Annotated in this window: 58 protein-coding genes (2 of these 58 running past the window's edge); 8 read left to right on the forward strand and 50 right to left on the reverse strand. The window is 42.8% G+C overall.

Annotated features, from left to right (window positions below):
- The 19 genes from G6047_RS09930 to G6047_RS10020 form a co-directional block, all read right to left on the reverse strand.
- Nucleotides 1–338, reverse strand: the beginning of a protein-coding gene (locus G6047_RS09930; protein WP_235946528.1) for a murein hydrolase activator EnvC family protein. 940 nt of this gene lie to the left of the window's left edge; only the first 338 of its 1,278 coding nucleotides appear in the window; the start codon lies at nucleotides 336–338; its stop codon lies beyond the left edge, outside the window.
- 23 nt (nucleotides 339–361) lie between these two features.
- Nucleotides 362–1,132, reverse strand: coding sequence for a DUF4292 domain-containing protein (locus G6047_RS09935; protein WP_169527455.1), 771 nt, complete (start codon nucleotides 1,130–1,132; stop codon nucleotides 362–364).
- Entirely contained in the window at nucleotides 1,129–2,472 is a 1,344-nt protein-coding gene (locus G6047_RS09940; RefSeq protein ID WP_169527456.1) for a tetratricopeptide repeat protein, read from the reverse strand. The genes G6047_RS09935 and G6047_RS09940 overlap by 4 nt, the downstream gene beginning before the upstream one ends.
- Before the next feature lie 6 nt (nucleotides 2,473–2,478).
- Nucleotides 2,479–3,486, reverse strand: a complete 1,008-nt coding sequence (locus tag G6047_RS09945) for a sugar phosphate nucleotidyltransferase (RefSeq protein ID WP_169527457.1) — start codon at nucleotides 3,484–3,486, stop codon at nucleotides 2,479–2,481.
- A 62-nt stretch (nucleotides 3,487–3,548) separates the two neighbouring features.
- On the reverse strand, nucleotides 3,549–3,980 hold the full coding sequence (dut, locus tag G6047_RS09950; protein WP_169527458.1) for a dUTP diphosphatase: 432 nt from the start codon (nucleotides 3,978–3,980) through the stop codon (nucleotides 3,549–3,551).
- A gap of 182 nt (nucleotides 3,981–4,162) precedes the next feature.
- Complete coding sequence (locus G6047_RS09955) at nucleotides 4,163–5,650, reverse strand: lipopolysaccharide biosynthesis protein (protein WP_317168282.1); 1,488 nt, start codon at nucleotides 5,648–5,650, stop codon at nucleotides 4,163–4,165.
- A gap of 100 nt (nucleotides 5,651–5,750) precedes the next feature.
- Nucleotides 5,751–6,611 carry an ATP synthase F1 subunit gamma gene (gene atpG / locus G6047_RS09960; protein WP_169527459.1) on the reverse strand — a complete coding sequence of 287 codons (861 nt, stop codon included), beginning with the start codon at nucleotides 6,609–6,611 and terminating at the stop codon, nucleotides 5,751–5,753.
- A gap of 75 nt (nucleotides 6,612–6,686) precedes the next feature.
- Nucleotides 6,687–8,264, reverse strand: coding sequence for a F0F1 ATP synthase subunit alpha (gene atpA / locus G6047_RS09965; RefSeq protein ID WP_169527460.1), 1,578 nt, complete (start codon nucleotides 8,262–8,264; stop codon nucleotides 6,687–6,689).
- Nucleotides 8,265–8,274: 10 nt separating this feature from the next.
- On the reverse strand, nucleotides 8,275–8,763 hold the full coding sequence (locus tag G6047_RS09970) for a hypothetical protein (RefSeq protein ID WP_169527461.1): 489 nt from the start codon (nucleotides 8,761–8,763) through the stop codon (nucleotides 8,275–8,277).
- Entirely contained in the window at nucleotides 8,763–9,290 is a 528-nt protein-coding gene (gene atpH, locus G6047_RS09975; RefSeq protein WP_169527462.1) for an ATP synthase F1 subunit delta, read from the reverse strand. Before atpH ends, G6047_RS09970 begins: the two co-directional genes overlap by 1 nt.
- A gap of 1 nt (nucleotide 9,291) precedes the next feature.
- On the reverse strand, nucleotides 9,292–9,792 hold the full coding sequence (locus tag G6047_RS09980) for a F0F1 ATP synthase subunit B (protein WP_169527463.1): 501 nt from the start codon (nucleotides 9,790–9,792) through the stop codon (nucleotides 9,292–9,294).
- 80 nt (nucleotides 9,793–9,872) lie between these two features.
- Nucleotides 9,873–10,064, reverse strand: a complete 192-nt coding sequence (locus G6047_RS09985) for an ATP synthase F0 subunit C (protein WP_169527464.1) — start codon at nucleotides 10,062–10,064, stop codon at nucleotides 9,873–9,875.
- A 34-nt stretch (nucleotides 10,065–10,098) separates the two neighbouring features.
- Complete coding sequence (gene atpB, locus G6047_RS09990; protein ID WP_235946529.1) at nucleotides 10,099–11,319, reverse strand: F0F1 ATP synthase subunit A; 1,221 nt, start codon at nucleotides 11,317–11,319, stop codon at nucleotides 10,099–10,101.
- Nucleotides 11,320–11,456: 137 nt separating this feature from the next.
- On the reverse strand, nucleotides 11,457–11,813 hold the full coding sequence (locus tag G6047_RS09995) for a hypothetical protein (protein ID WP_169527465.1): 357 nt from the start codon (nucleotides 11,811–11,813) through the stop codon (nucleotides 11,457–11,459).
- A gap of 32 nt (nucleotides 11,814–11,845) precedes the next feature.
- Nucleotides 11,846–12,061: an AtpZ/AtpI family protein gene (locus tag G6047_RS10000; RefSeq protein ID WP_169527466.1), complete on the reverse strand. Its 216-nt coding sequence runs from the start codon at nucleotides 12,059–12,061 to the stop codon at nucleotides 11,846–11,848.
- Nucleotides 12,033–12,431, reverse strand: a complete 399-nt coding sequence (locus G6047_RS10005; protein WP_169527467.1) for a bactofilin family protein — start codon at nucleotides 12,429–12,431, stop codon at nucleotides 12,033–12,035. The genes G6047_RS10000 and G6047_RS10005 overlap by 29 nt, the downstream gene beginning before the upstream one ends.
- Nucleotides 12,432–12,433: 2 nt before the next feature.
- Complete coding sequence (gene porW / locus G6047_RS10010) at nucleotides 12,434–15,442, reverse strand: type IX secretion system periplasmic lipoprotein PorW/SprE (RefSeq protein ID WP_169527468.1); 3,009 nt, start codon at nucleotides 15,440–15,442, stop codon at nucleotides 12,434–12,436.
- 103 nt (nucleotides 15,443–15,545) lie between these two features.
- Nucleotides 15,546–16,241 carry an ABC transporter ATP-binding protein gene (locus tag G6047_RS10015; RefSeq protein WP_169527469.1) on the reverse strand — a complete coding sequence of 232 codons (696 nt, stop codon included), beginning with the start codon at nucleotides 16,239–16,241 and terminating at the stop codon, nucleotides 15,546–15,548.
- Nucleotides 16,242–16,252: 11 nt separating this feature from the next.
- The gene (locus tag G6047_RS10020; RefSeq protein ID WP_169527470.1) at nucleotides 16,253–17,725 is read right to left on the reverse strand and encodes a DUF5687 family protein; all 1,473 of its coding nucleotides are present in this window, start codon (nucleotides 17,723–17,725) and stop codon (nucleotides 16,253–16,255) included.
- A gap of 134 nt (nucleotides 17,726–17,859) precedes the next feature.
- Here G6047_RS10020 and G6047_RS10025 point away from each other — a divergent pair, with 134 nt between their 5' ends.
- Entirely contained in the window at nucleotides 17,860–18,912 is a 1,053-nt protein-coding gene (locus tag G6047_RS10025) for a ferredoxin--NADP reductase (protein ID WP_169527471.1), read from the forward strand.
- A 59-nt stretch (nucleotides 18,913–18,971) separates the two neighbouring features.
- On the opposite strand, the gene G6047_RS10030 is transcribed toward G6047_RS10025, so the two are convergent.
- Nucleotides 18,972–20,009, reverse strand: coding sequence for a glycosyltransferase family 9 protein (locus tag G6047_RS10030; RefSeq protein WP_317168283.1), 1,038 nt, complete (start codon nucleotides 20,007–20,009; stop codon nucleotides 18,972–18,974).
- Between the two features lie 3 nt (nucleotides 20,010–20,012).
- On the reverse strand, nucleotides 20,013–20,618 hold the full coding sequence (locus tag G6047_RS10035) for a DUF4254 domain-containing protein (protein WP_169527472.1): 606 nt from the start codon (nucleotides 20,616–20,618) through the stop codon (nucleotides 20,013–20,015).
- A 53-nt stretch (nucleotides 20,619–20,671) separates the two neighbouring features.
- On the opposite strand from G6047_RS10035, the gene upp reads away from it, so the two are divergent.
- Complete coding sequence (gene upp / locus G6047_RS10040; protein WP_169527473.1) at nucleotides 20,672–21,325, forward strand: uracil phosphoribosyltransferase; 654 nt, start codon at nucleotides 20,672–20,674, stop codon at nucleotides 21,323–21,325.
- Here upp and G6047_RS10045 read toward each other — a convergent pair.
- Nucleotides 21,320–22,246, reverse strand: coding sequence for a hypothetical protein (locus G6047_RS10045; RefSeq protein WP_169527474.1), 927 nt, complete (start codon nucleotides 22,244–22,246; stop codon nucleotides 21,320–21,322). The two genes, upp and G6047_RS10045, sit on opposite strands and share 6 nt — an antisense overlap.
- Before the next feature lie 49 nt (nucleotides 22,247–22,295).
- Here G6047_RS10045 and G6047_RS10050 point away from each other — a divergent pair, with 49 nt between their 5' ends.
- Nucleotides 22,296–22,520 carry a DUF6341 family protein gene (locus G6047_RS10050; RefSeq protein WP_169527475.1) on the forward strand — a complete coding sequence of 75 codons (225 nt, stop codon included), beginning with the start codon at nucleotides 22,296–22,298 and terminating at the stop codon, nucleotides 22,518–22,520.
- Nucleotides 22,521–22,530: 10 nt separating this feature from the next.
- Here the strand turns inward: G6047_RS10050 and purD are convergent, their stop codons facing one another.
- Nucleotides 22,531–23,802 (reverse strand): phosphoribosylamine--glycine ligase, encoded by a 1,272-nt coding sequence (purD, locus tag G6047_RS10055; protein WP_169527476.1) that lies wholly within the window; start codon nucleotides 23,800–23,802, stop codon nucleotides 22,531–22,533.
- 123 nt (nucleotides 23,803–23,925) lie between these two features.
- On the opposite strand from purD, the gene G6047_RS10060 reads away from it, so the two are divergent.
- Nucleotides 23,926–24,207 (forward strand): hypothetical protein, encoded by a 282-nt coding sequence (locus G6047_RS10060; RefSeq protein ID WP_169527477.1) that lies wholly within the window; start codon nucleotides 23,926–23,928, stop codon nucleotides 24,205–24,207.
- Between the two features lie 6 nt (nucleotides 24,208–24,213).
- A complete protein-coding gene (locus G6047_RS10065; protein WP_169527478.1) occupies nucleotides 24,214–25,527 on the forward strand; it encodes a phenylacetate--CoA ligase family protein in 1,314 nt (437 codons plus the stop codon).
- A gap of 2 nt (nucleotides 25,528–25,529) precedes the next feature.
- On the opposite strand, the gene G6047_RS10070 is transcribed toward G6047_RS10065, so the two are convergent.
- The 10 genes from G6047_RS10070 to G6047_RS10115 form a co-directional block, all read right to left on the reverse strand.
- Nucleotides 25,530–26,297 (reverse strand): glycosyltransferase family 2 protein, encoded by a 768-nt coding sequence (locus tag G6047_RS10070; RefSeq protein WP_169527479.1) that lies wholly within the window; start codon nucleotides 26,295–26,297, stop codon nucleotides 25,530–25,532.
- Complete coding sequence (locus G6047_RS10075) at nucleotides 26,297–27,664, reverse strand: undecaprenyl-phosphate glucose phosphotransferase (RefSeq protein ID WP_169527480.1); 1,368 nt, start codon at nucleotides 27,662–27,664, stop codon at nucleotides 26,297–26,299. The genes G6047_RS10070 and G6047_RS10075 overlap by 1 nt, the downstream gene beginning before the upstream one ends.
- A 1-nt stretch (nucleotide 27,665) precedes the next feature.
- On the reverse strand, nucleotides 27,666–28,649 hold the full coding sequence (locus G6047_RS10080; RefSeq protein ID WP_169527481.1) for a UDP-glucuronic acid decarboxylase family protein: 984 nt from the start codon (nucleotides 28,647–28,649) through the stop codon (nucleotides 27,666–27,668).
- On the reverse strand, nucleotides 28,646–29,683 hold the full coding sequence (locus G6047_RS10085) for an O-antigen ligase family protein (protein WP_169527482.1): 1,038 nt from the start codon (nucleotides 29,681–29,683) through the stop codon (nucleotides 28,646–28,648). The genes G6047_RS10080 and G6047_RS10085 overlap by 4 nt, the downstream gene beginning before the upstream one ends.
- 226 nt (nucleotides 29,684–29,909) lie before the next feature.
- Nucleotides 29,910–31,016 carry a DUF1972 domain-containing protein gene (locus tag G6047_RS10090; RefSeq protein ID WP_169527483.1) on the reverse strand — a complete coding sequence of 369 codons (1,107 nt, stop codon included), beginning with the start codon at nucleotides 31,014–31,016 and terminating at the stop codon, nucleotides 29,910–29,912.
- A 51-nt stretch (nucleotides 31,017–31,067) separates the two neighbouring features.
- Nucleotides 31,068–32,189, reverse strand: coding sequence for a glycosyltransferase family 4 protein (locus tag G6047_RS10095; RefSeq protein WP_169527484.1), 1,122 nt, complete (start codon nucleotides 32,187–32,189; stop codon nucleotides 31,068–31,070).
- A complete protein-coding gene (locus G6047_RS10100) occupies nucleotides 32,176–33,261 on the reverse strand; it encodes an O-antigen ligase family protein (RefSeq protein WP_169527485.1) in 1,086 nt (361 codons plus the stop codon). The genes G6047_RS10095 and G6047_RS10100 overlap by 14 nt, the downstream gene beginning before the upstream one ends.
- Nucleotides 33,262–33,455: 194 nt before the next feature.
- A complete protein-coding gene (locus G6047_RS10105) occupies nucleotides 33,456–34,289 on the reverse strand; it encodes a glycosyltransferase family 2 protein (RefSeq protein ID WP_169527486.1) in 834 nt (277 codons plus the stop codon).
- A gap of 24 nt (nucleotides 34,290–34,313) precedes the next feature.
- A complete protein-coding gene (locus G6047_RS10110; RefSeq protein ID WP_169527487.1) occupies nucleotides 34,314–35,597 on the reverse strand; it encodes a flippase in 1,284 nt (427 codons plus the stop codon).
- A complete protein-coding gene (locus tag G6047_RS10115; protein WP_169527488.1) occupies nucleotides 35,597–36,421 on the reverse strand; it encodes a hypothetical protein in 825 nt (274 codons plus the stop codon). Before G6047_RS10115 ends, G6047_RS10110 begins: the two co-directional genes overlap by 1 nt.
- A gap of 158 nt (nucleotides 36,422–36,579) precedes the next feature.
- Between G6047_RS10115 and G6047_RS10120 the strand changes: the two genes are divergently transcribed.
- The gene (locus tag G6047_RS10120) at nucleotides 36,580–37,503 is read left to right on the forward strand and encodes a glycosyltransferase (RefSeq protein ID WP_211165422.1); all 924 of its coding nucleotides are present in this window, start codon (nucleotides 36,580–36,582) and stop codon (nucleotides 37,501–37,503) included.
- A gap of 57 nt (nucleotides 37,504–37,560) precedes the next feature.
- On the opposite strand, the gene G6047_RS10125 is transcribed toward G6047_RS10120, so the two are convergent.
- From G6047_RS10125 to G6047_RS10175, 11 genes are read right to left on the reverse strand one after another with little or no spacing between them, the layout of a single operon-like run.
- Nucleotides 37,561–38,088 (reverse strand): hypothetical protein, encoded by a 528-nt coding sequence (locus G6047_RS10125; RefSeq protein ID WP_169527489.1) that lies wholly within the window; start codon nucleotides 38,086–38,088, stop codon nucleotides 37,561–37,563.
- Between the two features lie 36 nt (nucleotides 38,089–38,124).
- Complete coding sequence (locus G6047_RS10130) at nucleotides 38,125–40,617, reverse strand: DUF6311 domain-containing protein (protein ID WP_169527490.1); 2,493 nt, start codon at nucleotides 40,615–40,617, stop codon at nucleotides 38,125–38,127.
- Nucleotides 40,581–41,426 (reverse strand): dTDP-4-dehydrorhamnose reductase, encoded by an 846-nt coding sequence (rfbD, locus tag G6047_RS10135; protein ID WP_169527491.1) that lies wholly within the window; start codon nucleotides 41,424–41,426, stop codon nucleotides 40,581–40,583. Before rfbD ends, G6047_RS10130 begins: the two co-directional genes overlap by 37 nt.
- A complete protein-coding gene (gene rfbC, locus G6047_RS10140; protein WP_169527492.1) occupies nucleotides 41,420–41,971 on the reverse strand; it encodes a dTDP-4-dehydrorhamnose 3,5-epimerase in 552 nt (183 codons plus the stop codon). The genes rfbD and rfbC overlap by 7 nt, the downstream gene beginning before the upstream one ends.
- Before the next feature lies 1 nt (nucleotide 41,972).
- On the reverse strand, nucleotides 41,973–42,830 hold the full coding sequence (gene rfbA, locus G6047_RS10145) for a glucose-1-phosphate thymidylyltransferase RfbA (RefSeq protein WP_169527493.1): 858 nt from the start codon (nucleotides 42,828–42,830) through the stop codon (nucleotides 41,973–41,975).
- Nucleotides 42,827–43,801, reverse strand: coding sequence for a hypothetical protein (locus tag G6047_RS10150; RefSeq protein ID WP_169527494.1), 975 nt, complete (start codon nucleotides 43,799–43,801; stop codon nucleotides 42,827–42,829). The genes rfbA and G6047_RS10150 overlap by 4 nt, the downstream gene beginning before the upstream one ends.
- A gap of 10 nt (nucleotides 43,802–43,811) precedes the next feature.
- Nucleotides 43,812–45,494, reverse strand: coding sequence for a DUF6909 family protein (locus tag G6047_RS10155; RefSeq protein WP_169527495.1), 1,683 nt, complete (start codon nucleotides 45,492–45,494; stop codon nucleotides 43,812–43,814).
- Between the two features lie 39 nt (nucleotides 45,495–45,533).
- The gene (locus tag G6047_RS10160) at nucleotides 45,534–46,490 is read right to left on the reverse strand and encodes a carboxypeptidase-like regulatory domain-containing protein (protein ID WP_169527496.1); all 957 of its coding nucleotides are present in this window, start codon (nucleotides 46,488–46,490) and stop codon (nucleotides 45,534–45,536) included.
- A complete protein-coding gene (locus G6047_RS10165) occupies nucleotides 46,490–47,386 on the reverse strand; it encodes a carboxypeptidase-like regulatory domain-containing protein (RefSeq protein WP_169527497.1) in 897 nt (298 codons plus the stop codon). The genes G6047_RS10160 and G6047_RS10165 overlap by 1 nt, the downstream gene beginning before the upstream one ends.
- 1 nt (nucleotide 47,387) lies before the next feature.
- A complete protein-coding gene (locus G6047_RS10170) occupies nucleotides 47,388–48,866 on the reverse strand; it encodes a GH3 auxin-responsive promoter family protein (RefSeq protein WP_169527498.1) in 1,479 nt (492 codons plus the stop codon).
- 14 nt (nucleotides 48,867–48,880) lie between these two features.
- Complete coding sequence (locus tag G6047_RS10175) at nucleotides 48,881–49,351, reverse strand: peptidase (protein ID WP_169527499.1); 471 nt, start codon at nucleotides 49,349–49,351, stop codon at nucleotides 48,881–48,883.
- A gap of 162 nt (nucleotides 49,352–49,513) precedes the next feature.
- On the opposite strand from G6047_RS10175, the gene tatA reads away from it, so the two are divergent.
- Complete coding sequence (gene tatA / locus G6047_RS10180) at nucleotides 49,514–49,699, forward strand: twin-arginine translocase TatA/TatE family subunit (protein ID WP_169527500.1); 186 nt, start codon at nucleotides 49,514–49,516, stop codon at nucleotides 49,697–49,699.
- 22 nt (nucleotides 49,700–49,721) lie between these two features.
- Here tatA and G6047_RS10185 read toward each other — a convergent pair whose 3' ends face one another.
- The 6 genes from G6047_RS10185 to G6047_RS10210 form a co-directional block, all read right to left on the reverse strand.
- The gene (locus G6047_RS10185) at nucleotides 49,722–50,360 is read right to left on the reverse strand and encodes a TMEM175 family protein (protein WP_169527501.1); all 639 of its coding nucleotides are present in this window, start codon (nucleotides 50,358–50,360) and stop codon (nucleotides 49,722–49,724) included.
- An 11-nt stretch (nucleotides 50,361–50,371) separates the two neighbouring features.
- Nucleotides 50,372–52,495, reverse strand: coding sequence for a Tex family protein (locus G6047_RS10190; protein WP_169527502.1), 2,124 nt, complete (start codon nucleotides 52,493–52,495; stop codon nucleotides 50,372–50,374).
- Nucleotides 52,496–52,546: 51 nt separating this feature from the next.
- The gene (locus tag G6047_RS10195) at nucleotides 52,547–53,413 is read right to left on the reverse strand and encodes an archaemetzincin (RefSeq protein WP_169527503.1); all 867 of its coding nucleotides are present in this window, start codon (nucleotides 53,411–53,413) and stop codon (nucleotides 52,547–52,549) included.
- A gap of 88 nt (nucleotides 53,414–53,501) precedes the next feature.
- Nucleotides 53,502–54,419, reverse strand: coding sequence for a cation diffusion facilitator family transporter (locus tag G6047_RS10200; protein WP_235946530.1), 918 nt, complete (start codon nucleotides 54,417–54,419; stop codon nucleotides 53,502–53,504).
- Nucleotides 54,410–54,841, reverse strand: a complete 432-nt coding sequence (gene rpiB / locus G6047_RS10205) for a ribose 5-phosphate isomerase B (RefSeq protein WP_169527504.1) — start codon at nucleotides 54,839–54,841, stop codon at nucleotides 54,410–54,412. The genes G6047_RS10200 and rpiB overlap by 10 nt, the downstream gene beginning before the upstream one ends.
- Nucleotides 54,842–55,415: 574 nt before the next feature.
- Complete coding sequence (locus tag G6047_RS10210; RefSeq protein WP_169527505.1) at nucleotides 55,416–55,655, reverse strand: DUF2007 domain-containing protein; 240 nt, start codon at nucleotides 55,653–55,655, stop codon at nucleotides 55,416–55,418.
- A 140-nt stretch (nucleotides 55,656–55,795) separates the two neighbouring features.
- Between G6047_RS10210 and rnr the strand changes: the two genes are divergently transcribed.
- Nucleotides 55,796–57,671: the 5' portion of a ribonuclease R gene (rnr, locus tag G6047_RS10215; protein ID WP_169527506.1), read on the forward strand. 308 nt of this gene lie beyond the right edge of the window; the window shows 1,876 of its 2,184 coding nt (coding positions 1–1,876); the start codon lies at nucleotides 55,796–55,798; its stop codon lies beyond the right edge, outside the window.

Consider the following 57,671-nt stretch of genomic DNA (forward strand, 5'->3'; position numbering starts at 1 on the left):
TAATCTTCTTTCAAAACCACGAGTTCGCGGTTCAGCTTGTTGATCTTGAGTTGTGTCAGATACAAATCGTCATTGAGCAAACGGGTTTGTTTCTCAGTGGTATTGATGAGTTTTTCCTTGAGGCTTATTTTCTTTTTCTGTTCCGATATCAGATTCACGACAGATTTTTCACGCGACTTCATGTCGTTGAGCAACTCCTCGCTCTTCTTGATTTCGAGCTGGATCTGTGCTTTGCGTTTTTCGAGTTTCTGCTGGTCTGTCTGTCCGTAAGAAACCGAACATATCAGCAACATGAAAAAGAAAATACGGAAAAGATTAGGCATTGTCTGGCTAGGCATTGTCTGGGTTTTGTGCTGCAAATCTACTCAATAAAAACGCGTTCGTAACCGTCCGGGACACTATATGGATACGAAAGTTCTTCGTTGAATGTGGCTGAATTGTAATTGATGCGAATATTCGTTTTTCCTTTTGGATGTAAGGCTTCGATAAGAATCTGGGCCGGAAAGTTACGCCCTTGCTGTGTTGCATATGCCGGATAATTCACTTCGAGGTTACGATTTTCCGCCGGTTGTTTTACCTCGGATTTTTTGAGGTTCGAAGCATCAAAGGTATATGCTTTAGGAATTTGTTTGTCAGAAGTATCGTCAATCCGGATCGATGTTCCGTCAGAAGTCTGCTTCACCTTTTTCCCTTTAAGATTTTCGATAGGTTCACCCAAAAGCAGGTTCTGGACACGTTGGAAATCCAGATCAGTTCCCAGCCATTTGCTCAACGTCGCATAATCACCCTCGAAAAAAGTTTCGTTTATCTTTTCGTAATATCTGACTTCCTGAGGTGTGATGATTGCCTTTGCCATGGTAATACCAAGGAAACGGATGCTTAGAAAGATGATTTCATCCTTCTTGATCCGTACGTCGGCCGTAACACTTTGGTCCTGATGCTCATCTACATATTTCGCCGATGCTTTTATGGCCACAGTCTTGAAATCGTTTCTTCCTTCATAAAATGCGTCCACGAACGAATCGGACGGAATCGATTTTGGCGTTTCAGGCGTTGTTGCTGCAACAGCCGTTTTTGTGGTTTTACAACCAATCAGGCTAATACAGATCAATAAGAGGCAAATCCTTTTCATTTCTTCTTTTGCAATAATTTTTCGGCCTTCTGGAAATAGCTTTCCTTTTTTTGTTGGTCGCCCAATCCGTTGGCGGCTTCACCCAATTGAACGTAGAAACTTCCTTCTAATTGTTGATTGTCTACCACATAGTCCAATCCCATTTCGAGGATGTCCTTGGCTTTTTTGAATTTTTTCTGCTGATTGTAGGCCAATCCGGCGTAGTAGTAGAATTGCGGCTGAAGCGGATACGATTCGATCAAACCTTCAGCTCGTTGCGCAAGTATGTCATATTGCTGGCCTTCACTATAGGCCTCAAGCACCAAATGTATGGCTTCCATATCGCCCGGATCACTTTTGAGTTGCATTTCGTAATAATGGGCGGCTTTTTCGTAATCCTTCTTACTGTGGTAGAACTTCCCAATTTCTTTGGCGACTTTGACTACTTTATCGTTGTTGAAATACGAGATCGCTTTCTCCAAATCAGGAGCATATTCCGGTTTGTCCTTAGCGAACAACAGGAATTCGTTCATCACGCGGTGACGGATTTTGTCATCGATCTTTTTGCTGGCCAATATCGCGTTCATCGCCTTGACGGCTTTGGGTCCGTCGTTGTTCGTCAGATGATATTTGAATAAGCTTATCTGTGCCCAATCCGAACCCGGTATTTCCTTTTCAAGTTGTTGTGCAATCTTTAGCGCTTTTTCATCCTGGTTCGAATCCCAATACAAAAACATCAGCGACACATAATTCTGCTCTTCCTTCGGGTTGTTTGAAATTTGCCGCAACAGGTTATCTATTTCAGAACCCTGGAATTTCGGGTCACGCATGATTGCGGCTTTATAAACCTCTCGGGTTTCAGTAGTCCCCATGGTTTCGTTGAGCTCGTTGATCAGCTGAAGCGCCTTGTCGAATTGCTGCGTATTCATATAAAGCGACGTCAAATCTTCTTTGTATTCCTGCTTGAATTCAACAAGTTTCTTGACGATGACGATTGCCTGGTCGTAATCTTTGGTTTCATAACAGACATCGTACATGCCAACCCACGCCCATTTGTTTTTCGGATCCAGTTGGGTCACCTTTTCAAAACTGTCGTAGGCTTTTTTGTAATCTTTGGCCGCCAGATAATTCTTCCCGAGTTCAAAATAGACGACCGGATTGTTCGGTTCGAGACGTTGGCATTTTTCAAGCGAAACGATAGCCTTGTCGTAATTTTCGATGCCTTTCTGCTTCAGTGATTCATAGAACGAGTCACGGAATTCATTCGTAGCCAAAGCAATATCTTCGGGTTCAGGTTGCTGGGCAAAAGCCGATGCGACACTTCCGATACTGAACACTAATGCAATGACTGTATTTTTCATTTGAATCTATTCAAGTACGGAATAATCGCCGATGCTGATACTTGTAAATTTCCCGTCGAAACTCGCATGATTGCCAATCATGGCGTTGTCGAGGTTGGCGTTTTTGATGTGTGCGTGCGTCTGAACGAGGCTATTTTTAATCGAGCTGTCTATAATATGCGTGCCTCTGCCCAAAGATACGTTCGGGCCGACAGTCGAGTTGATCAGGATCACATCTTTATCTATGAAACACGGCGGAATGATAGTTGAATTTTCAATCTTTGCTTCTGTTGACACCAGATTCTGTCCATCCTCATGCAAAAATCCAAGCAATCTCGAATTGGTTTCCACCGTCACATTCTTGTTTCCGCAATCCATCCATTCATCAACTTTTCCCGGAACGAAACGAAGCCCTTTGAGTTTCATGTTTTCCAAACCGTCGGTAAGCTGATATTCCCCCCCTTTTTCTATGCCATTGTCCAACAGATATTGCAATTCGCCTCTCAGCGTTTCACCGCTTTTGAAATAGTAAATCCCTATGATGGCCAAATCTGATACATATTCCTTTGGCTTTTCAACGAAATCGGTGATTCGGTCTCCATCGAGTTTTACGACTCCGAAGGCGCTTGGATCTTCAACTTGCTTGACCCAGATAACGCTGTCGGCGGTTGTGTCTAACGTAAAATCGGCACGGAAAAGTGTATCGGCATAAGCCACGACGATAGGACCGGTCATGGATTCTTTGGCAGATAAAATCGCGTGAGCGGTTCCAAGAGGTTGCTCCTGATAATAAATCGACCCTTTCGCACCTAGTTTTTCAGCAATGGCAACCAGATCTTTTTCAACCTGCACGCCAAAATCCTTGTGGATGATGAATGCGATTTCTTCGATCGGTTGGTTGATGACCCCGGCGATATCTTCTACCAATCTATGGACGATTGGTTTTCCGGCAATCGGGATCAGCGGTTTTGGAATGGTGAGTGTATGTGGACGAAGGCGTGAACCGCGACCGGCCATGGGAACAATTATTTTCATTCTTTATTTTTATTTTTTATTGGATGAAGCGTGGAATAAATAATATCAATAACAATAACTAATTAAACTCCTGTGCTTCCAAAACCTCCGGCGCCACGAACTGTTTCAGACAATTCAGAAACTTCTTCCCATTCGGCGCGTTCGTGTCTGGCGATGACGAGTTGGGCGATGCGTTCCCCGTTTTCCACCGTAAAAGGGTCTGGGGATAAATTTACCAAAATAACCCCGATTTCCCCGCGATAATCGGCATCTATTGTTCCGGGCGTGTTCAGAACCGTAACTCCCTTTTTGGCAGCCAAACCGGAACGCGGACGAACCTGGGCTTCAAAACCGACGGGGAGTTCAATGAATAAACCTGTTTTGACTATGGCGCGTTCAAGAGATTTCAGGACGATTGGTTCCGATAAAACGGCGCGAAGATCCATTCCGGCCGAAGCGATGGTTTCGTAATTCGGCAGTTGGTGGCCGGAGGTATTTATTATTTTTATTTTCATTATTTATGATGTTCGGTTCTTAAAAGTTTGAGGCTTAGCCTGGATAGAAGCGGCAGCCTTTTGATAAAGCCGGCTTATTTTGCCCGAGCGGCACAGCGACTAACAGAAGCTCGTGCCGTGAGATGGCAAAATTGCCGGGTTTGAGAAAGCTATAGCGGATAGCCGGAAACAGCTTCAAAAAATCACACCACAGTTCTCGGTTTTCTTTTGATGATGCGTTGCAAAGCCTCTTTTTCGTTGTGATAAATGAAATACAGGAACAAGAGCAGCAGCGGAATGCCTACAAAATAATTCTCACGGAAAACGTAAAACGACAATCCGGAAAACAAAATGGAAAGCCCCAGATAACCTCCGATTTTCTTTTTATCATACGGAATGGGATATTGTTTTTGGCCCAGATGATACGACAACGCCATCATGGTTCCATAAGCGGCAATGGTCGCGATGGCCGAACCCATATAACCGTCGCCGGTATTTTTCTGCATATACGGAATCAGGATAAAATTGAGCCCGAGCGTGACCGCAGCGCCGGCAAGGGAAATATAAGCGCCGATTGAAGTTTTGTCTATAAGTTTGTACCAAACGGAAAGATTCGTGTAAATACCAAGAAAAAAGTTCGCAATGATAATCAGCGGAACTACTTTCATGGCTTCCCAATATGCCGGATTGTCAAGCAGGAGCATTTTGAGCAAATCGGCAAAAACCACCACCGAAAGCAAAATGAAAGACCCGAAAATCACGAAATATTTGGTGATCATGGCATAGGTTTGCTTTGCGTTCTCATTTCCTGCATGGCTAAAGAAAAAGGGTTCGATTCCCAATCTGAAAGCCGTAGCATACAAAGTCATGAACAATGCGAGTTTATAACAGGCTGAATAAACCCCAACCTGTGTTTTGGCGACGTTTGGAGGCAAAAGTTTTTCAAGGAGAATCTTATCAAAATGCTCGTTGATGGCAAAAGCAATTCCGGCGAAAAGTATCGGGAGGCCGTATTTCATCATACGTTTCCACAGTTCCTTATCTATGTGCCAGTTGATTTTGAAATAGTCAGGCGACAGGATGATGAAGGTGAGTAAGCTTGCAATGAGGTTGGACAGGAAAATATATCCGACCTCAAAATCGGGAATGTAAAGACTGCCAATGAAACTGTTCGGATCGGATGCCGCGATTTCGGGTAAAGCCAGCAAACAAAACAGGTTCAGCCCTAAATTGATAATGACGTTACCAATCTTTATGGCGGCGTAAACGAGCGGTCTTTGTTGCGCCCTAAGTTTTGAAAAAGGGATGATGACAAGCGCATCAAGCACCAAAATCCAAATGGCATAAGTGATGTAACTGGTTTCTACATTGACGTAATTTGCGATTTGATGCCTGAGCAAAAGTGCAATCCCGAGAAAAAGCACCGATGACCAGAATATGGAAATGGTAGATGTTGAAACGACATTCTTCTTATCAGCTTCCGTATTGTAGAACCTGAAAAAGCCGGTTTCAAATCCGTAGGAAAGTATGACGTTAAGGAAAACCATCCAGGCCATGACGACGGTTACTTCACCATATTCGGCAGATGGCAGCTTGTTGGTATACAACCGCACGAGCAAAAAACTGAGCATACGCGGCAACACCGTGGCAAGTCCGTAAATGGCAGTCTGTTTAAAAAGGCTTTTGTACACTCAGATTGTTGTAAACAGTAGCAAAAATAACCATTTCAGATTTAGTTAAATAAAAAAGACCGGTCAAAAAACCGGCCTCTTTCTTCGTGTTTGGCATTGCTTATCCGTTGAGTGCTTCGGCACCGCCAACAATCTCGAGGATTTCGTTGGTAATGGCTGCCTGACGCGCTTTGTTGTAAGTCAATTTAAGTTGGTTGCGAAGCGCCGTGGCATTGTCGGTCGCTTTGTGCATGGCCGTCATACGTGCGCCGTGTTCCGATGCGAAGGAATCGCGGATAGCTTTGTACAATTGAGTACGCAGCATTTTCGGAATCAGCGTAAGGACGATTTCCTCTTTGCTCGGTTCAAAAATATAATCGACCTGATTGTTCACTGACGCAGTCGATGCAGCCAACGGAAGGAATTGTTCCTCGCGAATAATTTGGGTTGCCGCATTTTTGAACTGGTTGTAGACAATTACGATCTTGTCGTATTTTCCGTCGAGGAATAATTGGACAAGACTGTCGGTGATTACAGATACATTATCGAAAGTAAGATCATCAAAAACACCATTGTTATTGGAAACGACTCGGTTGGTTCTTTTCAAAAGATCGTTTCCTTTTTTACCAATGGTAAGATAATCGACGTGCTTTCCGGCATAGACGCTTTCGGTCAAACGACGCACTTCCTTGATCACGTTCGCATTGAACGCTCCGGCAAGTCCGCGGTTTGAGGTAACGGCCACGATAAGAACATTCCTTACTTCGCGCTGTGTCGTGAACTCGCCTCCCGTATCGCCATCCAAAGTCGCGGAAAGGTTCTGCAACAATTCGGTCAGCTTCTCCGAGTACGGACGCATGGCCGTGATGGCATCCTGGGCCTTTTTCAATTTGGCAGCCGAAACCATTTTCATCGCCGATGTGATTTGCATCGTTGACGAAACTGAGGTGATCCGGTTACGTATTTCCTTGAGGTTAGCCATTATAATTTGGAAATGTGAGAATTTGGAAATTTGAAAATGAGATACATTTCCAAATTTTCAAATTCTCAAATTAATTTAATTGTATTTCGCTGAAACTTCTTTCGCCACTTTCTCGATCACATCTGTAATCTCGTCTGTGAATTTTCCTGCTTTAAGCGCATCAAGCGTATCGCGGTGGGATGCGTTCAGGAACTCGATGAAGTCTTTTTCGAATTCTTTCACTTTGCTTACAGGAACGTTACGCAACAGGTTTTTGGAACCTGCATAGATAATCGCAACCTGATCTTCAACCGTTACCGGAGAGTTCAAGCCTTGCTTAAGGATTTCTACGTTACGTTTTCCTTTTTCGATTACGTTCAACGTTACTGCATCAAGGTCAGAACCGAATTTGGCAAACGCTTCCAATTCACGGAATTGCGCCTGGTCAAGCTTCAACGTACCGGCAACTTTCTTCATCGATTTGATCTGGGCGTTACCCCCGACACGAGATACCGAAATACCTACGTTGATCGCAGGACGTACACCAGAGTTGAACAAATCTGACTCAAGGAAAATCTGACCGTCTGTAATCGAAATTACGTTGGTTGGGATATAGGCAGAAACGTCACCCGCCTGTGTCTCGATGATTGGAAGTGCCGTAAGCGATCCACCACCTTTAACGATTGGCTTGAGCGATTCCGGAAGGTCATTCATGTTTTTGGCGATGCTGTCGTCTGCAATCACTTTGGCAGCTCTTTCAAGCAAACGGCTGTGCAGGTAGAAAACGTCTCCGGGATAAGCCTCACGACCCGGTGGACGACGAAGCAACAGGGAAACTTCGCGGTAAGCTACCGCTTGTTTAGACAAATCATCATATACGATAAGGGCCGGACGACCTGTATCACGGAAATATTCCCCAATTGCAGCACCCGCGAACGGAGCGTAAACCTGCATTGGAGCCGGGTCTGAAGCGTTGGCCGCAACAATCACCGTATAAGCCATGGCGCCTCTTTCTTCCAGGTTCTTTGCAATACCGGCAACGGTAGACGCTTTTTGCCCGATGGCGACATAGATACAGAATACTGGTTTTCCAGCATCATAAAATTCTTTCTGGTTGAGGATGGTATCGATACAAACCGTTGACTTACCTGTCTGGCGGTCACCGATAACAAGTTCACGCTGGCCACGTCCGACCGGAATCATCGCATCAATCGCTTTGATACCTGTCTGAAGCGGTTCCGTAACTGGCTGGCGGAAGATTACACCCGGCGCTTTACGCTCCAACGGCATTTCGTACAAATCACCACCGATTGGTCCTTTACCGTCAATAGGCTGGCCCAAAGTGTTGACGACACGTCCTACCATTTGCTCACCTACTTTCAAAGAAGCGATTCTCTGTGTGCGTTTAGCGGTTGAACCTTCACGGACTTCTGTAGATGCGCCTAACAATACAACACCTACGTTATCTTCTTCAAGGTTCAAAACGATACCTTGCATACCGTTTTCAAACTCCACCAATTCTCCGTATTGTACGTTGGACAAACCGTAAACACGCGCAATACCGTCACCTACGTTCAAAACGGTTCCTACTTCTTCCAAAGTAGCGCCCGATTCAAAAGCGGTAAGTTGCTTTTTCAATATTGCTGAAATCTCAGCCGGTTTAATTTCTGCCATAACTCTATGTTTATCTTCCTATATTAATGTTGACACCCGATTTCGGGCTTTCGTCCTTTATGATAATGGTTTTATCTGATCCGCCATTGTACTGATCTGAATAAGGCGTTCCATATTTTTCGACCATCCGGTCCACTTTTTCAGTATTGAGCGTGCCGTCTTCATTGACAACCTTTCCGGCATACAGCAAACGCAGGACTTCTTTTTTATAATGCTGGATTTCGATCTTTTTATTTTGTCCGAGGAAACTGATTTCCCAGAATCCAACCGATCCATTCATATTTGTCGATGTCACAGCTGTTACACCCATAAACTCTTTGTACTTGACAAAGATTATCTCATCTCCGGCTGCATTCATCAATGACATCGTGCTGCTGGTTTCATCAATCTTGAGCCAGGCCACATCGTCTACTATTACGTCGGTCTTTTTGATTTTGACCTTTTGTGCCGTCGTTGCAATCGAAATAAAAAGAGCGATAATCCCTAAAAACTTCTTCATCAATTTCCGAATTCTCTTTTTAACGACTGAAGACGATTTGCCACAGATGCATTGTACTGTTTGTCGCCGACTCTCAGAATGAATCCTCCGATTATTTCCGGATTGATGATATTCTCGATCACCACTTTCTTATTCGTGAATTCAAGTACTTTAGACATGACACGTGATTCCATTTCGGCATCCAATGCCACAGCCGTAGTCACGGTAACTTTCTCCATTCCATTGAACTCTTCGAACAAACGACTGTATGATGTGGCGATATCTGCCAGGATTCCGAAGCGCTTGTTTTCACCCAATAATCGGAACAAACCTTTTGTAAAATTATTGGCCGCATCGAAAACCTCAAGTAGTGCTTTTTCCTTTACGGAATTGGCAATCGTGTCGTTTTCAAGGAAAGCCGTGAGCTCGGCACTTTCGGCAATCGAAGCACTGATTTGCAGCATATCGTTGTTCACGTCTGCAGCAGCACCTTTTGCACCGGCCATGTCCAGTATCGCTTTCGCGTATCGAATGGAAGCTCTTGACATGTTAGTTCAGTTTTGCATCGGCCAACATTTTGTCGACCAGTTTCATTTGGGAATCTTTGTTCGAAAGTTCTTCTTTCAAAAGCTTTTCGGCAATTTCCAATGACAAAGAAGAAACCTGTGATTTCAGGTCGGCCATGGCGGCGTTCTTCTCGTTCTCGATAGCTGTTTTAGCCTGCTCGATCATTTTTTGTCCTACAGCTTCCGCTTCTGATTTTGCATCTGCAATCATCTTCTCTTTCATCTCACGGGCTTCTTTCAAAAGACCGTCGCGCTCGGCACGGGCTTCCTGAAGGATACGTTGGTTGTCAGCCTGGAGCGATTGCATTTCCTGGCGTGCTTTTTCTGCAGACAACAAGGCGTCGCGGATTCCGTCTTCACGATCGTTGACCGCAGTAAGAATTGGTTTCCATGCAAATTTGCGCAACAAAATGATAAGCCCGATGAAGATCAGTACCTGCCAGAAAAACAATCCGAATTCAAATGATTCTATTAACTTTCTCATATTTCTTTATCTTGTAATCTAAAATCAAATTTTAAAAAAGATCAGTTGCAACCAACCGTTACAACTGATGCTTTAGTTTTTTATTTCGCGAACAAAGCAGCGAAACCAAGTCCTTCAATAAGTGCGGCTGCGATAATCATCGCTCCCTGGATCTTACCTGAAGCTTCTGGCTGACGGGCAATAGCGTCCATTGCTGAACCACCAATCTTACCGATACCAAGACCAGCTCCGATAACGATCAGACCTGCACCTACAATTTCTGGAATTTGCATGATAAATATAATTAAAGATTAAACGGTTATGCTATTAGTGATGTGCCTCCTCATGGTGATGCTCTTCTACCGCAGCACCAAAGTACAAGGCAGAAAGCATCGTGAAAATATATGCCTGAAGGAAAGCAACCAATATCTCGAGGATCGACAACACGAACGCCAATCCAAAGGACAGCGGGCTTCCGATCCAGCTTTTGAAAATGAATATCAAGGCAATGATGCTCATGATGACGATGTGTCCGGCAAAAATGTTCGCGTACAAACGGATCATCAATACAAACGGTTTGATGAAAACGCCAAGCAATTCAATCGGGGCAAGCAAGATTTTCATCGGCCACGGAATTCCCGGCATCCAGAAAATATGTCCCCAGTAATCTTTCTTGGCTGAAAAGTTCGTGATGAAAAAAGTCAGCAACGCCAATGAAAATGTAATCGTAAGGTTACCTGTAACATTAATTCCGAAAGGCAACAATCCGAAAAGATTCAGGAACAGGATAAAGAAAAACACGGTCAACAAATAACCCATGTATTTCCTGTAATATTTTTCACCGATGTTCGGGCGTGCGATCTCATCGCGGATGAACAACACCAAAGGCTCGAAGAAACGTCCGATACCCGTAGCGATACCGTTGTTTTTCCCGTAAGATTTTGCAAGGCCGCGAAACAGGAAGAACATCAGCAAAGCCGCAATCAAAATAGAAACAACACTTTTGGTGATCGAGAAATCTATCGGGCGAACGTTTGTGATAAAACCATCTTTATCTTCATGCATGGTCCCGGCAGCGTCAGTCTTGTAAATTTTTCCGTTATGATGGTTGATAGCGTAGAAGTTTCCGTTTTTTTCAACCACTTTTTCTCCGTGTTCGAACTCAGAAGAAGAAAAAGTCTGTAGTCCGTTATCCCACAAAATGATCGGAAGCGAAAAGCCGTAATGCTTACCTGTTTCCGGATCAGAGAAGAATGTAAAATCGTGTGAATCAAGTACGTGATGGTTGATATAAGCCTTGATGCTTGACTTTTGATCCTGAGGTTCGCCGTGTTCAGATCCGTGGGTTGCTTCTGTTGCGTGTGCAACTTCTTCGTGAGCGGCTTCGGTATGGATTGCAGTCGAATCTATTTCCGCATTGGCAAAACCAGAGAACGAAAGCGCGACAAACAAAATTGAGAGCGTGAGTTTGAGAGATTTAGGCGAAAACACCGTCATATTCCTTGGCTTAAAATGTACTTTCTGAAATTTGGTGCAAAGGTATGTCATTTATTTATATTTGGAAACCCTCTAAATAAAATTTCCGAAGGTATTTTTGGTATCGACACAAGTTTGTTGCATTTATGTAAGATTCCGCTGTATAACAACTGCTATTTACTGCCGAAAATGCAAGAAATGAAAATTGCTTATTTATTGAAATCGAGCATTTTCATGCCTATCGATGTTTCTGCGAGAAGAAAGGCAGCAAACACAAAACCTATATTCAATTTATCCGTCAAGTCTATATCCGGATGATTCAATGCCTGACGAATCATGAAATAAGACAATGCCAACTGAAGTGAAGTCGACAAAAGATAAGTATAACCGACGGCATCACGGTTTTTTTTCTTCGTAATGATCATGGCCAGGATTATCGTCAAGGCACAGGCAAAAAAGAAACCGTAAAGACTTATAAGAGAAACTTCAGGAACACTCCACGGAATCTGGAAGGCATATAATAATCCCATATGGACACAGAAAATCGCTATTGATGTAAACAGCATTCGCCACAAGGGGCGAAAATCTTTGCCCCCAATCATTTGTTAAGTTCCTTAAGCTGGCGATTAACGTTGTAAAGAGAGACGAACACACCTAAAACCACAAATACTTTTACGTACCAATTTTTCTCGTTCGGATACGTTTCATCGAGATATTTCCCAAGCCAGGTAAACAGGAAAATGATCACACCCATCTGAACGGGAATATTGACCAATGCGAGCCATTTATTCCGATTCTTTGGCGATTCCGGCATGGGAATTAGTTTTAGGGTTCGGACGCATTTCACAACTGGCACTGAAATCGGCTCCGGGTTCAACAGATAGTTTGGCGCAGATGACTTCTCCGTGGATACTCGATTTAGCCTTCAGGCTCAATAATTCAAAGACTTCAATTTTACCAAAAACTTTTCCTTCTACATCAGCATTGCGGCATACGATATCACCACGAATCATAGCAGTTGGCCCAATGACGAGTTTACCGCCACATTTCAAATCTCCGGTCAACGTGCCGTCAAGGCGAAAATCGGCGGCCGTGGAAATATTTCCCTGGACCACCGTTCCTTCTACGAGCCGGTTCGTCTTTCCGAGCAGGTCGGTATAGGATTTAGGCGCTTTCTCGAACATTGTTATTTTCCCGGAGGAGCCATGTTTGGTGAGTTGCCTCCAGGCCTTGTACCTGTTTGTTGTGTATTTCCCCTGGCCCCAGTGGCGGGAGTGTCGGGATCGCTAGGTGGAACTGCGGCACCTCCGGGCATATTGGAAGCCGGGACAGATGGAGCCGTGGCACGCTGTTTTTGCGGACGAGGTCTCAAAGGCTGTTTTTTGGTAGCCGCTTCTTCTAATCGCTTAACTGTTGGTGGCGGAAGTTTTGCCGCAGGTTTGTCCGGATCGGCTAAATATTCGTCAAGATTTTTTTTGATCTGGATGATGCCGTAATTTTCCGAAGAAACGATAATCGGAACCTCAGCAATTTTATATTCCTTGAATTCCTTAAGCACCGATGCAATTCCCTGTGCGCCTTCTTTGGTCTTGATTCCATGAACGGCGACAAAGTTCATTTCGGGCGTGTAGAAATCAACAGATTGTGATAATTCATCGGCTGTGCGTTCCGATATGAATTTTTTGAGTTTTTCCTGAAGTACCTTTATTTTCTTGTCCTCGAGATTTGGTGCACGGAATAATAATTTCCAGCTTTTGGGCTCACGGTCATTGAACTGCATATATTCCATCAAAACCACATCGCGACCCAACAGTACTTCTGCTTCTTTACCTTCCGTACTGTTCGGATAGGTCAATGCAACGTAATTGAGTGCCTTTTTGTATTCGTCCAGGCCACGCATTTTTCCAACCGTACGGGCTTTGAGCAATTCCAGTTTCGGGACGATTTCCTCACCTGTATATTGATCTATTGCGGCTGTTATTTTTGGAAGGACGGCTACATATTTTCCGGCCTCATATTCCTTGAATACAGTTTCGTATGCGGCATCCGGCCCAAGTGCAGCCTGGTTGCCGGCCTGATTTTGCGACAGGATCTGGGCATAACGCGAATCCGGATACTGGGTCAGTATGTCGTTTCTGACCTCGGCAGCTTTCGGGTCGTTCATGGCTTCATAGACCTTATACAAATTGTATTGTGCAGGAAGAATCAAACGTTCTTCCGGATTCTGCGAAAGCAATTTCTCAAGTTTGTCGGCAGCCCTTGGATATTCGCGGAACTTTTCTTTGTAAATCACACCCAACTGATAGTAGGCGAAATTGCGTTCTTTGCCCAAACTGTCCAGTACCGTTTGATTCGTCGGCAATTGGGAAATGTAGAAATCCGGTGTGTATTTCACTTCGGCATCCTCGGCCAGTTTCTTGGCGGCCTGTTTTTGCTCGTCGGTGACTTCATCTGTGTTTTCTTCTTCAGAAGCTGACATCTTCGACGGCTTTACCGACCTCCAGTTATCTTCCTGTTTCCGATTGCCCCAATTTCGTTTGAATTCCTGTTTCCCCATGGCAACCATAGCCGTGTTGTAGAAATAGAATGTTCCCGTTTTGGTTTTTTCCGCTGCTGGTTTGTTAATGTTCGCAAGACCTGGTGAACCGGATTTCGGCATGGTAGAACTTCGCGCATTGGAACCCGATGCCATGTCACGGGCCGCATTTTCTGCTTTTACCATTTCCTTCTCGGCAGCTATGCGTCTTTTTTCATCTTCTTTTTTAAGGTTGTCGATATATTCCTGATAGTAAGCGATCTGGGCTGGTTTTCCCATCGCGACCACTTTGAGTATACTGTCATTTTTTTGGGCGATGCTTTCATATTTGATCACATCGGCAAGATTCTCCCTCTTTTTCTCTATCTGACGGAATTCACGCGTACGTGGTTTCAGGTGAATCATCGTACTGTCGTAGTATGTTCCGGCAGTCACATATTTTGCTTTATTGAAATAAATGTCAGCTATATTTCGGTAGTTAGACGCATTCAGGTATGCATCCGTCGGCCCGGCATCCAATGACTTGTTATAATATTTGAGCGCCTTGTCCGGATTCTTGGCCTTGTCGTAATACAGCGCGTATTGAAAATTGATCCAATCTAAATATCCTCTGTTTTCACGATCCTTGAGCAGTTTGTCGAACTTTTCATTGAACGCGATCGTATCCCCTTTTTTAGGATCGAACTGAGCCGATTGATGCAGAATCGATTGAATATAATACATGCGCGGCCCTTTGCGTTTCATGTCGATTACCTTTTGGAAATAGGCAAACGCACTGTCGCTGTTCTTTTGAGATTCGTACAATTGACCGATGATAAATTGGTATCGGGCTTCTTCCTCATTTTTCCTGGTGAATTCAACTGCCGTCTTCAATCGGACAATGGCACTGTCTTTTTCCTGGACATTCAGGAATGCCTGTGCCATTGTGGCATTTGCATCGGCGAAAATCTGATCCTTAAGTTTTATTTCCTTGAGCAGTTTTCTTAGGTTATTGATCGATTGGGATTCGTTTTCCAGACGCATATTCGTCTTTTCACGCCACACTTTGACCTCGTAGATACGGCTGCTCTGCGGATACTTGTACAACACATAATTGAATGCTTCCAACGCCGGCAAATACCGTTGGTCGTAATATCGGGCTTGTCCCAGCATTAAATAGGCTTCGTCCATTTGCGGGTTCTTTTCAGATCCGCCAATGTTCATGGAATGTTTCTGGATGGCTTTGGTCGCCTTGGTTTCGGCTCGCTCGAAATTGCCGTTGCGTTCCTGTGCCGGTGCTGCTGCAGCTACCGGTTCCTGGACTGGAGGTGCCGCTCCTGCGTCTTTTGCGTCCTTTCCGGTTTTTGAAGATTTTGGAGGTGTCGCTACTTTTCCGGCAGTCGGATTGGCTGCTTTGTTCAGTTGTTCTTCATACGCCGCAACGTCCGGGGCAGGCTGCATTTGTTCTATTGGAAGAATCTCGAAATAGTTATCCGAATATTTGGTCTGGAGGTCGAGTCTTCCCGCATCCAAAGCCAATCCTCCGTTATATAGAATATTGTATTTGGTGCTCAGCGCATGGGAATTACGCGAGAGCCACGTGTCCCGACGAACGGAACAAGCCAGGGCTAATAAGGCAATCCCCGTGAAGACAACGGGTTTAAGGATATTGATTTTCAAGCTGAAAACGTTTTTCTCTAAAACTGCTTTAACGCAATTTTAGTATACTTCAGGGGTAAAAATACGAGTCTTTGGATAATATCGGTTATACGAAACCAATTATTTAAACTGCAAAGAAAGCTTCGAGTTCGTGAAGTGTTTCGGCCGATGTCCTGATATCTTTTACCACCTCACCTTTCTGCAATGCCACAATCCTGTCGCAGACTTCTACCGTATGGACCAAATCGTGACTCGAAATAAGTAAGGTTACATTCGGGTCTTCTGAAAGTTCTTTGATGATTTTTTTGAGGCGGTTTACCGTTGTCGGATCGAGATTGGCAAACGGCTCGTCAAGAATGATGACTTCCGGATTACCGATCAAAGCAGCGATGATTCCTACTTTTTTCATGTTCCCTTTGGAAAGATCGCGCAGGTATTTACGTGTTCCGAGGATTTCATTGTTGAAGAATTCCGAATATTTTGCCACCAAAGCATCCACATCGGCTTTGTTCCTGTTGCGGATTTCCCCAATGAAGTAGAAATATTCTTCGGCCGTAAGGTATCCGATAAGGAACGATTCATCAATAAATGCCGCGGTGAACTTTTTCCATTCCTCACTGGTATTTACCTCGACATTTTTATTGATGATGTGGCCGGACGTCGGCTCTATCAAATCAAGCAACAAACTGAAAAAAGTAGTTTTTCCGGCTCCGTTGTTTCCAACCAACCCGAGACTTTCTCCTTTTGAAATGTCAAGATTATGAATGTTGAGTACTTTGACTCCTGAATATGATTTGCTTAAATCGCGAACTTGTATCATGTGATTCTACTTTATGCCTTTTCTTTATAGGCTTCTATGGTTTTGTATTTTTCTGTCCGATAGACCTTTTCGATAACGTTGAACATCTTGTCGCGGAACAAGAATCCGGCGATTCCGGCCAGCGCCAACAATAATAAACCGAGTTCGGAACCGTAAGCAAAATAACCTATGGTATATAAAAGTACCGGTACGAGAAGTTTTGGTAACGATATGAGAAGCGTTTTGAAATTGAATGCCTGTTTGTCACCAAAAGCGCGTTTGCTTGAAGTCAGGTCGATTGGCGTTTTGACATAAGCCCCTGCCCATAATACCAGATAGGAATTGACACCTATATTATATATGGCACCAAATACAATCAGCAAATAAATCTTCCATCCAAAAATAATGTAGAAAGACGCAATGACCGTAGAAATACACGTAGCGATGACCATCAGCCACCATTTTGAAGCCAGGTATTGTTTATAGGAAATATTCTGGCTCATCATCAATTGATAATAGGCACTATCCCAACTCGGGACGAACTGCCCAAACGTAAACAAGAATCCGCCCGATACGAAAATTCCGGCAAAAACCTGGAAACCCGGACTTGAATAGACTTCGATGCTTCCGGTGTAAAATAGCAGTCCGTAGAAAATAAAGGCGACACTCATGAACAACGTAGTGCGTGAACGTTTGTTCCGGCGCAGCAACCTGATATCGTTTTTGAGAAATGTTCCCATGGATCCGAACTGGTTGAGCCAGGTAAGATTCTCGGTAGTGGCAAGATCGGTTTTGGAAGCCAGGCCCGTATCGAGGTGCAATCGTTTCCTGAAATAATTGAACGACGCATAATACAACAGTCCGAAAAACAGGCACGGAACCAGGAACATGAAATAGGTATCAGACAGGCTGTTGAAAAAATGTTGCGTGTACAATGTGGCATCGAACCAACCGTAATAATGTGATACAGCCGTTAGACCAACGATTGCAAGTACCGGATAGAAAACACTGTCTTTACTATTGATAAGGACATTGATGAAATTATTGCTGAAAACCAACGCAAAAACCGCAACATGCCATAAAAGCACATTGACAACCGGCACATCGCTTTTGAGGAGAAGGACAACGGTAAACGGAACAAAAATAAACGCCTGATATAAATTGAAGAACGAAAACACACACTTGCTCAATGCATAATGAACGATGATTTTCTTTGGAATCGGGATCGGAAGCATCGGCTTGATGTTGAGCACTGGCATCTTCTGAAGGAAATACCGAACCGTCAAGTCAAAAAACAGGAAATAGAGCAAATACCGGTTCACCGTTTCAAGCGGCTCTAATTTTGCTTCTTCAAGCCCAAAATATAAGGCGACTCCAAGAAATAAGAAACAAACCGAAAAATAAACGGCTGCCAGTCCCATTAAGATTTTTAAGACGAGATTGGCGGCAAAAGCCTTGGATCTTACGAATGATTTCCATTCAAGACCGGCGAAAAGTCTGAACATTTGATTTGGTTTTGGTTCGATAGGGCTATCAAAAACCCATTTTGTTACACAAAATTACGTAACTTATTTTCCATTTGTGTGGCAAAATTCGACCAAAGCAATTAGGTTTTGTAATTTTGCGAAAATTTTAAAGCATGTCTTCGTTTTATAAACTGACCATATCAGATGTACGCCGTGAAACCCCCGAAGCCATTTCGGTAGCTTTTCGCGTGCCCGACCAACTCCGCGATTATTACCGGTTCACCGCGGGCCAATACATCAACCTCAAACTCACCCTTGACGGTCAGGAACTCAGACGTGCCTATTCCATTTGTTCCGCACCGAATTCAGATGAACTCCGCATCGCGATAAAATCTGTAAAGTCCGGCTTGTTCTCCGTATTCGCCAATTCCCAATTGCGCATTGGCGATACTATTGAAGTAGGTTTGCCCGAAGGAAATTTCACCTTCGAACCAAAACCAGGAAAACGAAAAAACTACGCCGCTTTTGCAGCCGGTAGCGGAATAACGCCGGTCATGGCCATTTTGCAGAGCGTGCTCGAAGGCGAACCGGACAGTAGTTTTGTGTTGATCTACGGAAACAAATCGCCACACGAAACCATTTTCCACGACAAGCTTCACGAACTCGAGCAGAAATTCACCGGCCGATTGTTCATCCATTTTGTATACAGCCAGGCTAAGGTGGAAAACCAATTGTTCGGTCGTATAGAAAGATCAACCGTCAATTTCATCCTCAACAATCGATACAAGGAACTCGAATTCGATTCGTTCTGGTTGTGCGGGCCGGAAGATATGATCAATACGGTAAGCGGCGTTTTGAAAGAGCACAACGTTCGCGAAAAAGACATCCGGTTTGAATTGTTCGTAGCGCCAAAGGCAGAAAAGCCGCTCGATATCGTCCTCAGCGGACATACCAAAATAACCGTTTTAGTAGACGATGAAGAAACGACATTCGAGATGTCACGCAAGCAAACCGTGCTTGATGCCGCGCTTAAACAAGGTATCGACGCGCCGTATTCGTGCCAGGGCGGAATTTGCAGCAGTTGTTTGGGACGTGTGATAAAAGGCTCGGCAGAGATGGCAAAGAATGCAATCCTGACCGATGGTGAAATCAAGCAGGGATTGATTTTAACGTGCCAGGCGCATCCGACGAGCGATGAGATTTATGTAGATTACGACGACGTTTAGTCAATTGATATTATATTCGCCGACAACCTCAACTGCCAAAACTTTTGAGGTTGTTTTTTTTATAAAAGTGACGCTACTTTTTTGACGATACTTTCTACGGAAATACTCCGCATCGCATCTTCATAACCTGCCACAACCTTGTTCCCATAAACGGAAGTCGGTAATAACGGATACGTTTCCCTATCTGCAGTCAATGCATTTTCAATAGGTTGCCTATACGGATTGAAACCCGTGAACGGATGTGTCGCGCCCCAGATTGTCACAACCGGAACACCGAACATCGCAGCCAAATGCGCGTTTCCGGAATCCATGCTCAACATCACCTCTAGCCGTGAAATCAATTCGAGTTCTTTGGCCAGGCCGAGTTTTCCCGAAAGATTGATGACGTTGTTTTTACCTGAAGCAAATGCGTCGAGTTGCTTTGTTTCTGGATCGCCTGCGCCAAAAAGAAAGACTTTGTTGTTTGGGTCAGATGAAAGTTTGTCGATTACTTCTGCCATCGAATCCATCGGATAGACTTTTCCCGAATGTTGGGCAAAAGGAGCAATCCCAATCCAGTTTCCGGTTTTTGTACCTACGATTGAAACCGTTTCGGCAGACAATTCCGGTTTTTGCGAAAAATGAGGTCCCGATAAATCAATGGGGAAACCTAGGCCGCTAAATACATCTGCATATCTCTCGAAAGTACTTTTAAGTTGTTTGAAGATTTTATCCGTTGCACGTGTGAGTGCCTTTTTTTCCTCTCGCCCTTTATCAATAAAAGCGACGGGAAAACCGGAAAGCGAAAACAACGTCCGGACAACTTTGGATCGCAACACATTATGCAAGTCCGCAATGCCATTGACACCGCGTTTTTTGATGTCGCCGTACAATCTGAAAAGGCCAAAAGTTCCTTTGTGCCGTTGCTTCAAATCGACGGCAAAAAAATCCACGTTTGGGATATCTGCAAAAAAAGGTTTGAAAAAACCTCTTGAAACGACCGTGACTTTAAGCATCGGGTGCTGCTTTACCAGAGCCCGTAAAACAGGAACCGTCATCGCGACATCGCCCATTGCGGACAGTCGGATGACGGCTATATGATTGGGAATTTTGCCCAAGTTTTATTTTTTATGCTGATACAACACCGGGTTCAGTTCCTCGTCATTGTACATTTTCATCTGCTTGTATACCTTCATGAATTTGTCGCCTTTTTCAATGTCGGATAACAAATCATCTATTGCGACAGAAAGATCGGTGCGTTGTTCGAGCAGTATATTGAGTTTCGCCTGGCATTTGTCGCGATGGTCCTGAGTCGCTTCCGGACGCGTTGCTTCTTCCTGCATATGATAAATTTTCAGGGCCAGGATAGATAGTCTGTCAAACGCCCATGCCGGACTTTCGCTATTGATCTTGGCCGTTTCCTTTACGTGGACATTGGCATATTTCTGAAGGAAATAACTGTCGATGTATTCCACCATATCGGTGCGTTCCTGATTCGAAGCATCAATGCGGCGCTTTAATGTCAATGCGGCAACCGGGTCGATATTCGGGTCGCGGATGATATCTTCAAAATGCCATTGGACCGTGTCGATCCAGTTCTTATGGTACAACAAATGTTCGAATTGATCTTTTGCGAAAGGATTTTCTATAGGTTGATCTACGTTGTCGAATTTGTGGTAATCCTGAATACTCTGTTCAAATACGGAATAGGCCAGTTTTGCAAACATATGGTATAATTTGAGGCAAAGATACTTACTTTTATCGGGAGAAAATCGCATCTATGAAAGTACATCATCTATCCGGAAATCCCAGTCTGCTGAATCAATTCCTTGCCGAACTGCGCGACGTTTCCATCCAGAAAGACAGCATGCGATTCCGAAGAAACCTGGAACGGATTGGGGAAATCATGGCATATGAAATAAGTAAATCATTGTCATTTGAAGAAAAATCAATGATGACACCGTTAGCCGAAAAGAAGTCGCAATTATTATCGAATCAACCTGTAATCTGTTCGATACTCCGTGCGGGAATGCCGTTGCATCAGGGTTTTCTCAATTATTTTGACGGTGCCGAAAACGGATTTATATCGGCTTACCGGAATCATTACAATAACGATGATGATTTTGAAATCGTTTCAGAATATACCGCCGTTCCATCCATCCAAAACAAAACGTTGCTTCTCGTAGATCCGATGCTTGCCACAGGACAATCGTTGGTCGCCATCTTCAGGGCACTCACTTTGGAACGGATTCCGTCGGAAGTGCATATTGCCTGCGTTATAGCTGCGCCCGAAGGTATCGCCCATCTGGAACAATACCTGCCTGAAAACTGTCACTTGTGGGTTGCCGCCATAGACGAAAAACTCAACGAACACCATTACATCGTTCCGGGACTGGGTGACGCGGGTGATTTAGCTTACGGCAATAAATTATAACTGGATAAAAAAAGCGACGACGGCCAATAAGGCAATTCCCGTTACAAGTGCTTCGCGTTTCCAGATTTCCTCGATGTTTTCGGCCAGCGTCGATGCCATGATGGCCAAAGGCGCGAACGTGTAAATAAGCATATCGTTGCTTTTTGAAGGCGATATGATGTAGATGATAATCGCGATGACAAAGGCGGAAATCACTTTTTTGTAAGACGATTGCAGAATAAGCGGCCGATTTGACAATCCGAGCAACGTACCTCCGAAAATCAAGACCACCACCGGAGCGAACATCGAAATGGCAATATTCTGATTTGGATCTGTGAAATAATCAATGCGAAGGAAAAGTTTCATTCCATTGATGACGTGGTCGATTCGGGCCGGATCGAGCCACAAGGAAAACATCAGGAAAACGGTAATCGCGGCAAAAGCGGCTATGAACGGAATGATCCAAACCCTGTAATCGCGCGATACGTGAAAGAAAATCGAGATAAAGACCAACGCCAAAAACAAGATGCTCCAAAAATGGAATATGGCCGCCACGAATATCCAAAGCGAGGCATCGAAGATTTTTTCGCGTGGTGCTTTTAACGAATGAAGTGATATTAGCCTGCGTAACGACAGCAATACAAAGAAGTTCGACAACAACAGATTCGTATTCGACAATACCGACGGAAAGAACAGCAAAAACAAAAAGTAGAACAGTATCGTAAACGAATTATCGCGGCTGAGTCCATTCTTCTTGACGATGAAATTGAGGATGAACAGTGACGCAAACTGCAAACCGAGCAGCGAAATCTTGTGGATAATCCCGATGATTCCTGGCGTATCCGTATCGGCCAAAACATAGATTCCATAGAAAACCACGACCGACACGATAAGCAAGGTGTAATTAAATGGTGTCGATTTTCTGAAAAGGCTTGCAATCATGCCCGAAATTTATACTTTTGTGGGACGTAAAATTAATACTTGTTCCAAAATGAGAGCCTTTTTCGAAGCAATCCAGTCATTATTCGTTGACTTTTTATTCAAGCCTCTTGACGGCCTGCGCGCGTTGGAGCTTAAAACCTGGTTCGGTGCAAACACCATCAACTGGATTTTTATGTTCATCTGCGCCTATTTCATGATTTACTGGATCAAGCAAATCAAGATTACCAAAGAAAACGACGGGCAGGATACTACAGCCCATTCGTTCCTGAAATAATAACGGTCTTTTACAGATCGAAGCCGATATCGCGGCGATAATACATCGTATCAAAATGTAGCTTGTCTATGTTCTGATACGATTTTTTTACGGCCTCATTGAAATCTTCTCCATACGATGTTACCGCAAGCACACGCCCGCCATTGCTGAGAACCTTGCCGTTGTCGAGTTTGGTTCCGGCATGGAATACAATCGAATTCGAGACATTTTCAAAACCTGTAATCTCTTTGCCTTTTTCATACTCTTCCGGATAACCGCCGGAAACGACCATGACCGTAGTCGCCGATCTCGGGTCGATTTCCAACTGGAATTCATCGAGCTCCTGATTCGCTACAGCTTCGAACAATTCCACCAGATCTGACTTCAGGCGCGGAATGACGACTTCGGTTTCCGGATCGCCCATACGAACATTGTATTCGATCACAAACGGATCGTTGCCTACCTTGATGAGTCCAATGAACACGAATCCTTTGTATTCTATATTGTCTTTCTGCAAACCTGCAACCGTCGGCTTCACAATACGTTCTTCAATCTTGTACAGGAAATCACCGCTCGCAAACGGAACAGGGGAAACAGCGCCCATGCCGCCGGTGTTGAGTCCGGTATCGGCTTCCCCAATGCGTTTGTAATCTTTGGCCATAGGAAGCACTTTGTAATTTTTTCCATCGGTCAACACAAAACAACTGAGTTCGATTCCGTCCAAAAATTCCTCAATCACGACTTTTGAGCTTGCCGCCCCGAATTTGGCATCAACAAGCATATTGCGCAATTCATCTTTGGCTTCCTGTAAGTCTTTCAGGATCAACACGCCTTTTCCGGCGGCAAGGCCATCGGCTTTGAGAACATACGGCGGCTGGAGCGTCTCGAGAAAAGCATATCCGTCTTCTACCGTTTCCGCATTGAAACTCGCATAAGCTGCGGTTGGGATGTTGTGGCGCATCAAAAATTCCTTGGCGAACTCCTTGCTCCCTTCTAACGTCGCACCGAGTTTTGACGGGCCGATTACCGGAATTCCATTGAGTTTATCGTCGTTTTTGAAAAAGTCATAAATGCCGGCAACCAAAGGATCTTCCGGGCCTACGACAACCATATCGACTTTATTGTTGAGGACAAAATCTTTGATGGATCCAAAGTCCGTTACCGAAATGTCAACATTATTTGCAATTTGTGCAGTTCCGGCATTTCCGGGTGCTACGAAAAGCGTTTGACATTTTGGGCTTTGGGTCATTTTCCAGGCCAGCGCATGTTCGCGTCCGCCTGAACCTAATAGAAGTATGGTCATTGTGGCTGTGTTGATGCGGCAAAAATACTTCGTTTGGATGATTTACGGTCAATCGGTCAAATAAAAAGTCGAACAAACTGGTTTACGTACTTCGGTTTTTTAAATTTGGATAAAATTTCAACGATGGATCACAGGCTGAAAACTTTTGCATTCAAATCACTTTCACCGCTTCCGGCTCAGGGCGGCGTGAAACTATGCCATTTGTTGCAGAATTTTTCTGAAAATAAAGAGACTTCGACAGAAAGTGTTGATTATAATCTGGCAGAAAATAGGATTTATCCGGTATTGCCCGATTCACAAATTGTATTTTTGCATTTTATTTCTGAGCCCGTGACAAAACCCGATTACAAGAGTTTCACCGAACAAGAGCCGTCAGTCGGAAGCATCAATCAACGTAATTCTTAAAGCCTGATGCTAAAAATCTTTGACTTAAGTTTGAAACTGAACGGTTTTCCATTGGAAAAAGCCCGAAGGCTGCTGCTGGAAATATTGTTGGTGCCGGAAGCGCAATATGAGTCTTTCATTGAACAAAAAAAGAAAGAAATAGTTGCGTTCCATTTGGAGCACAATTCCTTTTACCGCGACCTGGCCAAAGACTTCGATGGAAACTGGGAAAGCCTGCCAATAATGCGAAAGATCGATTTTCAGCGTCCGCTGGTGGAACGGCTTTCTGATGGCTATACTCCAAAATCGGTATATCAGAATAAAACTTCGGGTTCAAGCGGCGATCCAATGGTTTTTGCACGTGATAAGATGGCGCATGCGCTAACCTGGGCCAATATCTCAAGGCGATTCGGCTGGTATGGGATAGATTTCAATCATTCATGGCAAGCCCGCTTTTACGGAATGACACTGGATTTCATCGACAATAAAAAGCTTCGGTTGAAAGACTATCTGAGCAAACGCTATCGGTTCAGCATTTTTGATTTATCAGATGATGCACTTGAAAAAGTCGTGGATAAATTCCGCTCCAAAAAATTCAGTTACATAAATGGCTACACCAGCCCAATCGTGCTATTGGCGAAATATCTGAAAAAGAAAAACCTCATCTTAAAGGATATTTGCCCTTCCTTAAAAGTGTGCATCGTAACCTCTGAAATGCTTTTTGAAGACGATCATAAATTGCTTGAGGATCAATTCGGGGTTCCGGTAATCAATGAATATGGTGCTTCTGAACTGGAAGTGATTGCATTTGAGAATACTGACAATGAATGGATTGTAAACTCTGAAACGGTTTATGTAGAAATCCTGGATGAAAACAACAAACCGGTTCCATACGGACAAGAAGGCCGGATTGTAGTGACGAGTTTGTTTAACAAGGCGCATCCGTTCATTCGATATGAGGTAGGTGATTTTGGAATTCTTGACGAAAAAAGCACGGCCAAAAAACCGTTGCTCAAAAAATTGACCGGGCGTACCAACGATTTCGCCATTTTGCCAAGTGGGAAAAAACCGGCCGGGATGACGTTTTATTCCATCACGAAAAAGCTTTTTGACGACGATGGAAACGTGAAGGAATTTGTTATCAGACAAACTCAAAAAGATATTTTCGAAATAAATTATACCAGCGAACGCGTGTTGACCGAAACCGAAATGAAACACATCGAAAAGGTCATGGGCGATTATCTCGAACCGGGATTGCAGTATATTTTTAACCGAAAGGATGTTTTGGAACGCAGTTCTTCCGGAAAATTAAAGCAATTCGTGTCGCTTGTAAGAGACTGATTTTAACGTGCTTTTTTGCTGAATCGGGGCTTGACAAGCAATTGGGTGAAAAGGAAGCCGCACATAGCCAATACAGAAACTACCGAATTGAGTTTGTGGAAATCTTTGTAAACCACATAATTGCTTTTGAGTAGTTTCCATTTTGAAGCCGAAATTGAATCTTTTCGCACGCGGTAAAAAGCAAGGCTTTCCGGAACAGGTTTAGCCTTTTTCAATTGTCTCAGGATCGTAAGCCACAGAATCCAGTCCTGGCGTTTCCGGATTGACGAGATACCGATTTTACCAAAATAAGCCACGCTGTACATTCCAGTAAGGTTGCCCACGAAATTGCAAAAGAAAAGCTGTCGGTAACTTAAGTTGCGTGGTGCTTCGATGCATTTGTGTAGTGATTTTCCGTCTTCATCGATACAATCGTAAAACGAAAACGTGAACGGTTGCGAATTTTGGCGCATGAAATCAAGTTGCTTCCGGAGTTTTTCCGGTTTCCATAAATCATCTGAATCCACAAAAGCAATGTAATCGCCTTTGGCTAAGGAAACGGCCCTATTCCTGGCGATTCCGGCTCCGGAATTGACATCGAGTTTATGGAGTTTTATGCGTGAATCTGAAAGGAAAGGCGTGATGGCTTCAATGGTATCATCTGTAGAACAATCATCTACCAAAAGCAATTCCCAGTTGGTATGGGTTTGGTTTTGTACGGATAAAATGGTTTCCGAAACAAATTTGCCGGAGTTGAACGTTGGCGTTATTATAGAAACAAGAGCTTCCATTAATACGCCTTTTCTTCTCCTTTGAAAATATTTATGACCGTTTGAAGGATGATTTTAAGATCTAAAAGAAACGACCAGTTTTCTATGTAAAATACGTCGAACTTGATACGGTTGATCATGTCGTCATCTGTCTCGATTTCACCTCGATATCCGCGAACCTGTGCTAAACCTGTGATGCCTGGCTTTACGTAATGACGCACCATATATTTCTTGACCTTCTGTCCGTAGGATTTATTTTGCGACCACAAGTGCGGACGCGGCCCGACAACAGACATATCCCCAACTAAAACATTGATGAATTGCGGCAGTTCATCCATGCTTGTCTTTCTCATGAAACGACCGATACGGGTCACGCGCGGATCATTTTTGGAAGCTTCCCTTTCTGTGGTCTCGTTCATTTTCATTGATCGGAACTTATAACAGAAAAATTCGGTTTCATTGATTCCGGGACGGCCTTGCTTGAAAAACACCGGGCCTTTGGATTCCAGTTTTATAAGGATTGCAAGAACCGGCACGAGCCATATAAGTACCGTGAAAATAATGAAAAGGGCAAAGAGGATATCAAAGACGCGCTTGAAACCTTTGACGGCCGGTTCGTGCAGTTGGGTGCGTTGGAGCGAAAGTACCGGGAACAGTTCGAGGTAATCTACCTTGAGGCTTTTTGAAAATATTTCCTTGGTATCAGGGATGAACTTTATGGACTTGTGGGTGGAATCGGCAAACTCTACAAGATCCTTTAACTGATCGTTCGATATCTCATTTAGCGAACAGTAGATTTCATCGATTCCGTTATCTATTGAAAATTGCTTTAGCGTATCCAAACGTCCTTTTATGTTTTCGTTCGACTTCTTGTCTGAAAAATAACCCATGAAACGGTATCCGTAATCGATTCGCTTGTCAAAAAGTTCGCGAAGGCGGATGGCTTCCGGGGTATAGCCGATGATTACCGCATTCCTTAAGTTACTTCCGGTAATAATCCGGTATTTCTTGAGGTAGTAGAACAAAAGAAACTTGAAAATGGTAATGACCGTCATTACCGAAACAATATAAATGGCTAAAGCCCTACCACTGAACATGGCCGTTTTTGCAAAAGGGAAAAAAGCGATGAGCAACAACAGATACAACAAGCCTTGGCGAACGAGTTTCGAGAAAATCTCAACCGGCGTGGTAAATCGATAAACGGCATAAAATTTAACGATAAACGAAAGACCTATCCAGACTATATTGATGTATAACAAGAAATAGTATCTGTCCAGGTTTAGCCAATCGGGGATAAAGAAAGCACCAAAATTTATGGCACACAGATCAAGAAAGATGCTGATTGGCCTGATGAATTTGGAATATCTTCCCCGTTGTCCTGCGGTCATTCTACTTAATGTAATCGGTGAAGTCTTTGTGCTCTTCTTTACTCAGTTCTTCAGGTGAAAGTGACCGGAAATAATCATAGGTGACTTTCATTCCTTCTTCACGCGAAACCTTTGGCTCCCAACCTAAAATGGTACGGGCTTTTGTAATGTCGGGCTGACGCTGCATAGGGTCATTTACAGGTAGCGGATGATACACTACTTTTTGCGCAGTTCCTGTAAGTTTTATGATTTCTTCGGCAAAATCCCGAATGGTTATTTCATTCGGGTTGCCTATGTTGACCGGATACACATAATCTGAATGAAGTAGTCTGAAAATTCCCTCTACCTGATCATCCACATAACAAAAGGAGCGTGTTTGCGAACCGTCACCAAAAATGGTAAGGTCTTCACCACGTAATGCCTGACCTATGAAAGCCGGAATTACACGGCCGTCATTTAGTCGCATTCTTGGGCCATAAGTATTGAAAATTCGTACGATACGGGTTTCTACACCATGAAACGTATGATACGCCATAGTAATCGATTCCTGGAAACGCTTCGCTTCATCATATACGCCGCGTGGCCCTATTGTATTGACATTTCCGTAATATTCTTCGGTTTGCGGATGCACGAGTGGATCGCCATAGACTTCAGAAGTGGAAGCAATCAGGATGCGTGCTTTTTTAACTCTGGCCAAACCTAACAGATTATGGGTTCCCAAAGATCCTACCTTGAGGGTTTGGATCGGGATTTTGAGATAATCTATCGGACTCGCGGGTGAAGCGAAATGCAGTATGTAATCCAAATCTCCCGGAACATGGACAAACTTTGAAATATCGTGGTGATAGAACTCGAAATGCGGATGGCTGAAAAGGTGTTCTATATTTTTGAGGTCGCCGGTAATCAGGTTATCCATCCCGATGACATAATATCCTTCGGCTATAAACCGGTCACACAAATGCGAGCCAAGAAAGCCCGCGGCGCCGGTAATCAAAATTCTTTTCATAGACTTTTGTTTTTCTTCGGCAGTGGCTTAGTTGCTACTACCGAATTGAACAGGCAATACATGGCAGTAAAAAAGGTAACCCCTCTTTGACGCCATAAAAACGATTCTGTCAAAAATAAACTTATCATCAGAACTGTGAAAGAAATGTGAACAAAATCTTTGTTTTTGGCACCTTTTTTAAGAGACAGGATTAACATAGCTAACAACAACAATAAACCAAAAATCCCTAAATCGGCGAAGTTCTGGACATATTGATTGTGGAAATTAAACTCACCATATCCGGAATACAAATGATGTTCAACTGCTTTTTGGGCAATCTTATCATAAGAGGCGTTGAGGCCATATCCATTCCAGAAAATAGCATCCTGCGAAAGCATCTCGGTAAAAATCCGAACCTGATAAACCCTGAAAGCTGTCCCGGGGAAATAATCATTTGGCGTAAATTGTTCTGTATTCCAGGCTTCACTAATGCTTTTATTGAACACATGGCCTTGGCTTGATGGCTTAGTATTGAGCGTATTTTCATTTGTTACCGTGAGGAATTCTTCTGAAAAACGTTGGATTATCTTACCCGAAAGCAGTATTCCGCCAAAGAGAATGACAGTTCCAAGAATAAGTGCGGCTTTTCTGTTCCAGATTTGTCTTGCCGAAAACAAATGCCAAATCACCAAGATTGCAGTGACTGTCAGCATGATTTTGGACGAGAGCAAAACAATCATTCCGCCAAGTAACGCCGCACAAAAAATCCTGGTGTGATTGATTCCTGGTGCCGATAAAAACCAGCAGAGCGCCAATGCAAAATATACCGAAACGTGAATGGCATTGACTTCGAGCGTTACCAGTTCGTGATAGAAAAACACCGATGAATCATGTGAAATGGCAAATCTCGCCACAGCCCGTATCAGATAGGACACGGCATAAACAATCATGGCGTAACTAAAGTACCTTAGGATTTTTGTTGTCTGCTCTTTAGGGAATACGGGTAATAGCATAAAGCAAACAGGAACTACGATCAGCATCAATTCCTTGGACAAAGCTCGCGCGGATCTGTGACTATCAATAGACCAAAACAACGAAATGACCATTAGCAGGTACAACAAGATGGGTAGCATTAAATACCCATCAAACCGAAATAATCGATTACGCCAAAACGACCAAAGACTTACGGCTCCAAGAATGCCAAGTGAGATACTATTGAACTGATACGGCAGCGGAATACAGCACAACAAGAGCAAAACAGCCGCAAAAGCTGGATTATTCCTACTTTCCCGACTGATGTCGAGCCATACAGTCTTCAAATAATTGTAGATATTCCCCATTGATCTTTTCCCAGTTGAAATCGCGTTTTATAGCCTCGAAGTTGTTTTTGACGAGTTGCAAGTTATCACTTTTTTTAGTCGTCAACAGCAAGGTTGCAACCTCGGCGGGATTTGAAAAATAATAGGCATTATCGCCCAGGATTCCGCGGTTGAAATCGTTGTTATGGGCGCAGATAAGGGCTTGTGATGACATCGCTTCAAGCAAGGACGGATTGGTTCCGCCAACCGAATGTCCGTGGAAATACAATGTGGAATAATAACGCAGGCTGTCGAGTTCCGCCAGGTTATAAATTCCACCTGTAAAACGAATGTGTTTGTATTGCCCGAACTTTCCTTTGAGATAAGCACCGTATTTTGTTTCGTGCTTGCCGATGACAAGAATCGGGGTTTCATCACCACTTTTGACTACACCTTCAAGCACCATATCCAGATTGTTCTCTGGCTCAAAACGCGCCATGATCATGTTGTAATTCTCAGGTTGCAGCTCGTATTTGTCCAATACCGAAATATCGGGATTGTCGAACGGATGCGCCCCATAAGCTATGTAAGTGGAATCTTTACCGTAGCGTTTTTTAAGGGATTTCTGGATTCCGAGCGAATCGGCTACGAGATAATCACTGCTGATTGCGGCCAATCTTTCGGCGAATTTAAGGAACTGACGCACCGGAGCCGAATATTTGCTTCGTTTCCACTCAAGTCCATCCATGTTGGTTATGGAAATCGGTTTTTTGGGAAGAAGGAAAAACCAAATGGAATTACTCGTGTAACCGAGTTGCAGGATGATGTCGAAATTCCTTTTGCGCGAGTCACGGATGCAGTTAAAATCATAGATGAACTGGCCAAACGTTCCCAGTTTGTGTTCCGGATCATTCTGGTGGATGATGCGTACGCCGTGAAACGTTTTTTCCTGATACGCATGATTATGTGAATTGTAAACGTAGACCTCGTGGCCTTTTTCTACCAGATAGACTGAGAAAAATTCTGCAAATTGCTCAAAACCGCCGTAGTAGTTTGGGATTCCGCGTGTTCCGATAATTGCAATTTTCATGGCCTTTTTCTATGGCCGCAAAAGTAGGCAGTTTTTAGTTAAGTGAAAAGACTAATTTGAAGCGGCTGAAGCTTTTTGGTCTTCGTCAATGGCCTTCAGGAATACCCGGGCCGAATTTTTCCAGCTGTATTGGCTGAATACTTCGTGGCTTTTATGTTCGGCTTCAGGCCAATTGTGCAGGCAATCGTTTATTTTTTGAATCAGTTCCGGTATGTTATACGGATCGAACAGGCCCTGATCTATAAACGTAAATTCAGACATGGCCGTAGTGTTGGAACAAACGGTAGGAATCCGGGCAGCTACTGATTCAAGAGGCGGAATACCGAAACCTTCTGCAATGGATGGATAAGCCGCTATAGTGGCTCCGCGTACAATCTGGACCAAATCTTTGAATCCGATATTGGATAAGACTTTTACTTTCACCTTGATTTCGTCCGGTAAAGACGCGTAATGCTCATCGTACTTCTTATTTGGTATGGCTTCATTTCCAACCAACACCAATTCGTGGTTTTTATAAAAGTTACCTTCTACAAAAGCCCGGAGCAGTCCGTCGTGGTTTTTACGCGGCTCCCATCGGCTCACAAATACAAAATAATCGCTGATCCCGAATTTTTCCAGGTTTTCCTTCCGGACCCGTGTTTTGTCATAGCTTTCAAAAAATATGGGATCGACTGCATTGGGAGTTACAGCAACGTTGAATTGCCCAAAATGCTTTTCTATTCTTTGTCTGGAATAATTGGAAACGGTAAGGACTATATTGGAATGTTTGATACTCCAATTGAAAAGAAAACGGTTCTTTATTTTATACAGAGATGGGAAATACTGTGGGAAATCAAGAAACAGTACGTCGTGAATAGTGACAATGTACTTACAGGCTTTAACCGGCGGAACCACATATTGAAAATGGGCATAATCTATTTTATGGTTCCTGATCAGATTGGGAATGTCTATCAATAACCTGACGAACTTATTCTTTGATTTGTATTTCAGAAAGGTCACATTGTCGTGCGGCCCAAAAATAGATTCCAGGTGTTGCACGTTTTGTGCGGCTAAAAAAAAATGTTTGGTCTTATCGTGTATAAGCTCGGTACAAAGTCCTTTCAGATAGGAAGTCGTACCCTGGAAGTTTCCATCGAACACATGGCAATCTATAAGAATATTAGTTTTTTTCATCTATACGATTCGGATGTGACATGGCTTTTTCAGCAAAAAACAACAATGCACCAAGTATGAAGATTATAATATCCCTTCCGTTATAAATACCTGTGATAGTTAAGGTTGTAAATAAATAGATCGTCCCTATTGCCGATATGAAAAGAAATAAAAATGTATTCTGATTGTTCTTTTTGTAAACGAACACATAGATCCTGAACAAAAAAATAAGATAAACCACTAATCCGATAAGGCCTGTTTTATATAATACATACGGATAGCCGTTGTGAAGTTCCGAAATGAATTTTAAGCCTTCTTTTTCTCCGGTGAGCGGCGCTTTGAATTTCAAATTCACCAAAGACCCATGCCCGTTGCCAAAAACATAACTGCTTGGATTTTTATCCATCAACGCAATGGCTCTTTTGGCTTCATATCCGCGCCAGTGATCCCATAAATCTTTGTGGTTTTCCCTGTCGATTTTTGTCTTGAACAATTCCGAAGGCGCATTTTTGACCTTGTAGAGAAACGCTTCCAATCCGGGTTTGTTCCTTTCCAGTTTTATTGAAAACAAATAGGCATAGAACAAAACGATAAGCCCAATGAATGCCGCTATGACCTTTATGGATTTTTTGGTTATGAGCGTGAATCCGTAAATGGTCAACAGCAGAATGATGGCAACCACAATCATGGTCCTTGAAAAGTAAAGGATGGACGAAAGTAAAAGGACGATGAACACGATGCGTTCCGTTGCCTTGTTTTTAAACAGTTTTGCATCCTGAAATTTAGAATGGTAGAGCAAAAAGAAAAGCGCGAAAACTTCCAGGAAGTTATCTTTTCCGAACTCTCTCACATCATTGATAGATCCGGATGAAAGGCTTCCGGTGCCCACTAAAATCAAGAAATGAAGCAGGGCAGAAATAAATCCGCAGATCACAATGGTCCGGATAAAGGTTCCCAGATTACCGATTTTTCGAAAGAACAGATAACCTATGACTATTCCAAGGATCGGCTTTAAAAAGTGAAAAATATCCTTACTGATATTGAACCAATTATACTGGTTTATGAGTGTGCCCAGAAAACCCAGTACAAACAAAAACAGAACAGGCGAGATAAGTTTTAGGAAGGAAACGGATAAAATGGGCCTGTCGTAAAAAAAAAACAATCCCAAAACCCCGATCTGCAAAAAAATGTTGGCCTTAAACGAGGAAAGGTATAGCTGCGAAAGAATTACGATTATAAATAACGTTGTGTAAAATTTTGTTTTGCTCACTATCATTTACTATCGCATTAAAACATCCCAAGAAACAATTGATTTAATCCTGTTCGCAGTTTCACATTTTTGACAAAGCTATTGAATTGCAAAGCCACCGAAACCAAAAGTTTTGAAACACCTTTAAAATGTTTTGAAATATAAATTTTATAGCCTTTGACCAGCAGCGGGTTTTTAGAGGTGTTGAATCCCACAAAGTGGATATAATTGTAATTGGGAAGAAAGATTCTCTTTAGCCCAAGGTTGGAAATCCTTTTGCAAAAATCCACATCTTCAACATACAAAAAGTAGTCTTCGTCAAATCCGTTGATCTTTTGGTAGGTTTCTTTTCGCAGAAGTAAGAAGGAACCACTGAGCCAGTCCACTTCATAACTCGGTTCTGAAAAAATTCCTTTGGTAAATTCGGTGTTCACGGCCAGTAATTTTTTCATCAGAAACATATTCCTGTAATTGGGGAAAACGCCGGCAACAGGTAAATATTTTCTTTGGGCATTAAGCATATTGATGCCAACTACACCTATCGATGCATCGTTTTTCAAAAAATCCAATACCGGTTTTAAATCATCAAGGACTATGGTATCGTTGTTTATCAGGAGAATAGTGTCAGATTTAGCCTGTTTGACCGCCTCATTGTTTCCTTTGCCAAAGCCGAGATTGACTTTTGATTCGATAAGCACTACGTCAGGATAATTATCTTTTAAAAACGCACAACTTTCATCTTGTGAATTATTATCGATCAAGATAATTTCATTCGGAATTCCATATAATTTCCGAATCAAAGAATCCAAACAATCTTTTAAGTAAGGTAACCCGTTATAATTGACAATTATTACTGAAAGTTCAGTTTGCATAACCAATACTTATGAATTCCAAATTTAGATAAAAGTATAGAAACCCAGATTCTTCTTTATTTTATAAACAAAAATCACGTTTACGATTACATTGGTAATCAGGCTGGACAAAGCCGCTCCTTGTATTCCGTATGCTGAAATCAGGAATAAATTCAAGACCACGTTCAATACAAAGCCAATGAAGAAAATGTTCTTGACCAGATTTTGCTGATTCGTCATATTCAAAATCTGGTCAACGTTTCCGGTCATGGCATTAAACAAGGCACCAGCGGTTATGAAAATGAGGCAGGTACTTCCGGCGACAAAATCTTCCCCGTAAATTGACAGTATTTCTTTACTGAATATCATAATGAACAAAGCCAGCGGAAGCGTAAGCACAATGACGATCTGCGTAGCCCGATTGATCACTTTTTTCATTTCCGGAATATTGTCCTGATGGAAAAGCTCCGAAATTTTTGGCATCACCACTACATTCATCGAGGCAATAAAGAAAAGCGCCAGATAACCTATTTTAAAAGCTGCGTTGTAAATCCCTATGTTTTCCTCTGTTTCCATTCGGCCCAGCATGAGAATATCGGTCCAGTTGAGCAGCAACAGAAACATACTGCCAACCATCATTGGAATCGATTTCCTTAGAATGTCTTTGTACGATAAATCAGGTAGAGAAAATTCCCTGCTTTGATAAAATGCCATAAAAAAGCCAACGAGTACGGTTATGGCTATTCCTAAAGTATAATCCAGAAACGTGAAATAACCGGGTAAATCAAAGCAATGGGTCAGTATTAAAAACAGGGTGAAAACAATGTTGGGTAAAACAAACAGCAATATTCCATAAGACAGATGCCTGCTGACCGAAATGAAATAATAACAAATGATTTCATGCAGGATCATGAACGGAACCGCAAAGGCAACGATCCGGAAATAAACTGCGAGAGATTCTTTTTCAAAAATCCCTTGCGCGATTAAATCGGCACCAAAAAAGGTGACCAGAACCGGGAAAACAGAAACGACCAACACAATTTTAGTCGCTTTTATAAGCAGCCCTTTCTTGAGTTCATCATTGGTGAAACTACCCGTGAATGCCAGGAAAACACTCGGAAGGCCCAAGGCAAAAAAAAGAAAGATGATTTGCAGGACGGTCAGCGCCAATGAAAATCTACCAAAGTCCGAACCGCCGTAATGGGTTGAAATATACCAGGTGGTAAAGAAAGTCAGGGCCATGGATATCATCCGGAACAAAAAGATCAATCCGCCTTTTTTCAGAATGAAGTTTATCAGGTCGATATCGTTGAGAATCTTTTTAAGCATCAAATCTCAATAAGCAATTGATTCACCAGTTGTTCCCAATTTACCAATGGTGACATCGTTTCAATGTGCATATGCGTGGACAGGCTTGGCATAGGCGATACACCCAATAATGTATTGATGAAAACAGATTTGCCAAACAGTGTTTTGCTCAGGTATCTGTCGTTGGCGCGGTGAGAAGCCTTGATCAATGTCTTTTTGTGCTTCTTCACCTCATGGACTTCAATCAAAAACGTGAAGGTCATGTCTGAAATTTGACGCCAATGTCCTTTTTGGGTGTGGAAAATAAAGTTTTTGGCTGCGTATTTCTGATGATATCTGTCCGGATAATCGCAAGGATGTATGACCAGATTTGGCTTTGTAAAGTATCTGTTCATAGAAAACAACGTCAATTCACGTTTCCGCAACAGCTGCTTGAACTGGATCCTGGCCGGAATAATACTGTCCTTAACCTGGATAAGGTTTACAATTTGTTCGAATGTTTCCGGTTTGTGCAAATAATCGTCTTCACAAAAGTAAACCCATTCCTGATCGTTGAATCGTTCGGCGATTTTAATGGTTTCCCTTATGGATGCATCGTTCCCAAAAACACCTTCAATCAATTCCACATCAAATTTCAGGAAGAATTCTTTCATTTCTGCCGAAAGATTGTCGCCCAAAACAGTAATCGAGTAATTGAATCCCTGAAGCGAATCGTGAAGGCTTTTGAAACAGACCTTGATCAGCGTTTTTTTATCAAGACCAAATGGCCTCGGAGCATTGTGGACTGCGTTTACGGCATCACAACTTCTATAAATGACATTGATTTTGGGCAAGCTTGCATTCATCTGCACAAAAATACCCTTTTTGTCAGTATAACCAGATTAACGTGCGCATAAACTTACCTTCGACTGATCCTGCCTACGGGTATTTTAACCTCAGCGATAGCCTGATTCCGGGCAGCGTTGCCTATATTTATCGTCAAATAAGCCCAACAAACCCTTTGATGAACGTCCTGATATTTTTAAAGACCCGAATTCCATCGCTTCTATACGGTGGCACAGAAAGAGTTATGTGGTATTTGGGGAATGAGCTGGTGAAAATGGGTCATTCCGTTACTTTTCTGGCCAATGAAGGCTCCAGTTGCGATTTTGCCAAAGTGCTCATTTACGATCCGGGCTTAGCTCTTGAAGATCAAATACCGGCAGATACGGACATAGTCCATGTAAACGATGATTATTTTACAGAAGATATATCGAAGCCTTTTATTGTCACCATTCACGGAAACCCCGAAACGGAAACGCCGCCCAAAAATGCGGTTTTTGTTTCAAAGAATCATGCCGAACGATATGCGTCTGACAGCTACGTTTACAATGGATTGGACTGGAACGCCTACCAAAAACCGAATCTGGAATCGCAAAGAAGCTATTTCCATTTTCTTGGGAACGCCGCCTGGAAAGTAAAGAATGTGAAAGGCGCCATAAGCATCATCTCAAAATCAAAGACAGAAAAACTTTACGTGATGGGCGGAACGAGATGGCATCCGAACACCTTCACCTTTTCGAATAAAATTTCTTTTTTGGGAATGGTGGACGATGTTAAAAAGGCCCAAGTGATGAACCATTCCAAAGGATTGCTGTTTCCGGTGACCTGGAACGAACCTTTCGGATTGGCCATTATTGAAAGTCTTTTCTACGGATGTCCGGTTTTTGGATCTACTTATGGCTCATTACCGGAACTCGTTCGCGAAGATGTCGGTTTGCTTTCCAATTCAGAAGAAGAACTTTCCCGGGCTATTTTAAATGCCGACAGCTTTTCAAAAAGCAGGTGTAACGAATATGTGGTCGAAGCATTCAATTCCAGGAAAATGGCGCTGGCATATCTTGAGAAATACGAGGCCGTTTTAAATAGAACGCAGCCGGTATACTAAAACAAAAGAGGGAATTTCCAACTTAGAAAATTCCCTCCCGTGTAGTATGTTACTTAGTTACATAGCCATTTTTTTCAACTCATCCTGCAGAGACGTCTTTGCAATAAAGATTGGATCATAAGGTTCGTTTGGCAATTTTTTGATTGTTGCCGTAGCAGTAGCTTTGTCAAAAGTAATTTGTGGATTATATCCGAAGAAAAAATCAATATCTCCGTTTTTAGCCTCAAAACTTTTATCGAAGTAATTCATTTTGAAGCTATTGATTTTGATTGGATCCTGGTTTTCGTTTCCGCCCAGGTCAAATCTGATATTCGCAGGAACCACATCTTCCGGTAGTTTAAAAACTACAGCTTGAGAAGCATCACTTCCTTTAACAGCTACATCGACGTAATTTTTGGGATCTACAGGAGCGTTTACATCTTCCATGTAATAGATTTGAAAACTGTCATCTTTTTTTACAATCATATCGACTGTAATGGTGAATGCATTGTTTTCCTCTTGTTTCGGCTCTTGTTGTTCCTCTTTGTTCTTACAAGATATGACCGAAAGGCTCAACAACACAAATAATAAGATTTTACTTTTCATGGTTTTAAATTTTGTACAAGTGTACTAAAAAAGTTGTTAGTTAATAATTTTGTTTTCTGTAATTATTTTAAATCCGATGACATTGTTTTCCCGAAGCATCCGGATTCCCACTTTATAGGTTCCTTTACTGATGCTACTTTTCTGGATTTGAACCGAATAACCGGATTTATTGTATTTGCTGCCTACCTTAAAATGATCGGATACATCTCTCCTGATCACATTATCTGTAGCAATCATGTAGCAGTTCGTGTCGCCAATCAAAATCAATTCATGCGTGATTCCGTTGCAATCTTCGTTTTCGATGGCCGCCCAGCCGCTAACTTCTATTTTATCCTTTTCCTGCTTAAAATCATCAAGGTTTCCTATGACATTGCCGGTTTCAGATGGTACGGTTTGTATTCGTTTTGGAACAATCTGCTCCTTGATATCAATCTCATCCTCCAATTTCTGATAACTCCAGCCTTGATTGCTTTTTAGCCCTATCACCAAATTATATTTGCCCAGCGGAATCTGGTTGAGGAAAATAGTGCTTTTGAAACCCGACTTCAACAGTGACGCGGACTTGAAGTTATCAACCAGATCCGGCCTTTCGAATATATTGGTCTGTGCGAAATAAGCTTTGTCCTGACTCACCAGACCCACTTTGACCGAATCGCTCCTGATGCCCAAATCGCTGAAAAACGCCCAACCTTGAAGATTTAATGTCTTCTCCGATTTGAGTTTCACATCAAAATTATATTTGACGATGTCGTTGCTGAACACCAAGCCGGTTTCGACTTTTACCTTTAGTTCCTTGTGGACTTTCTGGGACAATTCGGCTGTCTTATCGCTGAATCGGGACAATCTCCTGATACGGCTCTTGTTCGAATAAATGCAAAAGTATCCGTCGTGCTCTTTGACGGTCACGTTCCCTGATTCGATGAGCGGGTAAAATGCATCGATGTACTTTTGGGTAGTGACGTAAATGTTATTTGGGTCTATGGAAGCTTCTGTGAGTTGCTTTTCCAATCCTTTCTTGAACTCATTGTTCGTGCTCCCAATGTCACGGGCGACGTATCCGCAGGTAATGGCCATCTTGTTTTTCAACGCCACAAAACACAAATCCTGATAATCCAGTGCATTTTGCAGATTGTTTTCGAACGGAGGAAACGTAATGATTTTTTTGAAAGACGATGTCATGTCGATCCAACCCTGCTGATCGATCTTCTTGGAAACATATGAACCAGAATCTTTATAACGGAACATCATTGGGCTGATGTCATACACCTGAACTACAAGTACGGCAGACAGAACGCCAATCTGGACAAACCTGTTTATCCTGAGTTTCGAGAAAAAGATCAGGATGAAGAAAAGGAACGCATAATACAACGGCCAGATAAAACGGCCGCTGGCCCGGAAGATATTTCCAATTTTCAAGGCACTGTCGGGCATTGGTATTTCCAGAAGAAGTTTTTCGTTCAGCGTAATCAAATGGGTGATGGCGAAAAAAGTAAAAACTGCAATTACAATAAGAAATAACACCTTGTTGCGGTCAATCCGGAAGTTCCAGGTTTTCTTCCAGAACAGGATTTTATAAACCACCGAAAATACCAGCAGAATCATAAAACCTACGCCCAGATAGGCAAAACCCTCATATTGGTTGACCTTATGGAAAGGCATTTGCGGCAAAATCCTGGAAAAGCCCTGGGCATTGAAAAACGCATTGAGATTGGTACTGAACAACCCGTAGCTGTTCGCGACTTCAAGAGCCGTGTTGTCGCCGAATCGTATCAATCCTGTCAGATACCAAATCACCAGAACCAGCAAAAACGGGACAATTACATACACGCCAAAACGAACGACCGAGATTTTTTTATCAAGCAGCATCTTAAGCGGCAGAATGCAATTAAATGCTGCGACGATGACCAACAGATACGGATGCACTGCGGCAGAAAAGAGCAGCAAAAAGATTTGGTGGTAAATTACTTTCTGAGTATTATCTGTAGTTGATGACCTGAAATAATTATAGAAACAAGCCACTATCATCCAATGTGCGCACAGTGCCGGATGCATTCCTCTGTAAAGCAATGTCGGGTTCAGGGAAATTAATAGTACAGCTGCAATAAGCACGTAGTCCGATGCTTTGAACAATCGTAAAAGCTTTACGGTATAATAAGTAAGCAGCAAATGGCATGATAAAAACCACAACCCGAAATATTGAAAGTCCGTTGGTAAAATCCCGTCAAAGAGTTTGAAGAAAAAGGCCAATAAGGGAATGGAATCGGTAAGCCCGACATTAGAACCTGCAGGATAATTGTAGTTCTGGATCGTTCCCAAAGGGAAAGTCCAGTTTTCCTGCCTGAAAAAAGCCCAACCCAAATAGTGCTGTCCCCAATCGTGATAGGCAGACATAAGCCAGTTTATATTCGTCGGATCTATGATTGATAGCCCATAAATAAATTTAAAGCAGAGCAGTGTAAGCAGCAGATAAGCCAGGTTAAAATGCTTTTCCTTCATAATTTTGAAATGTTGGATAAGGCTGATTTCCATGAGTCTATTTCGATTCCAAAAACCTCCTTTATCTTGCTTTTATCCAGAACACTGTAAGCGGGGCGTTTTGCAGTTGTGGGAAATGCTTCGGTAGGAATGGGTTTCAGGTTGATTGAAATGTGGTTCACCCTAAAAATTTCCGCTGCAAAATCAAACCAGCTGGCCACACCTTCATTGCTGAAATTATAAATCCCATATGCTGATTTACAGGATTTTATGATAGTCAGGATTGCTTTTGCCAGATCGACGGCATTCGTAGGTGTTCCAATCTGGTCATTCACTACATTTAGTGAATCCCGTTCCGATGCCAGCCTGAGCATGGTTTTCATAAAATTGTTCCCGAATTGGGAATACACCCATGACGTCCTTATGATGAAATATTTACCTCCTATGGCTTCTATGGCATTTTCACCATCACGCTTGGTTCTTCCGTAGATACCGGTTGGGTTTGTGGCATCATCTTCTGAATAGGGCGTGGATTTTTGTCCGTCGAAAACAAAATCTGTAGAAATATGAATGAGCGTAGTATTGTGTTCAGAGCAAATCTTTGCCAGATTCCGTGCTCCATCCACATTGATCAATTGCGCTTTTTCGGGTTCAGATTCCGCTTTGTCCACAGCCGTGTATGCAGCTGCATTTATACAGAAATCTGGTTTTGTCTCAGAAAAAAGTTTCCGGATTTTGTCGCTATGGGTAATATCTCCGGTCTTGGAATCGGCAAATATGAAATGTAGTTGTGGATATTCCGCCGACACATATTGCAATGCCTGCCCCAATTGCCCGCCAGATCCGGTTACCAGAATTACCATGCCGGACGCGCGTTTGAGAGTAACGGCAAATTCCGGTCTTTTTCAGAAAGGATAAAATCTGCTTCAGGTAATTTCCAATCAATCCCGAGTGCCGGATCATTGAACAAAATGCCACCTTCTGATTCCCGATTGTAAAAATCGGAACATTTGTAAAAGAAGATCGCGGTCTCACTCAACACGACGAATCCGTGTGCAAATCCCTTTGGGATATAGAATTGACGTTGGTTGTCTTCTGAAAGTAAAACAGCCTGATGTTGACCGAACGTTGGAGAATCCGGACGAATATCCACGGCCACATCCAGCACTTCACCTTTGAGGACACGAACCAGTTTGGCTTGTGAAAAAGCACCCGTCTGGTAATGCAACCCTCTCAAAACGCCTTTCACAGATGCCGATTGATTATCCTGGACAAAAGAAATACGGTCGCCGATTCCTTCCTGGAAAAGCCTTTCATTGAAGCTTTCCATGAAGTAGCCACGTTCATCCCTGAGTATTTTGGGTTCTATTATAAAGCTTCCGGTGAGTTTGGTTTGTATGAATTCCATATTAAATCAATCCCATCAAGTGTTTTCCGTAACCGCTTTTAAGCAACGGTTGGGCGAGCTTTTTCAATTGGTCGGCATCTATGAAACCCATTCCAAACGCGGCTTCCTCAATAGAACCTATCTTAAGTCCTTGTCTTTCCTCGATTACCTGGACAAACTGCGAAGCCTGCATCAACGAATTGAAAGTCCCGGTATCAAGCCAGGCGGTTCCGCGATCCAGGATGCTGACTTTGAGATTGCCTCTTTTAAGGTATTCTTTGTTGACATCGGTGATTTCGAGTTCGCCTCTATGGCTCGGTTGAATGTTTGCTGCGATTTCTACCACGGAATTATCATAAAAATAAATTCCGGGTACGGCATAATTGGATTTTGGCTCGGTAGGCTTTTCTTCAATCGACAGCACATTTCCGTCTGAATCGAAATCTACAACACCATAACGTTCCGGATCGTGGACGTGATAGGCGTAAATGATGCCACCATCTGGGTCGTTATTAGACTTAAGCAACCCTGAAAGCCCGGTTCCGTAAAAAATATTGTCTCCCAGGATCAGCGCCACTTTGTCTGACCCAATGAATTCTTTTCCAATGATGAAAGCCTCAGCCAATCCGTTCGGATGTTCCTGCACAGCATATTCGAATCGGCAACCCAGGCTTGATCCGTCTCCTAAAAGTTGTCGGAACAACGGCAAATCATGGGGCGTGGAAATAATCAGGATTTCGCGAATGCCGGACCACATTAGGGTAGACAATGGATAATAGATCATCGGTTTGTCATAAATCGGCATCAGTTGCTTACTGACGGCAAGAGTAAGCGGATGCAGACGTGTACCGGATCCACCGGCAAGGATAATTCCCTTCATGATTGAAGTTGGTGTTTTTTAGACTGAGTTGTGTAAAATCCTATGAACCCTTTGATTAAAAAGAACAGCAGAACGAATACAAAAGGAAGCATGAACTTCATTTGGCCCAGAATTCCTTTGGCCTTTTTAATGTTCAGGGTTATTGCGCTTTCCTTGATAATACGTTGATTTTGAACAAGGGCGACCTGTAGGTTTCCTATGTCCTCAATGAGTTTGTATTTGGTTTGCAACACATCGTTCAATTGATTATTCTGGCTTATGTTAACCTGGCTTGACAAATTTTGACCATTTTTGCTTCCAAGATTATCCAGGATTCCATTGATCTGCCCGATTGTCTGTTCATTGGTTTTAATCTTAAGCTCCAGATTCTTTATATACTCTTTTTGAATCTTGGCAAAGTAGGCACTGGAATTCAAAAAATTCAAAATAGGCTGAATACTTAGGTCTTGATTGGTCTTGTTAGCTGTTGTAATGGTAATGAGTTGAAAATCATAATTCTTACTGGTCACAGGATCTTCAATGATTTTTTTCATGTCAGCATCTTCTGCCATCAGCTTGATCATGTCAAAATTTGAATTGCTTCTGTTGATGAAGTTGTAAATATCAATTATCGGCTCTGCTTTAACCTCTGCCAGCTTTGTTGGATTTTTGATTCCCAGACCCGCCAGGAAGACTGTATCGTTTTCCCGGATTTTGGATTGTAACAGTTCAAGTTTGGAATACATATAATCGGCACTGCCAAAATGTGGCGCCACAATAACCTGCGATTCATATATTTTTGGGCCTCTGTCCATGAACCATCCCAAGGCAATTCCTGCAAGGAACAAAACCCCAATCCAAACGATATTTTTGAACAGGTATTGGACGAACCGGAATATAGCACTTTTGACACCGTCAAATAACGAGTTGACCTTGTCACGGATTATAGATAAATCTATTTCGGTATTATCGATATTTTGCCGATTATTCATGAATCATCGTTTAAATTAAAATCTGTTCTAAAATCTTTATCGTAATCAAATAGGTTGGCTTTACACCGGCTGTCCCAAGTCCGCCAGATGCCAGCGTACTTCCGGTTTCAAGCGGGTTGTCCGATGCATAATAGGCATAACGCACCTTGACGTCCGGGTTGATGCTCTTGCGGATTTTTGAGGCCGATTGTATCGCTTTTTGGTAATAAGCACCTTCCATTTCCAACCCGATGACGCCCCACGTCGATTTATTGAAAAACGTCAGCAAGTCGCGGTTCTGGAGCGATGTTCCCAAAACGGTGACCATTGGTCCGGCGTAAACCGGAATGTCGTTTCCGTCGAAAAGATCGAAAGTCAATTGGTTTTCAAACGGATAATTATCGCCGGTTCCTTCGTTTATGTGTGCCGATGGAATCATGATATCGCCCTTCTCGCCTTCCAGAATTCCGGCTTTCCCCATAATGGAAACCGATTCCACATTGAGGTAAATCCGGCCTTCTTTAGTATTGTAAGGCTTGAGCAGTTCATCTATGGTTTCATACGCCTGTTCACCAAATGCATAATCCATAACGATGATCACGGAAGCATTTTTGGACGGTTTTACGTTAGGAAAAGAGGATTTCTTCCAGTCGGTTTTTGCCGTATCGAAAATCTGGACGTCTATATTGGTTCCGGATGTATCCGGAATCACGATCATTCCATTGGCCAACGCGTGTTTTTCGACTGTCGCACGCATGTCGTTTCCAGATGATTTGCTCAGTTCTTCATATACCTGAAATTCCGGTTTGCCTGCCATTTTAGTTTTGAACAGATGGCCTGCATACAATGAGTTCATCACCGAATGCATGTTGGCGCTGATAATATGGATCGGTCTTTCAATCAATCCGTTTTCAAAAAGTGTATCCTTTATATTCGTCGCCCAGATTTCACCGTGAATGTGATGTCCAAGCCTTTCGCGAAGAATCGGGCTGAATGTTATGGTGCGTTTCTGGTTTTCGTTCACCTCATCCAAAGCCAGTTTCCCAAGCCAATATACAATATGGAGCAAACGATCCGGCTTTTCCGCCGTCGCGAAACTATCGTATATGTCGAGTATTTCAGAAAACGTACGGCCAAGGATATTCGCCGCATGTGAAATAGCCTGTTCCTTATCTGATAACGCTAATTTTTTAGGGCTTTTGACAAACTGACCCAATTTCTGCCAGTCGCGTGACGTTTCCGCATTGTCATCAAGCAAGACCTTGTCCTTGATTTTGTGCGATTCGATGAACAGGAACGTCAGGTGCGTCAGGATATCGTAAATGTCCGAACGGCCACGCGTGATTTCAACGTTCATCTGCTCTTCATCAATGCGGTAACAGTTGCGTTTCCGTTTTGGCGGAACTATCGCCTTGAAATGTGACTTGGAATAGCCTTCATCCGAAGTCAGGTTAATGAACCGGCATTCTTCTATCCCGACAGGTAATCGTTCAATGACATAAAGTAAGCCGTTGAGTTCGACTTTTTCGGTGGCTATACTGCCGTAAATCTCAGGGCGCAATTCCAATAAGGCTTCGCGTAACGTTTCACCGGAAACGCCCATTGGCTTGTAAAACCCGCGGTTGAACAAGTGACGCATGGTGATGTACAATTTCTCTACGGCGCTCGAAGATTCCTGGGCGCGTGAGCGTACGATATTCTTGAATTCTTTCATTCAGGGTAATTCTGTGTGCAAATGTATGCTTTTTGGAATTTAGTTGGTTAAGCTCAGGTTAAACGCGAATTCGAGTGTCTTGCCTTTCATGCGTTCATGCCGTTCGTAGAATCCTTTGAACATGGGTGAATTTTTTTCCGCGTAATGATCGTCATAATATTTTTGGTATTCGGGACTTTTTTCATTCAGCCTCGATGTCACCCAAGAATGCGATTTGGTAAAGAACCATGATGTGACATTGGTTGAAACGATTGATCCTATCGATGGGTAATAATGCACCATTAAATGTTCTTTTCCTTTTTCATCGTTTATTTTTTCTTCCTTTTTATTGGAATCTATGATAAGCCATTCAATCCCAATGAAAAATCCGTTATCCGGACAAACCAATTGATACGGCTTAAGATCGATTTTGGTAAATCCACTTCCTTTTTTGGCAATACCGATAATATTGGAATCTGCAATATCTCGTCCCGGACTTCCATCGTCATTGACTTCATAAAAATGAACCAGAAACGTCGCGTTTTTGATTTCAGATCTGGTAAGGATTTCTATTTTATCCAAAAACGGCGTCTTTTTTAATTGCTCAGAAAAAGCATAATATCTGGCAAGTTTCCACGGATAAATACTCGCTCCGTACCAAGTGTCATTATCGCTCTTTTTGTAATTCCCAATCGTATATTTCTCTGTTTCCAGACGTTTGTGCACATTAATTTCCCCCAATTCATAGGTATCACGTTCCAGTTCTATCCGGGCATCGGGTTTTATGGAAATGGTTTTTGATTTATATCCGACGGCAGAAAAGACCAAAGCCGTTTCTGAAGTAGCTTTTTCAAAACGGAAAGATCCGTTCTCATCTGCCGAAGTCCCGACATCGCTGTCATTGATTCGGATGTTCACAAACGGAATTGGTTTTCCTGTATCAGATTCCACAATCTTTCCGGAAACCTGGGCGGTCGTCGAAAAGGTGACGACGATCAAAAAATAAAAATACCTCATCAATCGGTCAGTGTTATGCTTAAGGCCGCGGTTTTGAATTTATCGTGATACTTTCTCATGAGCAGGTTTTCATACGATTGGGGGTTCGACAATTTCTCTTTGCCATCCTGTTTCCATTTGCCCGTCCAGTTCCAGGTGTCGTTTACTTCAGATGGCAATAGCCCGAACGTCGGCTCGTAGCTGTAGGATTTAAGGATTCGTTTTCCGCCGGAAAGGCTTTTGGCTTTCGTCTCTGTCGTAAGCCTGTTCTCCGGAATGATCAACCGTTCGATTACAATGAAAATCCCGCCTTCCGGAACTTTGACATGGTATCTTTCAACATTGAAAGTGGTGTTGTGGTCGCCTTTGGTAACCGGAACCAGAATGTTTTCATCAAGCATATCTTGTCCCGGAAAACCGTTCTGGTCCGTTTGAAGGAATCTGAGGTTCACCACACAATCTTCTTTTTGGCTTACGGTGCGGAATGTGATTTCCTTTAGATACGGATGTTTCAGCACCTTTTCATCTGAAGGAAAAAATTTGGCCATGTTAAGGTTTGTCTGATACAAAACCCATGATCCGGTGAAGCCGGAGAGTTTTATGGATTTGTTGCCAAATGGTTTTTTAATTTCAACCTGGTCCAACTGATACGAAACGGGATTAAGATTGACAGCAGAAAAATTTCCTTTGATCTTTTTGGTTTCGTAACCAATGGCCGAAAAAACCAACGACGCATTTGAAAATTCCTTGCCCAGTTCGAATTCGCCTTTTTCGTTTGCGTTTGTCCCTTTCTTTGAATCCTCGATCCAGATGTTGGCATAAGGTACCGGATTTCCACTGATGCTGTCGCGTACGACTCCGGATAATTGGGCACACGAAAGCATCGGCAGCAAAAGCGACAATAAAAGTTTCCTCATGTTATAATTGGTCGGCTATGGTTCTGTCGTTCGATAAACGTGGCAGCTTGTTTTGCCCGCCTAATTTCCCGACAGCTTTCATATAACGCTCGAATCCGCCCTTTGGTACAGGCGTAACGACCAATTTCCGTAAAACTTTTCCTGTTATGAGATCATCGTAATAGACGTTCTGTTTCCGCATCGATGCGTCAATCGCATTTGAAAAAGCAGCCAAATCGTTCGGTTCCTGCTCGAATTCAATCAGCCATTCATGATACGGCAAATCAGCTGACGGGTTGATTTGTGGCGCAACGGTGAATTCGGTCACCACGGCATCTGAATCTTCCATCGCGTCACGCAATGCCTGTTCGACTTCTTTGCCAATCACGTGTTCGCCAAAAGCCGAAATGAAGTGTTTGATGCGTCCGGAAACAATCACGCGGTACGGTTTGAGTGACGTAAATTGAACCGTATCACCAATGTTATAAGCCCAAAGACCGGCGTTTGTGGAAATAATCAATGCATAATTGACGCCCAATTCCACTTCGCCAATCGTGTATCGTTTTGGATTTTCAGAAAAGAATTCATCGGCCTTTACGAATTCATAAAAAATCCCGGAATTGAGCAGCAGCAACATGCCTTTGTCTTTTTGCGAATCCTGGTAGGCAAAGAAACCTTCCGAAGCCGGAAACAATTCGATGCTGTCCACTTTACGCCCGATCAATTTTTCGAACATGGCCCGATATGGTTCGTAATTGACGCCACCGTAAATGAACAAATTGAAATTCGGGAACAGATTTCCAACCGTTTTTCCGGATCTTGCTTTCAGTTTCTCGAAATACATCTGAACCCACGACGGAATTCCGGAAATCACCGTCATGTCCTGATCGATGGTTTCTTCTACAATCGCATCGACTTTGGTTTCCCAGTCTTCGATGCAATTGGTCTTCAGGCTCGGAAGCCGGTTTCGCTGCAAATAAGCCGGAACGAAATGCGCGACGATTCCTGACAATCGGCCTAATTTGATTCCATTTTTCTCTTCGAGTTCGGGGCTGCCCTGGAGGAAAATCATCTTGCCGTCTGCAAAATCCGCATTTCCGGTTTCGTGTATATAATGCAGGATGGCATCGCGTGCGGCTTCGATATGATACGGCATCGATTCTTTGGTCAGCGGAATATACTTGGCGCCTGACGTGGTTCCGGAAGTCTTTGCGAAATACAACGGTTTTCCGGGCCAGAGGATGTTTTCGTCTCCTTTTATCACTTGGTCCACATACGGTTTAAGTGCCTCATAATCGCGGATCGGGACACGGGAAACAAAATCGCTGTGGTTTTTTATGGAACCAAAATTATGATCGTTCCCGAAAGATGTGGTAGCCGCTTTCCTGATGAGTCCTTCAAATACACGTTGTTGGGTTTCTACCGGATTTGTCGCCCATTTTTGGGTCTTTTTGTAAATCACTCCGGCAAATAGTTTGGCTGCGATGCTTTTAAGCGACATGATTCGGGGATGGTTTATTTTTTAATCGGTTTGGTAGTTGTGGCATTCCGGATTTTGAGTTCGGCGGCAGATGGTTGCAGGCTTTGTTCATTGATCCGGGTGCTGTCTGCCACAATCGAATCTTTATTGAGTTTTGCAGCTTCAACTTCTCCGGTCAATGCTTTTTTGATGGCTGACAGATAGATTTGGTTTTCGCGGATGGCTTTCTGTATCGAATCTGATTTAAGCGCCAACTCTGTAGCTTCGCGTTTCATTTTGCCCGATGTATAGCCCGGAATGAATTCTCTCAACGGCGTAAAGGCAATGATGAATGTAGTCACGAAAATAATAAGAATCGCGCCGAGCGATGCCACAACGAAAACATTCATCAGGGTCAGCCGCAATGAAAAAATTTCCTCGAACGTATCTTCATTCAAAATCACCAACCGGTTTTTGGCATACAGTTTTTTGGCGATTTTTTTTCGTTTGAGTTTTTTCTTTGACATGCCCAGACAAGACTTTGCACAAATATAAGCAATCACAAAGGCCGTCGCAGAAATCTTATGTCTGGATTATTTCACAAAAAATTGCCAAACCATAAAATCCGCACGATCAAAATCTTCGTATCTTTGAAAACTTAATAATGCTTCGGCTTAAAGATTATAACCATGGGAAAAATGGGTGCTACAGAATGGATTTTGATTATCGCCGTCATCTTACTCCTTTTTGGAGGCAAAAAGATTCCGGAACTTATGAAAGGCCTTGGATCCGGGGTTAAGGAATTCAAGAACGCCGCTAAGGACGACCAACCGGCAGACAAGAAAAACGAAGAGCAAAACAATCCACCAGTATAAATCCCGGAAATTCCGGGTTTTTTTATGGCTTTTTTTTCCGTAGCTCCTTTTTGTTTTTAGCCGTGTAATAAATTCCTGTAATCAAAATCGCCGGAAACCTCGTAAACAAAATGATGAATGCCAAAACTGGTATGTAGAAGGCCGCAATCAAACCTATTCCGGCATTGATCATATCGAGGTTGCAATACATCCTGATCCGGCCGTTCCACTCTATAGACATATCTTCTTTCATGAAATTCGGCTTCATGGCGGCATAATCCCAAATGGCGTTCTGGAAAATGGCGATCATCAAAATATTGATGCTATAACACACCATTGCCGGAATATCGAAAAAATATTCACTCACCAAAGAGGTTGAAAACGGAAGGACCACAATGAATAACAGCCAGAAAATAGTACACCATATCATGCGGTCGTCGATTTTCCTGATGTAGCCAAAAAAAGTATGATGGGTTTTCCAGAAAACGGCTATGTTGAAAAACGACAGCCCGAACGCGAGGAAATGCTTCCATTGCCGCAATAAATCTGAATAGTGCAAATGTCCGTCGGGTCCAATATTGACATGGATGTTAAGGGCCAGCAACGTAATGGCTATGGCTACGATGGCATCGGTGAAAAATACAAGTCTGTCGAGTTGAAGATTCTTTTCTGGTTCCGGCATACTTAAAAGTACTACAAAATCATCGTCAATTGAACGCGTTTTCTGGCTTCATCAATTTCAACGACTTTGACCTGTACGTGTTGGTGCAGTTTGACCACTTCATTCACATCGCTCACAAAACCGGCTTTAAGCTGGGAAATATGGACTAGCCCGCTTTCCTTGATGCCGACATCTACAAAACAGCCAAAATTGGTGATGTTGTTGACAATTCCGGGCAATACCATTCCGGTACGCAAATCTGAAATGGTTTTCACCGTGCTGTCGAATTCAAAAACTTTTGCGGCTTTTCTTGGGTCAAGGCCGGGCTTTTCGAGTTCTTTGATGATGTCTTTCAGGCCTAAAATCCCAATGGTTTCAGAGGTGTATTTCGACGCATCGATAAGTGCCGTTTTGTCTTTTTTCCCAATTAGTTCAGCTACCGATAGTTTAAGGTCTTTGGCCATTTTCTCGACTACACCATAACTTTCCGGATGCACGGCGGAATTATCAAGCGGGTTTTTGGCAGACGGAATCCGGATGAAAGCAACGCCTTGCTGATAGGCCTTATCACCTAATCTCGGCACTTTTTTAAGTTCTTTCCTATCCTGGAACGGCCCGTTTTCAGAGCGGTACGCCACGATATTTTCAGCCAGCTTCTCTCCTATCCCACTCACATAACTGAGCAGCGATTTACTTGCCGTATTGATATTGATGCCGACGGAATTCACACAACGGACCACGACCGTATCAAGTTCCTCCTTAAGCTTTGTCTGATCCACATCGTGTTGGTATTGTCCAACACCGATGGCTTTCGGATCGATTTTCACCAGTTCCGCCAACGGGTCGCTGAGCCGTCGTCCGATTGAAACCGCACCGCGGACCGTAACATCGTATTTCGGGAATTCCTCACGCGCGATTTTTGATGCCGAATATACCGATGCGCCTGCCTCACTCACCACAAAAACCTGCACGTCGCGGTCAAACGGAATTTTCTTGATAAAGAATTCCGTTTCTCGTGAAGCCGTTCCGTTTCCTATTGAAATGGCTTCGATCTTATAGGCGTTGACCATCGATTTGACTTTTTTCATGGCAATAGCCGATTCGTTCTGTGGCGCATGCGGAAAAATGGTTTCATTATAGAGCAAATCACCTTTTTCATCGAGGCAGACAATCTTACAGCCACTTCTGAATCCGGGATCGATGGCTAAAATCCGTTTTTCACCCAACGGTGGCGCGAGTAACAACTGACTTAAGTTTCCGGCAAAAACACCTATCGAATTCAAATCGGCTTTGGCTTTGGCTTCCTGTAAAGCTTCGTTTGAAAGCGCCGGTTCGAGCAATCGTTTGTAACTGTCGGCAATGGCTTTTTCCAGATGGACGGCCGTCTCTTTTTTGTTTTTTATGATGTTGTCCTCCATGAAATCCAACGCTTCATCTTTTTCTATCGAAACATTCAACCGGACAAAACCTTCGTTTTCTGCACGCAACATGGCGAGTAATCGATGCGACGGCGTTCGTGACAAATTCTCGTTCCAATCGAAATACTGCTTGAACTTGGCGGCGTTCTCATCGTCCTGTTTACCTTTGACGACTTTGGTTTCGATGGCCGATTTTCGTTGGAACATCCGGCGTAACGTTTTCCGGATATACATATTCTCGTTGATCCATTCTGCGATGATGTCACGTGCACCTTGTAAGGCTTCATCTTCGTTCGGGACGTTTTTGTTCAGGTATTTAGAGGCGATGAAATCCAGATCATCGGCGTTTTGGGCCATGATTATTTTGGCAAGCGGTTCCAATCCGTTTTCACGTGCCGTATCGGCTTTGGTCTTGCGTTTCTTTTTAAACGGCAGATACAAATCTTCGAGTTCGGTCAAATCAAAACTCGCCTCTATCTTTTTTGAAAGTTCCGGCGTCAATCCGTTTTGTTCCCCAATGGATTTGAGGATGGCTTCTTTGCGTTTGATGATACTATCAAATGATGCGTTCAGTTTGGCAATCTGCTCTATTACAACCTCATCCAGATTTCCGGTCATGTCTTTCCGGTAGCGTGAAATAAAAGGTATCGTACAATCTTCCGATAATAATTTTAAGGTGTTTTCAATGGATTTGGCCGGAGCCGAAACTTGTTGGGAAATGTATTGTAATGGAGTCATTTTTTAGAGAAAAGAAGCAAGAGCCAAGAAGCAAGATGTTGTAGTGTGAAGCTACTTTTTGATTTTCAGGTCTTTGTTTAAGATAATACTTTCGTGTTCGAGTTTATTCTGTTTGAAAAAAGCAATCAGTTCGTTCACTCTTTTCTGATTGTCGTAACCAATGCTGTATTGTAACTTTTGCTGGCAATGCGAACAGAGCCGTGTTGGATTTTTATCGGTTTCCGGCAGATGGTTCGATCCGTTCATCACACAGCTGGCATCAATGCAATGATGCAACCCGAACATATGCCCAATTTCATGCGAAGATACTTTTAGCAACCGTGTCAGGCAAAGGTCGAAATTTTCTTTTTTGAGCAACTCGTCCTGAAGCCTGAAAATAGAGGTTACACCAACCTGTTTTTGATAAGATGCCAGGCCGAAAACATAATTCCACGAAGGTTGCGGATACAAATCGAGTTCTGAAATACCCATAAAGGCAATCGCGTCTTTGGTTTTTTGCCTTACCAGAACAGAATCCAGGACAAAAGAAGCCAACAGTTGTTCCTGGTCTTCTTTACCAATCCTGCGACAATCGGCAGGAATTTCATCGCTCGAAATACGTTCACCTATTTTCACTTCCAGCTGGAAGAAAATCTGCAGATATTCCTGCAACAATTGGATTTGCCGGGTTTGCAGTTCATTGAATTTCCCGATTTGTGACACATAGATTGTCCTTTTGTAATCGGTAGGAATTATCGGTTTCGATTTTAGGAATTGACCGAAAGTCTGGCCGTTTTCAGGATGATCCCAAAGCCATTCACCAGGCAACGTTTTGGGCAGCGGTTGATCGTTTCCGGAAAGTCTTGAAAAATAGTCCCGTTTCCCATCTGTTTTGCATGACAGAAAAGCCAACACCATAAAAAGACACCATTTCCTCATGTACATAAAGCTGAAATTGTGGTGAAGCTACGTCGTCACACCTGGATTAGATCCATAATAAATAATAGAAATAAAAATAAATAATGCTCTATTCCTGAACGATGAATTCCTTGGAACATTGTTTATTGAAATCCGGCTGGATCGTGCAATGGTTGATGCCGAATTTTTCCTTCAGCAGCTTTTCGATGGTTTCGGCCTGTTGGTTAAATTCTGAAATAGTCAGGTTTTCAGGGCAAGCCAAGTGCGCTTCCAGATGTAATTCTTCGTCATTGAGATGCCACAGATGCATGTGGTAGAGTTTTCCGATGTTTCGAATTTTGTGCACTTCGGACGCTATTTCCTCAATACTCAGGTGTGTCGGCGTGAACAACATGAGAATCCGCGTCGAATCTTTAAGCAAACCGTATCCGACGACAATAAGGTAAACCGCAATAGCCAAGGTAAGGACACTATCGACCCAATACCAGTTGAAAAATTTCATGAGCAATCCACCAATAAGGACAGCGACAGATGCCATGGTGTCTGTCAATAAATGAAGGTAAGCCGATTTCATGTTGAGGTTCCTATCGGCATCTGCCTTGAGCAAGAACACAGAAAAACCATTGGCGACAATTCCCAAAACCGAAAGCCAGATAACAAGGTTCGATTCTATATGTTGTGGTGAAAAGAATCTTTCGACAGCTTCATATATCAAAATCAACGCGACAATCACCAATGTTGCGGCATTGACAAAAGCGGCCAGGATTTCGGCTCTTTTATACCCAAAAGTTTCCTTGTGTGTGGCTTTTCTGTGTGATAATCTATGGGCAATAAAACTGAATACCAACGACAACACATCACTGAAGTTGTGCAAAGCATCACTCAATAACGCAAGTGATCCTGACAAAATTCCGCCAATGACCTGCGATGCCGTAATAGCTACATTAAGCAGTATTGAAATGAGCAGGTTCTTACCGTGAAGCTCTCCGTGTGAATGATCGTGCCCGTGTCCCAAAATTACATACAAGGAATTTTGCTGATACGAAGCGCGTGGCGTCCACCTTCGAATTCAGTTGCCAAAAATACTTCCACCATTTCAACGGCTTGTGGAATTGAGGTGAAACGGGCCGGAATACTCAGTATGTTGGCATCGTTGTGGGATCTGGCCAGGAATGCGATTTCTTTGGTCCAGCAAACAGCCGAACGTATTTGTTGGTGTTTGTTGGCGGCCATCGAAATTCCGTTTCCGCTTCCGCAGATCGTGATGCCGAAATCTGCTTCTTTATTGGCTACGGCGTTGGCAACAGGATGGGCGAAATCTGCATAATCTACTGCTTGAGGCGTATCTGTCCCGAAATTAATTACTTCATGACCAAGCGACTGGAGTTTTTCTGCAATGGCTTTTTTATAATCGGGACCTGCGTGGTCGTTTCCTATGGCTATTTTCATGTGCGTTGTTTTAGCAAAGGTAAGTAATGAGTGAGAGTTATGAGCTTGATTAAATAATGCTATGCTAAAGACAATATCTCACGACTCAATACTCATGACTTTAGTGTAAAAATCCATTGTTAACTGGAAAACACAACCTCTTGATTTTCAGATAACCTTAAATTAACATACATTGTTCAAAACCTGTGATAGATTTACAAAAGAAATTTGCATGGGTATTGAAATTTTTTATAATCCAGAATTGGATTTAAAAAACCTATTTTATTTTGGGTGATTTTTATAAAAGTTTTGAGCTTACAAAAGTGCTTTATAAACAATTCAGGATTTTGTTTTTTTCGACATTTTTTATCGATTCTTAACTGTCAACAATTGTCAATAAGTGAAAAATATGGGTTGGAAATCAATCGTTTTCTTTCTTAATTGTATGTTAATAAATTGATACAACAAATTTAAACCATATTTCAAATACAGGCTAAAAAAAATTATTGTGTCTATCAACACGCTATAATAACCATCATAAATAATTTAAATTTTAATCTTTTTATTTTGATGTATATAATAGATGTTGAAAAGTTCAGACAATCCGAAGATCGTGCCCACCTTTGAGTTCGTCCAAAATGGCAAGGACAGATGCGGAATCGTTCGGATGGATTTTAAGTTTGATGCCGCCCAATGCCAGTGAATACATTGGAACAACCGAAGCTGTGGCCTCGTTCTCGAAATGATACCGTACCCCTTCATGTTCCAGACGATGTTTTAAGATTTCTATTTCATGCGTATACTGGAATACGGCAATGGTGATAAAGTTTTCCATGACAGAATCTTTGTTTAAAGTTACAAAGGATTACAGTATTGGTAACATATTGCTGCATAGTTATAATTAAATTAAAACTGGGTTCTGACTTAGCCGAATAGCTAAGGTATTTTGTACTTTCACGACAGTTTTAAATATGTATGAGCAAAAAAAATAAAATACCTGGACAGCAGGCTAAAGATTTTACACATAAAATCGAAAAAGTCCTTTCCAGAAATGCTAACAAGGCATTCAGTTACAAACAAATAGCGGCCATCTTAGAAGTAGACGATACCAAAAGCCGCAACCAGATTATAAAAGACCTCAAACTTCTGGCTGCTCAGAAAAAAATCATAGAATCGGAACCCGGAAAATATTTGATCAAGGCTGTCAGCCAGGATTATTATGAAGGTACGATAGACATGACGAGCCGGAAAACGGCTTTTTTCATTTGTCCTGAATTCGAGGAAGATGTTTTCATTCCGACCCAAAATCTCAATCACGCCTTAGATAAAGACAAGGTAAAAGTATATGTCTACAATCGAAGAAAAGGCAAAAGACCGGAAGGTGAAGTAGTAGAAATTGTCGAAAGGCATAAGACAGATTTCGTGGGGGTTATCGATATCCAGAAAAATTTCGCATTCGTCTCTACCGCCAATCCAAAGATGTACACGGATATTTTTATCCCGAAAGACAAAATAGGCGAAGCACAAAACGGTGATGTCGTCCTGGTTGCCATAGAAGACTGGCCTAAACGCGCCGACAGTCCGTTCGGTGTGGTGACGAAAGTCCTCGGACGACCAGGTGAACATGACACCGAAATCCACGCAATTCTGGCAGAATACGGACTTCCATATGATTTTCCTGTAGATGTTGAAGTGTATGCGCAAAAGCTCGACACCTCAATACAACAAGCTGAGATTGAAAAACGTCGCGACATGCGAAAAACATTGACGTTTACTATCGATCCGAAAGATGCAAAGGATTTTGACGATGCTTTATCGTTCGAAAAACTCCCGAATGGTAATTATGAAATCGGGATCCATATTGCCGATGTCTCGCATTATGTCCAGGAAGGAACCATTCTGGATGAAGAAGCCTATAACCGTGCTACATCTGTTTATTTAGTCGACAGGGTTGTTCCGATGCTTCCTGAGGTACTTTCCAACTTTGCGTGTTCGTTGCGTCCGCATGAGGAAAAATATACGTTCTCGGCTATTTTCGAACTCGATGTAAAAGCTAATGTGCTGAATTCGTGGTTTGGGCGGACGGTGATTTATTCCGATCAGCGTTTCGCTTATGAAGAAGCACAGAAAATCATTGAGACCAAAAAAGATGAAATCCCTGCCGAAGTTTCGCTTACGGGACAAGCGTGTAAAGCACCTAAAGAAATTGTCGACGCCATTCTCAAAATGGACGAACTGGCCAAGATTATGCGTCGCAAAAGATTGTCGGACGGAGCTATATCTTTCGATAAGGTCGAGGTTAAATTCAACTTAGATGAAGATGGAGAACCAACTGGTGTTTATTTCAAGGAAGCCAAAGATTCGAATCACCTGATTGAGGAATTCATGTTGTTGGCCAATAAAAAGGTGGCGGAATTCATCGGAAAACAGAAAAAGACTTTCGTATATCGAATCCACGACGAACCGAACGAAGATAAATTGATAGGCCTTCAGGGTGTGATTTCCAAATTCGGATACAGTATCGATTTTCGTGATAAAAAGAAAATTTCACAATCGATCAACAAATTATTGCATGACGTACAGGGTAAGAAAGAACAGAATATGGTCGATACGCTTGCTATCCGAAGCATGAGTAAAGCCAAATATTCAGTACATAACATTGGACACTATGGCCTGGCATTCGATTATTATTCGCACTTCACCTCACCTATCCGGCGTTATCCTGACGTGATGGCGCATAGGTTATTGCAATATTATCTTGACGGAGGAAAATCTGTATCAGAAGAAATTTACGAAGAAAAGTGCAAGCATTCAAGCGATATGGAAAACCTCGCGACCAATGCCGAACGTG

Origin of the sequence: Flavobacterium silvaticum, from assembly GCF_012911565.1 — a bacterium.
GTDB lineage: Bacteria > Bacteroidota > Bacteroidia > Flavobacteriales > Flavobacteriaceae > Flavobacterium > Flavobacterium silvaticum.

What these genes read in the sequence shown, in the direction of transcription:
- G6047_RS09935 (WP_169527455.1), bottom strand. Translation starts at nt 1,132, where the DNA reads ATGAAAAGGATTTGCCTCTTATTGATCTGTATTAGCCTGATTGGTTGT.
- G6047_RS09940 (WP_169527456.1), bottom strand. Translation starts at nt 2,472, where the DNA reads ATGAAAAATACAGTCATTGCATTAGTGTTCAGTATCGGAAGTGTCGCA.
- G6047_RS09945 (WP_169527457.1), bottom strand. Translation starts at nt 3,486, where the DNA reads ATGAAAATAATTGTTCCCATGGCCGGTCGCGGTTCACGCCTTCGTCCA.
- dut (WP_169527458.1), bottom strand. Translation starts at nt 3,980, where the DNA reads ATGAAAATAAAAATAATAAATACCTCCGGCCACCAACTGCCGAATTAC.
- atpG (WP_169527459.1), bottom strand. Translation starts at nt 6,611, where the DNA reads ATGGCTAACCTCAAGGAAATACGTAACCGGATCACCTCAGTTTCGTCA.
- atpA (WP_169527460.1), bottom strand. Translation starts at nt 8,264, where the DNA reads ATGGCAGAAATTAAACCGGCTGAGATTTCAGCAATATTGAAAAAGCAA.
- G6047_RS09970 (WP_169527461.1), bottom strand. Translation starts at nt 8,763, where the DNA reads ATGAAGAAGTTTTTAGGGATTATCGCTCTTTTTATTTCGATTGCAACG.
- atpH (WP_169527462.1), bottom strand. Translation starts at nt 9,290, where the DNA reads ATGTCAAGAGCTTCCATTCGATACGCGAAAGCGATACTGGACATGGCC.
- G6047_RS09980 (WP_169527463.1), bottom strand. Translation starts at nt 9,792, where the DNA reads ATGAGAAAGTTAATAGAATCATTTGAATTCGGATTGTTTTTCTGGCAG.
- G6047_RS09985 (WP_169527464.1), bottom strand. Translation starts at nt 10,064, where the DNA reads ATGCAAATTCCAGAAATTGTAGGTGCAGGTCTGATCGTTATCGGAGCT.
- atpB (WP_235946529.1), bottom strand. Translation starts at nt 11,319, where the DNA reads ATGACATACCTTTGCACCAAATTTCAGAAAGTACATTTTAAGCCAAGG.
- G6047_RS09995 (WP_169527465.1), bottom strand. Translation starts at nt 11,813, where the DNA reads ATGCTGTTTACATCAATAGCGATTTTCTGTGTCCATATGGGATTATTA.
- G6047_RS10000 (WP_169527466.1), bottom strand. Translation starts at nt 12,061, where the DNA reads ATGCCGGAATCGCCAAAGAATCGGAATAAATGGCTCGCATTGGTCAAT.
- G6047_RS10005 (WP_169527467.1), bottom strand. Translation starts at nt 12,431, where the DNA reads ATGTTCGAGAAAGCGCCTAAATCCTATACCGACCTGCTCGGAAAGACG.
- G6047_RS10015 (WP_169527469.1), bottom strand. Translation starts at nt 16,241, where the DNA reads ATGATACAAGTTCGCGATTTAAGCAAATCATATTCAGGAGTCAAAGTA.
- G6047_RS10020 (WP_169527470.1), bottom strand. Translation starts at nt 17,725, where the DNA reads ATGTTCAGACTTTTCGCCGGTCTTGAATGGAAATCATTCGTAAGATCC.
- G6047_RS10025 (WP_169527471.1), top strand. Translation starts at nt 17,860, where the DNA reads ATGTCTTCGTTTTATAAACTGACCATATCAGATGTACGCCGTGAAACC.
- G6047_RS10035 (WP_169527472.1), bottom strand. Translation starts at nt 20,618, where the DNA reads ATGTTTGCAAAACTGGCCTATTCCGTATTTGAACAGAGTATTCAGGAT.
- upp (WP_169527473.1), top strand. Translation starts at nt 20,672, where the DNA reads ATGAAAGTACATCATCTATCCGGAAATCCCAGTCTGCTGAATCAATTC.
- G6047_RS10045 (WP_169527474.1), bottom strand. Translation starts at nt 22,246, where the DNA reads ATGATTGCAAGCCTTTTCAGAAAATCGACACCATTTAATTACACCTTG.
- G6047_RS10050 (WP_169527475.1), top strand. Translation starts at nt 22,296, where the DNA reads ATGAGAGCCTTTTTCGAAGCAATCCAGTCATTATTCGTTGACTTTTTA.
- purD (WP_169527476.1), bottom strand. Translation starts at nt 23,802, where the DNA reads ATGACCATACTTCTATTAGGTTCAGGCGGACGCGAACATGCGCTGGCC.
- G6047_RS10060 (WP_169527477.1), top strand. Translation starts at nt 23,926, where the DNA reads ATGGATCACAGGCTGAAAACTTTTGCATTCAAATCACTTTCACCGCTT.
- G6047_RS10065 (WP_169527478.1), top strand. Translation starts at nt 24,214, where the DNA reads ATGCTAAAAATCTTTGACTTAAGTTTGAAACTGAACGGTTTTCCATTG.
- G6047_RS10070 (WP_169527479.1), bottom strand. Translation starts at nt 26,297, where the DNA reads ATGGAAGCTCTTGTTTCTATAATAACGCCAACGTTCAACTCCGGCAAA.
- G6047_RS10075 (WP_169527480.1), bottom strand. Translation starts at nt 27,664, where the DNA reads ATGACCGCAGGACAACGGGGAAGATATTCCAAATTCATCAGGCCAATC.
- G6047_RS10080 (WP_169527481.1), bottom strand. Translation starts at nt 28,649, where the DNA reads ATGAAAAGAATTTTGATTACCGGCGCCGCGGGCTTTCTTGGCTCGCAT.
- G6047_RS10090 (WP_169527483.1), bottom strand. Translation starts at nt 31,016, where the DNA reads ATGAAAATTGCAATTATCGGAACACGCGGAATCCCAAACTACTACGGC.
- G6047_RS10095 (WP_169527484.1), bottom strand. Translation starts at nt 32,189, where the DNA reads ATGAAAAAAACTAATATTCTTATAGATTGCCATGTGTTCGATGGAAAC.
- G6047_RS10105 (WP_169527486.1), bottom strand. Translation starts at nt 34,289, where the DNA reads ATGCAAACTGAACTTTCAGTAATAATTGTCAATTATAACGGGTTACCT.
- G6047_RS10110 (WP_169527487.1), bottom strand. Translation starts at nt 35,597, where the DNA reads ATGCTTAAAAAGATTCTCAACGATATCGACCTGATAAACTTCATTCTG.
- G6047_RS10115 (WP_169527488.1), bottom strand. Translation starts at nt 36,421, where the DNA reads ATGAATGCAAGCTTGCCCAAAATCAATGTCATTTATAGAAGTTGTGAT.
- G6047_RS10120 (WP_211165422.1), top strand. Translation starts at nt 36,580, where the DNA reads ATGAACGTCCTGATATTTTTAAAGACCCGAATTCCATCGCTTCTATAC.
- G6047_RS10125 (WP_169527489.1), bottom strand. Translation starts at nt 38,088, where the DNA reads ATGAAAAGTAAAATCTTATTATTTGTGTTGTTGAGCCTTTCGGTCATA.
- G6047_RS10130 (WP_169527490.1), bottom strand. Translation starts at nt 40,617, where the DNA reads ATGGAAATCAGCCTTATCCAACATTTCAAAATTATGAAGGAAAAGCAT.
- rfbD (WP_169527491.1), bottom strand. Translation starts at nt 41,426, where the DNA reads ATGGTAATTCTGGTAACCGGATCTGGCGGGCAATTGGGGCAGGCATTG.
- rfbC (WP_169527492.1), bottom strand. Translation starts at nt 41,971, where the DNA reads ATGGAATTCATACAAACCAAACTCACCGGAAGCTTTATAATAGAACCC.
- rfbA (WP_169527493.1), bottom strand. Translation starts at nt 42,830, where the DNA reads ATGAAGGGAATTATCCTTGCCGGTGGATCCGGTACACGTCTGCATCCG.
- G6047_RS10150 (WP_169527494.1), bottom strand. Translation starts at nt 43,801, where the DNA reads ATGAATAATCGGCAAAATATCGATAATACCGAAATAGATTTATCTATA.
- G6047_RS10155 (WP_169527495.1), bottom strand. Translation starts at nt 45,494, where the DNA reads ATGAAAGAATTCAAGAATATCGTACGCTCACGCGCCCAGGAATCTTCG.
- G6047_RS10160 (WP_169527496.1), bottom strand. Translation starts at nt 46,490, where the DNA reads ATGAGGTATTTTTATTTTTTGATCGTCGTCACCTTTTCGACGACCGCC.
- G6047_RS10165 (WP_169527497.1), bottom strand. Translation starts at nt 47,386, where the DNA reads ATGAGGAAACTTTTATTGTCGCTTTTGCTGCCGATGCTTTCGTGTGCC.
- G6047_RS10170 (WP_169527498.1), bottom strand. Translation starts at nt 48,866, where the DNA reads ATGTCGCTTAAAAGCATCGCAGCCAAACTATTTGCCGGAGTGATTTAC.
- G6047_RS10175 (WP_169527499.1), bottom strand. Translation starts at nt 49,351, where the DNA reads ATGTCAAAGAAAAAACTCAAACGAAAAAAAATCGCCAAAAAACTGTAT.
- tatA (WP_169527500.1), top strand. Translation starts at nt 49,514, where the DNA reads ATGGGAAAAATGGGTGCTACAGAATGGATTTTGATTATCGCCGTCATC.
- G6047_RS10185 (WP_169527501.1), bottom strand. Translation starts at nt 50,360, where the DNA reads ATGCCGGAACCAGAAAAGAATCTTCAACTCGACAGACTTGTATTTTTC.
- G6047_RS10190 (WP_169527502.1), bottom strand. Translation starts at nt 52,495, where the DNA reads ATGACTCCATTACAATACATTTCCCAACAAGTTTCGGCTCCGGCCAAA.
- G6047_RS10195 (WP_169527503.1), bottom strand. Translation starts at nt 53,413, where the DNA reads ATGAGGAAATGGTGTCTTTTTATGGTGTTGGCTTTTCTGTCATGCAAA.
- rpiB (WP_169527504.1), bottom strand. Translation starts at nt 54,841, where the DNA reads ATGAAAATAGCCATAGGAAACGACCACGCAGGTCCCGATTATAAAAAA.
- G6047_RS10210 (WP_169527505.1), bottom strand. Translation starts at nt 55,655, where the DNA reads ATGGAAAACTTTATCACCATTGCCGTATTCCAGTATACGCATGAAATA.